The following is a 54913-nucleotide window of genomic DNA, read 5'->3' on the forward strand; positions in this document are numbered from 1 at the left end:
CCCACCCAAACCCTTCACAACCCCAAGGCCTTCACAACGCGAGCGCTCAACGCCCACCCCCACCTCACCCCGCCCAACTCCCACCCAAGCCCCTCACCCAACGCCCGCCCTCACAACGCGAGCACCCAAAGCCCCTTCCCAGCGCAAGCACCCAATGCCCGCCCTCGCAGCGCAAGCACCCAACGCCCGCCCTCACAGCGTGAGCACCCAAAGCCCCTTCTCAGCGCAAGCACCCAACGCCCGCCCTCGCAGCGTGAGCACCCAGCGCGAGTGCCCAACGCCCACCCTCACAACGCGAGCACTCAGCGCCTGCCCACACAACGCGAGCACTCAGCACCTGCCCTCGCAGCGCGAGCACCCAACGCCTGCCCTCAATGCCCGCCCCCAACCTCGCGCTCAGCAGTTATGCCCAACGGTCGTACCCAACGGTCGTGCCCAACGCTCGCACCTGATGTCTGAGCCCAGCGGTCGTGCCCTACGTCCGCACCCACCGCCTCCGACCAGCAGTCGTGCCCAGCGTCCGCGGCTAGCGGTTTTGCCCAATGCCTGCACCCAGCAGTCGCACCCGGTGCCCGCCCCCCGGATGGTCCGTCTTCCTGGCGCAATCCACTCACCGACTCGGCCACCCACTTCACCGTGGTGCCCCGCCAACCGCGCCCTGACTCGGCGTTCGCCGAACGACCGGGCCGCCCCTATCCGTTGACTCCGCCCAGCGACCTCACCTGACTGTGCGCCAGCCGCCAGCCGCCAGCTCTGCCTAGCGCCAGCCACCCACACATCGGACTTCCGCAGGCAGCGACGCGAAGTCACCTGACTCCGCGTCGCCCGGCCCGCTTCCCAGGCGAGAGCAGCCCCCAGCCGACCCGCCCAGCCGCTGCCCTCGAACCCATCAACCCCGCTTGCCTGCTGACCACCCCAACCGCCGCCCACTCAACCCACCCACCAGCGGCGGCACTACGCCAAACCACGGATTTCCGCATAACTGCGAGAACCACTCGCCACCTGGACTGTGCGACCGCTCCCACGACCCCCTCAATCGATCCACCGGAACAACGCCGCTGTTCCCACAAACCCGCCCTAACACCCCGACCGTCTCGCCAGCCACAACCAACCGCACCCACCCATCCAGCTCGGCGACACGAACCCCAACACCCACCCCACCCTCGCCCGATGCCGTGCAGCAGCCCACACCCGCTGGATTCCTTGCAGCGCAACCACTCCCGACCAACCCAGCCAACCCAACTCAGTCCCGCCCAACTGCCCAGCAGTGGCAACAAGAACCGACCACCGGAGGTCGTCATGAGTCTTGATCGTGTTCGGCTGGCCCGCGCTTACCTCTCGCGCGTGGCGGAGCCGCCCGCGCCCGCCTTGGCCGCCTTCGTCGCCGAGGAAGGTCCCATCCGAGCGGCTGAGCTGGTCAAAGCGGGCAAGGTTCCGCCCAGTGTGGAAGGGCAGACGTCGGCTAGACGGGATGAGGACCGGGCTGCTGACGATCTTCGGCGAGTTGCGGCGATCGGTGGGCGGTTGGTCATTCCGGAGGACGAGGAATGGCCAGAGTGGCCGTTCAACGCGCTCGTCCTCGCCGCCGCGCAGGGGTTGAAGTGCGGGTTGGCGCCACTGGCGTTGTGGGTGCGGGGCGCGGCGAACGTGGCCGAGTTGGCGGAACGGTCGGTCGCGGTCGTCGGTTCCCGTGCGGCCAGCGGGTACGGGCAGCACGTCGCCGCGGAGTTCGGGCACGGGCTGGCGGAGGCGGGCATCGTCGTGGTGTCCGGTGCGGCGTACGGGATCGACGGGTGTGCCCACCGCGGTGCGCTGTCCGCCGATGGTGCGACCGTCGCGGTGCTGGCCTGCGGGGTGGACGTGGCCTACCCGGCGGGGCACGCCGGGCTGATCGCGCGCATTCCCCAGCGCGGCCTGGTGGTCAGCGAGTACCCGCCGACGCACACGCCCGCGCGGCACCGGTTCCTGACGCGCAACCGGCTCATCGCCGCGCTCGGCGACGGCACGGTGGTCGTCGAGGCTGGTCGGCGCAGCGGAGCGAAGAACACGGCGGCCTCCACGTCCGCGCTGGGACGGGTGCTCATGGCGGTGCCGGGACCGGTCACGTCCGCCAGTTCCACCGGTTGCCACGAACTGCTGAGGTCGGGGGAGGCCATCGCGGTCAGCAGCGTCGCCGAGGTGATCGAGTCGACCGGGCGGCTGGGCGTCGACCTGGTCGAGGCGACGCGAACGTCGTCTAGCGCGGTCGGTTCGCCCCAGGGCGACGCGGTTCGGGTGCACGAAGCCCTGGGGCTGACCGGTGGGCACAGCGCCGACGTGATCGCGGTCGAGTCGGGAGTCGCTTTGTCGACAGTTCGCGCCATGCTGCCCGAATTGGAGATGGCGGGCTTGGCCGAGCGGGTCGATTCCGGATGGAAACGCTCTCATGTCCGGGAGGGGCGTGGCGATGCTTGACCAAGGGCCACGGAGGGCGCAGCGTCATGGCCTATGTCCCGGCAGCCGCCCGTTCGGACTCGTCGTGCCCACGCGGGCCGGTCGCGTGGCGAGCCGGCCGAGGACGGCCGCGTGGTCGTGCACACGGTCGAGCGTCACCCGCCTTTGGAGCGCGGTTCGCCGTCGCACACGGTGCGTGTGTATCCGGACGGTGTTATGGATCTGTCGGCGCGCGTGGTCGTGCCCGACACGGCGGGCTCGACCGTCGCCCCTGCCGTGCTTCACTCCTGGCTGGCGGCGTGGTCGGCGGGAAGGGCGCGTCGCACGTCGATGGCACCTCACGCTGCGGCGGCCTGCGCGTTCACCGCCGGGAAGGCCCTCGTCGGCGTGCGTTCGACGGGCGGCGAACCGCCCCGTTCGCGCCGTGGAACGTCCGCCGTGCGGCGGCGGAAGGCCATCCGAGCGACGTCGCCCGGTGCAGATTTTGCAGCGGAGAATGCCGATCCGGTTGCGCTGCGTGACCGCCCCGTGGTGGAGTTGCTCAACGCAACAGGTGTCCGAGCCGCCGATTTGTGCGGTCTCGACCTCGACGCCGTGGACTACTCCCTGAGGGTGATTCGAGTTCTTGGCAAGGGCAGTCGCGAACGCGCCGCGCCGTTCGGCGTTCCGGTCGAACGTGCGGTACGACGTTGGGCGGAACGTGGACGGTCGGTACTGGTCAGCCGCGATGCGTTCAGCGCGCTGCCACCGGGGGTCCGAGACCGTCGAGCAGATGCCCGTACCGCTGGACGGGTTGTTCACGATGTAGTGGGTGTGGCACCCGGTTCCGCCCTGCTCGGGCAGCACCGACTTCGCCGTCCAGCGGCGGCGCACATCTCGGAAGGGGGAGCGGACCTGAGCACAGTCCAAGAACTCCTTGGTCACGCTACGCTCGCTACAACTCAGCTCTGCACACACGTCACTGTCGAACGGCTGAAGGCGATCCATGACCGAACCCACCCCCGTTCCTGACGTCGCAGGGGGAGGTTCGCGGACCGCAACCGTGAACTCCCCTACCGTCGCGCACGTCGGAACCACGTCGGAGGCGCACACCCCGACGGGGACCAACGGTCACCGCATCGACGGTGACCCTCTCCAAAACGGGAGTGCCGTGGCGAACGGCCATGCCGTCATGCTCGCGCCGGCGACGCGCAACGGCTCCCCGCGCCCAGCCCACCCGGCGTCCGAATCGCGCACCGCGGACGACGTCGAAGCCGGGATCATCGCCCTCTGGCAGAAGTACGGGAAGTCGCACGAGCAGGTCGTCCGCGATCGCCTGGTCCTGCACTACGCACCGCTGGTCAAGTACGTCGCCGGTCGAGTCGGCACGGGCCTGCCCGCCCACGTCGACGTCGGCGACCTGATCCAATCCGGCATCTTCGGGCTGGTCGACGCGATCGAGAAGTTCGAGTTCGAGCGCGGCCTGAAGTTCGAGACCTACGCCATGCAGCGCATTCGCGGCGCCATCCTGGACGACCTGCGTTCCCAGGACTGGGTTCCGCGCTCGGTCCGCTCCCGCGCGCGGGACGTGGAACGCGCGCTGGAACGTCTCGGCGCCCAGTTGCAGCGCACCCCGACGGACCGCGAGCTGGCCGTCGAACTCAAGATCGGTCTGGCCGAGCTGCGCGAGCTCTACGCCCAACTTCAGCTCACCAGCGTCGTGGCGCTGGACGAACTGATCGCCGCAGGTCGCGGGGGTACGGGTGCCGGCGCCTCCTTAGCCGAGTCGATCCCCGACAACCACGCCGAAGACCCGGTCGCGACCCTGGTCGACCTGGACAGCCGCCGCCAACTGGCGGACGCCGTAGCCCAACTCGCTGAACGCGATCGAATAGTGGTCACCCTCTACTACTTCGAGAACCTGACCCTCGCCGAGATCGGCAAGGTCCTGGGCGTCACTGAGTCCAGGGTCTGCCAACTGCACACCCGAGCGGTGCTCCGCCTCCGCACCAAGCTCAACGAGCAGTCGGACTGACCTCCACCTCGCTGTGATCGTCGCCGGTCGCCCGTGGCCGGGAGTTCCCCGCTTCCGGCCACGTGTCCAGACCCCACCAGGGCACCGCGACCTCCCGCCGCACACCAGTACCCGCTTGATGCGGCTTCGCCGGGAGGACGACGGGTGCACGCGAAGCACCGTGACGTCCCGCCGCACACCAAGTACCCCTTGAGCGGTGCGGCTTCGTCGGGAGGTCGACGGTTGCGCGGATTCAAGCGCGTCATCACCACCGCCGCACCACGGAATCGATCAGACCGGGTTCAGGCCGGGCACGACTCAAGGCGGATGAAGGGCTGATCGGTCCGGTCCGACTGGTCCAGTCCGGGTCGGTAGGTGCGGTGGGTCCGGTGTTTCTGCTGGCCAGGCGGTCAGGCTTGGCTGGTTCAGTCCGGGTCGGTAGGTGTGGTGGTGCTGGTGCCGGGCCGGGCGGTCCGGTCCGGCTGGCCAGCCCAGCTTGGTAAGTGCGGGGATGCCGGTTTTCCCGCTGGTCAGGTGGGTCCGGTTCAGCCGGTCGGGTGGATCACCGTTGAGGTGCCGGCCCGGTGTCGTCGCGGGTAACAGGCGGACGCGGCCGGGGGCGACGAGTCTGATCGGGTTGACGTAGGCCAGGCCGCGGCGGGCGCCCCAGTGCAGGCAGGCCGGAGGCGGGCAGCCCTCGTGGCCTGCTCGAAGAGTGCCCAGTGGTGCGCCGCGTCCGACCCGGTCGCCCGTGCGGACCGTCGGGGTCACCGGTTCGTACGTGGTCCGCAGGCCGTCGTCGTGGATCACCGACACCACCGGGCGGCCACCCACCTCGCCCGCGAAGAGGACGGTGCCGTCGCCCGCCGCCAGTACCGGCTCGCCCGCTGAACCGCCCAGGTCGACGCCTCGGTGGCCCTGGCCGTACGGGGTGGTGGGCGCGGTGAAGGTGCGGAGGACCGGGTGGGGTGGAGCCAGGGGCCAGGCGTAGTCGCCTCGGCGGGCGTGCGCGGGACCGGGGGGAGCCGCGAGCGCCATGGCCACGGCGATGACCGCGCTCATCAACGACAGGGCAGGCGTCGATGTGGTCAGTGCCTTTCGTCGGGTGGTCAGTGGCGCTGTGACGTGGGTGTGGTGGCGGGGCGGACCTGGTCGCGCAGCCTGCGGTGCCGGGGTGGAGTCTTCGCTGGTCCGGAGTGGTGCGGGCGTGGTGGGCGCGGTGGTCGGGGGCATGGGTTCACGGTCCGGTGCGGTGCGGGTCGACGCCACCGGGAATTTCGGATCTGTGGACAACCAGTCGGCCTGTGGACAACTTGAGGCCCCGGTTCGGACTTCGGGCCTCTTCGGCGTACACTTGTTTCACGCCCCGTCTGCGTACGGGACGACTTCGCGTGCCACTGCTGATCCGATCCCTTTCGAGTGTGGTCGAGTCACGGCGTCCGGCGGTCCCAAAGGTCAATTTTCTTCGGGTCTGGGCGGCGGCAGGGCACTAGGGCGGCGCGCCATCCCGGCTCGCCGCGACAACCGGAACACGCGCGCCGGCCGGTCCGGTGCGCCTGATCGAAAAGGTGCGAACCCGGCTATGGCCGTCGTCACCATGAAGCAGCTGCTCGACAGCGGCGTGCACTTCGGGCACCAGACCCGCCGTTGGAACCCGAAGATGAAGCGCTACATCTTCACCGAGCGCAACGGCATCTACATCATCGACCTCCAGCAGACGCTGACCTACATCGACCGGGCGTACGAGTTCGTCCGCGAGACGGTCGCGCACGGCGGGTCGATCCTGTTCATCGGCACCAAGAAGCAGGCGCAGGAAGCGATCGCCAGCGAGGCGCTCCGCGTCGGCATGCCGTACGTGAACCAGCGTTGGCTGGGCGGCATGCTCACCAACTTCTCGACGGTGCACAAGCGTCTCCAGCGCCTCAAGGAGCTGGAGTCGATGGAGCAGACCGGCGGTTTCCAGGGTTTCACCAAGAAGGAAATCCTGATGATGAACCGTGAGAAGGACAAGCTGTCCCGCACCCTGGGCGGCATTCGCGACATGGCCAAGGTGCCCTCCGCGGTGTGGATCGTCGACACCAAGAAGGAGCACATCGCCGTCGGCGAGGCGCGCAAGCTGCACATCCCGATCGTCGCGATCCTGGACACGAACTGCGACCCGGACGAGGTCGACTTCCCGATTCCGGGCAACGACGACGCGATCCGTTCCGCGGCGCTGCTGACCAAGGTCGTCGCCGAGGCGGCCGCCGCCGGTCTGATGGCCCGCTCGGGTGCGCGCAACAACGCGGCCGACGGTGACGACAAGCCGGAGCCCGGCATCGACGAGCCGCTGGCCGAGTGGGAGCAGGAGCTGCTGACCAGCACCACCCCCGAGGCCGCGGAGGCCACCCCGGCCGCCGAGACCGCCGAGGCGCCTGCCGAGCAGCCCGTCCAGTCCTGATCCCGCGGCACGCCACGTCCGCCGCACGGCGGACGTGGCGTGTTCAGCACCAACTCGCGCGTAACCCACGTCGGCCCCGCCGACATCGGACCGCAGAAGGAACGGAAATCGCACGATGGCGAACTACACCGCCGCTGATGTGAAGCGCCTCCGCGAGCTCACGGCCGCAGGCATGATGGACTGCAAGAAGGCTCTTGAGGAGTCGGACGGCGACTTCGAGAAGGCTGTCGAGATCCTGCGCATCAAGGGTGCGAAGGACGTCGGCAAGCGCGCGGAGCGCACCACCTCGAACGGCCTGGTCATCGCCGAGGACGGCATCATGATCGAGCTGCGCTGCGAGACCGACTTCGTCGCCAAGAACGCCGACTTCCAGGAGCTGGCCTCCCGGATCGTCGCCGTCGCGAAGGCCGTGCGCCCCGCCGACGTCGACGCCCTCAAGGCCGCCGAGCTCGACGGCAAGACCGTCGACGCCGTCGTGCAGGAGTTCTCCGCGAAGATCGGCGAGAAGCTGGAGCTCGCGAAGGTGGCCGTGTTCGACGGCACCGTCACGGTCTACCTGCACCGCCGTGCCGCGGACCTGCCCCCGGCCGTCGGCGTCGTCGTCGAGTACACCGGCGACAACGAGGAAGCCGCCCGCGGCGCCGCGATGCAGATCGCGGCCATGCGGCCGAAGTTCGTGACGCGCGACGAGGTCCCCGCGGAGCTGGTCGCCAACGAGCGTCGCATCGCCGAGGAGACCGCTCGCGAGGAGGGCAAGCCGGAAGCGGCCCTGTCCAAGATCGTCGACGGTCGCGTGAACGGCTTCTTCAAGGACGTCGTGCTGCTCGAGCAGGCTTCCGTCGTGGAGTCGAAGAAGACCGTCAAGGCAGTGCTGGACGAGGCCGGAGTGGCGGTTACCCGCTTTGCCCGGTTCGAGGTCGGCCAGGCCTGATTCGCGTGAGGGCGGGGTTGCAGCGCATCGCAACCCCGCCTTCGCCGTGTCCAGACTTCCAGCGCCGCGAGGAGGACCCGTGAGCGAAGACGTTGATGGTTACAAGCGCGTGATGCTCAAGCTCGGTGGGGAGATGTTCGGCGGAGGTGACGTCGGGGTCGATCCCGACGTGGTCACCGTCGTCGCCCGCCAGATCGCGGCCGTTGTCGGAACCGGCGCCCAGGTCGCCGTCGTGATCGGCGGGGGCAACTTCTTCCGCGGCGCCGAACTCCAGCAGCGCGGCATGGACCGCAGCCGCGCCGACTACATGGGCATGCTGGGCACCGTCATGAACTGCCTGGCGTTGCAGGACTTCCTGGAGCGCGAGCACGGCATCGACACGAGGGTCCAGACGTCCATCACGATGGGCCAGGTCGCCGAGTCCTACATCCCGCGACGTGCCATGCGGCACCTCGAGAAGGGCCGCGTCGTGATCTTCGGCGGCGGCGCGGGCATGCCCTACTTCTCCACCGACACGACGGCCGCGCAGCGCGCGCTGGAGATCGGCTGCGAGATCGTGCTCATGGCGAAGGCGGTGGACGGCATCTACACCGCCGACCCCAAGATCGACCCGGACGCCCTGATGTTCGACAACATCACGCACCGCGAGGTCCTGGAGCGCGGGCTCAACGTCGCGGACTCCACGGCCTTCAGCCTGTGCATGGACAACAACATGCCCATCATGGTGTTCAACCTCCTCACCGAGGGGAACATCGCGCGGGCGGTGCGTGGTGAGAAGATCGGAACATTGGTGAGCACCCCCGGTGGTCGCCCGTCCTTCTAGACCCGCTGGGAACACCCGGCTCGCACTAAGGAGTAGCCGTGATCGACGAGACCCTCCTCGACGCCGAGGAGAAGATGGAAAAGGCCGTGGCCGTGGCGAAGGACGACCTCGCGGCCGTGCGCACGGGGCGCGCCTCGCCCTCCATGTTCTCGCGCATCGTCGTGGACTACTACGGTTCGCCGACACCGCTGAACCAGTTGGCGAGCATCGCGATCCCCGAGGCGCGGATGGCGGTCGTCAAGCCCTACGACGCGAGCCAGCTCAACGCCGTCGAGAAGGCCATCCGCGACTCCGACCTCGGCGTCAACCCGAGCAACGACGGGTCGATCATCCGCGTCGTCATCCCGCAGCTCTCCGAGGAGCGCCGCAAGGAGATGGTGAAGGTCGCGAAGACCAAGGGCGAGGACGCCAAGATCACCATGCGCAACATTCGCCGCAAGGCGAAGGAGGAGATCGAGCGCATGGTGAAGGACGGTGACACCGGCGAGGACGAGGGCACTCGCGGTGAGAAGGAACTCGAGTCGGTGACGCAGCGGTACGTGCACCAGATCGACGAGCTCGTGAAGCACAAGGAAGCCGAGCTGCTCGAAGTCTGATGGTGACGTGGGAGTCGTGATAGGAGCACAGCAGGTGCCAGGCGGTGGTGAGCAGGACGCGCAGGCGCCGTCCGGCAGCGCGGACGGCGAGCGGAAGCCGTCACGGGCGGGACGTGATCTGCGGTCGGCCATCCTGGTCGGTGTCGGGCTGGGTGCCCTGGTCCTCGTCTCCCTGTTCACGATGCGGCAGGTGTTCATCGCCATCGTGGCGGCGGCGGTCGCGGTGTCGATCTTCGAGTTGGCCCGTGCGCTCAAGGCGAGCGCGGGCATCCAGGTCGCCCTGGTGCCCGTGCTCGTCGGCGGCCAGGCGATCGTCTGGCTGGCCTGGCCGTACGAGCGCGGCGGCGTGCTCAGCGCGTTCGTGGTCACCATGCTGGTGTGCCTGGTCTGGCGCCTGAAGGACGGTGCGGACGGCTACCTGCGGGACGTGACGGCGTCGATCTTCACGCTCGCGTACGTCGCCGTGTTCGCGGCGTTCGCGGTGATGCTGGTCGTGCCGGACGACGGCGCCTTCCGGGTGATCGCCTTCATCCTCGGCGTGGTCCTGTCGGACACCGGCGGGTACATCGCGGGCGTCCTGTTCGGCAAGCACCCCATGGCTCCCACCATCAGCCCGAAGAAGTCCTGGGAGGGCTTCGCCGGGTCGATCGTCGCGGGCATGGTCGGCGGCGCGCTCACGGTGAGCCTGCTGCTCGACGGCCAGTGGTGGCAGGGCGTGCTGTTCGGCGCGGCACTGGTGGTCAGCTCCACCACCGGCGACCTGATCGAGTCGCTCATCAAGCGCGACCTCGGCATCAAGGACATGGGCACGCTCCTGCCCGGCCACGGCGGACTGATGGACCGGATGGACTCGCTGCTGCCGTCGGCCGTGGTGTCCTGGCTGCTCCTGCACCTGTTCGTGCCGTAGCCGCTCAGTCGTCGTACGGGTCGTCCACGTTCGCGCCGCGTTCGTCGTCGGACAGCGGCACCGCGCGGGACGGGTCGATCACCGAGAACGTCGACCCCGTGTGGTCCCGCACCTCGGTGACGCGGCCGTACGGCGTGTCGTACGGCTCGACCGCGACCTCCCCGCCCAGTTCGAGCACCCGGTTCGCGACCGAGTCCGCGCCGATCTCCGGCGACGCCGTCAGGTAGACCATCCAGTGCGCGGGCACGGTCGGCGGGAACGAGCGGCGCCCCATCCGCTGCCTGCCGAGCACGCTCTCGCCCTCCACGGACCACACGGTGTAGTCGACGACGTGGCCGTCGCCGATCTGCATCACGTCGAAGTGGCACAGCTCCCGGAAGAACGCGTCCGCGGTGGCCCCGTCGCGCGTGTTCAGCTCCGCCCACGCGTACGCCCCGTGCCCCGTCGTGCCGAACCGCCAGTTCGGCGGCACGTGCCGGAACCCGATCACCCCGCCCGTCGGGTCGCCGATCACGGTCGTCTGCGTGTGGTCGGCCTCCACGCTCGGGTTGCGCAGCACCAGCCCGCCGAGCGCGAACACCTTCTCGGCCGTCGCGCGGGCGTGCCTGGTGTGCAGGAACAGCGTCCAGTTCGTGTACTGCTGCGGCAGCGCGCGGGTCACCGGCATGCCCGCGACGGGCACACCGTCGAGGGTGGCGACCGCGTAACCCCGGTCGTCGGTGTACCGCCACCCGAACAAGCCGGTGTAGAAGTCCTTCGCGGCGGCGAGGTCCGTGACGGGCAGTTCCAGCCAGCAGGGCGCGCCCGCGTGCAGGGCCGCCAGGGCGGGGGAGTTCGGCGCGATGGACACGGACGCCTCCTCGGAGCACTGTCCTGATCACGGTACGCCGAGGTCGACTGGAATAGCACCGCCAAACGACCGGCGCACTCTATTGTCGTGGGGTGAAGGGTTTCGTGCGCGCGGCCTTGGCCGCTGTCCGGCCCGCCGACGTGCTCCCGAGCCCGAACATCTGGCACTGGCCCGACGTGTACGAGGTCGAGAACCGGGCCCAGGACGTCGACGGCGACCTGTGGCGCGCGCTGCGCGAGGACTGCGACTGGGCCGGGCTGGACGTGGTCGACGTCGGCTGCGGCGACGGCTTCCACCTGCCGGTGTTCGCCGCGACCGCGCGCTCGGTCACGGGCGTCGAGCCGTACGCGCCGCTGGTCAAGCGCGCCAAGGCCCGCGTGGCCGACCTCGCGAACGCCTCCGTGCACGCCGGTCCCGCGCAACGGCTGCCGCTCCCGGACCGCAGCGCGGACCTCGTGCACGCCCGCACGGCGTACTTCTTCGGCCCCGGCTGCGAACCGGGGATGCGCGAGGCGGACCGCGTGCTGCGCCCCGGCGGCGCGCTGGCGGTCGTGGACCTCGACGGCGCCGCGTCGCCGTACGGGCCGTGGCTGTGCGCCGACGAACCCCGCTACGACCCCGCCGTGGTGGCGAAGTTCTTCGCGGACAGCGGTTTCAGCGCTCGGCACGTCACGGCGCGGTGGGAGTTCGAGCGCCGGGAGGACCTGGAGTCGGTGCTGCGCATCGAGTTCTCCGCGAAGGTGGCGCAGCGGGCCATCGACGAGACACCGGGGCTGTCGTTCCCCGTCGGGTACCGGCTGCACGTGCGCCGCAAGCCGACCGGGCTCGTTCTGCCCTAGCCGTGCAGCGGATCGCCGTCCCCGTCTCGTCATGGTGGGGGAGGGCGAATGGAGTTCATCGAGTACGTCAGGACGCGCGGTCCCGCTCTGCAGCGCCTCGGCTACCTGTTGGCGGGGGATGCCCACCTCGGCGAGGACCTGGTGCAGACAGCGCTGATGAAGGCCTACCGGCGGTGGTCGCGCCTGCGCGAGCCGGACGCGTACGTGCGCCGCACCATGGTGAACGCACATCTGGACTGGCGGAGGCGGCGGTCGGCGGCCGAGACCCCCGCCGAGGCCGCGGTGGTCGAGCGGGGTGCCGCTTCGGTGGCCGACCACTCCGACGGCGTCGCCGCGCAGGCCGAGATGTGGCAGGCGCTGGGGGAACTGCCGCGCAAGCAGCGCGCGGTGCTGGTGCTGCGGTTCTACGAGGACCTCGACGACGCCGCCATCGGTGCGTTGCTGGGCTGCGCCGAGAGCACCGTGCGGTCGCAGGCGTCCCGCGCGCTGGGGACGTTGAGAGTCGGTTGGACGCGGACGAGGGGAGCGGTCAGGTGAGCGTCGAAGAGGAGCTGCGGGACACGTTGGCCGAGCGCGCGCGCCACGCGTCCGCGGTGGACGGGTTGGCCGAAACCGTGGTGCGCCGGGTTCGGCGCGGACGGCAGCGGGCGAGCGTCGCGGGCGCGGCGCTCGTCGTGGGGGCGGGGCTGGTGGGGGGCGCGGTGGTGAGCGGGACCGGCGGCGTGCGGACGGCCACGTCGACCTCGGCGGCCCCGTCGTCGGGAGCACCGGCGTCGAACACGGCCGTGCCCGCGTTGGTCGGGCGGTGGGAACCGGTGTCCATCACCGGGTTCGACCTGTCGGGCGCCGATCGCGGCTCGGACACGCGGGCACCGGCGGTCGAGTTCGGCCGCGACGGCACCGGGAGCGTGGCGGACGGCTGCAACTCGGCGTCGTTGGCGTACCGGGTCGAGCCCGGCGGTGGGTTCTCCGCGTGGCTCGGCCCCTCCACGGTCGTCCGCTGCTCGAACGTGCCCAACGACCGGGTGCTGGACGAGGCCGTGCGGATCGGGATCAGCGGCGAGCTGCTGACCTTCTACGACGGGGCGGGAGGTGAACTCGGCCGGTACGCCAGGAAGGCCGGACAACCGTAGGATCGCGTTTCGTGGAGAACCGGAACGCGAACAGGATCGGACGCCCCGTCGGCGTCATCGGGCTCGGCTGCTGGCAGCTCGGGGGCGACTGGGGGCAGGTGGAGGAGGGTGACGGCATCGCCCTCCTCCACGCCGCCGCCGACGCGGGTGTGACCTTCTTCGACACCGCCGACGTGTACGGCGACGGTCGCAGCGAGAAGCTGGTCGGCCAGTTCCTGCGGGAACGCGCCGACTCGGACGTCTTCGTCGCGACGAAGATGGGTCGCCGCGTCGAGCAGGTGCCGGAGAACTACACCCGCGAGAACTTCCTCGCCTGGAACGACCGGTCGCGGGCGAACCTGGGCGTGGACACGATCGACCTCGTGCAGCTGCACTGCCCGCCGACGCCGGTGTACTCGACCGACGAGGTGTTCGACAGCCTCGACGAGCTGGTGGGGGCCAAGCGGATCGCCGCCTACGGCGTGAGCGTCGAGACGGTCGAGGAGGCGCTGCTGGCCATCGCGCGGCCGAACGTGGTGAGCGTGCAGATCATCCTGAACGCCTTCCGCCTCAAGCCGCTGGAGCGGGTGCTCCCGGCGGCGGCCGAGGCCGGGGTGGGGATCATCGCGCGGGTGCCGCTGGCGTCCGGCCTGCTGTCGGGGCGGTACACCGCCGCGACGACGTTCGGCGAGGACGACCACCGCACGTACAACCGCCACGGTGAGGCGTTCGACCAGGGTGAGACGTTCTCCGGCGTGCCGTTCGAGGTGGGCCTGGAGGCCGTCGAGCGGCTGCGCCCGCTGGTACCCGCGGGCGCGACGCTCGCCCAGTTCGCGCTGCGCTGGATCGTGGACCAGCCGGGTGTCACCGTCGTGATCCCCGGCGCGCGCAACGCCGAGCAGGCTCGCGGCAACGTCGCGGCGGCCGACCTCGCGCCCCTCACCCCCGAGGCGCTGGCCGAGGTCGCGGCCGTCTACGACGAACTGGTGCGGCCGCACGTGCACGACCGCTGGTAGTCACTCCGAAGGGCTGTCGGTGTCCTCTTCGACGTCCAGCTCGCCCAGGATCGCGTAGATCTTGCGACGGGCCTCGTTGAGGACCTCGACGGCCCTGCCCTTCTGCTCCCTGGTGCCCGCGTGCGCCATCTGCTGCATCGCGGACCCGAGGTGCCGCGACGCCGTGAGGAGCTTCGCGGACACGACGTCGACCTCGTCGTTGACCTGTTCCCACGGGGTCGCGCCCTCGCTCTTGGCCGCCTCGGCCGTGCCCGCCTCGGTGAGCGTGAACAGCTTCTTGCCGCCCGCTTCCTCGGTGGACGTGACCAGGCCCTCGTCGGCCAGCATCTGGAGCGTCGGGTAGACCGAGCCGGGGCTCGGCCGCCACACGCCGTCGGTGCGCTGGCCCAGTTCCTGGATCATCTCGTAGCCGTGCATCGGCCTCTCGGCCAGCAGCGCCAGCAGTGCCGCGCGGACGTTGCCGCGCCGCTGCCTGCCGCCGTGGTGCGGCCCGCCGCGCCTGCCGCCGCCACGGCCCCACGGGGGGCCAGGGGGGAAGGGCACCTCGGCGTCGGGCGGGAACGGGGGCCGCGGCGGACCCGCGAAGCCGCCGCCGAAGCCGCGGCGCGGGTCGTCGAACCCGCCGGAACGGTGGTGCCGGTGACCGTGGTGGTCGTGGTTGAAGGGGTTTCGCATCGGACTGCTCCTCGCACTGGTATCGGTAGGTACGAGCTAACGATATATCGGAACGTATCGCGATGCAACGACGACTGTCGGAAGAGTGGTCGGGAGCACCCACCGGGCCGTGGGACACTGGTAGGTGCTATGACTGCCCTCCCCCTCGTCTTCGACGCACCCAAGCGCGGCCTTCCCCCGCGCCACCTGGCCGACCTCTCCGCCGAAGGGCGTCGAGAAGCCGTCGCCGCGCTGGGCGAAAAGCCCTTCCGGGCCGCGCAGCTGTCGAACCACTACTTCGGCAGGCTGACGGTCGACCCGGCCGCCATGACCGACATCCCGGCCGCCACGCGCGAAGCGCTGGTCGCGGACCTGATGCCGCCGCTGTTCACCGAGATCCGGTCGGTGGCCTGCGACGACGGCACGACCCGCAAGACGCTGCTGAAGGCGCACGACGGCACGCTCGTCGAGAGCGTCCTCATGCGCTACCCGGACCGCGCCACCCTGTGCATCTCCAGCCAGGCGGGCTGCGGCATGGCGTGCCCGTTCTGCGCCACAGGCCAGGGCGGTCTCCAGCGCAACCTGTCGACGGCGGAGATCGTCGACCAGGTCCGCCGCGGCGCCGCCGCCATGCGCGACGGCGAGCTGCCCGGTGGTCCGGGCAGGCTGTCGAACATCGTCTTCATGGGCATGGGCGAGCCGCTCGCCAACTACAAGCGCGTGATCGAAGCCGTGCACCGCATCTGCGACCCCGCGCCGGACGGCCTCGGGATCTCGCAGCGGTCCGTCACCGTGTCGACCGTCGGCCTCGTGCCCGCGATCAAGCGCATGACGGAGGAGGGCCTGCACGTCCGGCTCGCGGTGTCGCTGCACACGCCGGACGACGAGCTGCGCGACACGCTGGTGCCGGTCAACACCCGGTGGAAGGTGTCCGAGGTCATGGAGGCCGCGCGCGGGTACGCGGACAAGACCGGCCGCCGCGTGTCCATCGAGTACGCGCTGATCCGCGACATCAACGACCAGGGCTGGCGCGCGGACATGCTGGGCAAGCTGCTCCGCAAGCACCTGGGCCCGCTGGTGCACGTGAACCTGATCCCGCTGAACCCGACTCCGGGGTCGAAGTGGGACGCGTCCCCGAAGCCGGTCGAGCGGGAGTTCGTGCGCCGGGTCGAGGCGCAGGGCGTGACGTGCACGGTGCGCGACACCCGAGGTCAGGAGATCGCGGCGGCGTGCGGGCAGTTGGCGGCGGAGGGCTGACTCCGCGCCGTGCGGCCCTCGTCCGGGCCGGCTACGCGGTGGACGTCCACGCACGCGACGACGGGCGACGTGGTTGGCGGGCCGGAACGCCTGCTGCTGCGCGGGTGCGGGTCAACTGACCCGTGGTGGTGTGCGCAACAGTGCCCACCGGGTGGAACAGGTGCTGGAAATCCGCGAAAAGACCTGTTCAGCGCACGGGGACCGTGTCCGCCGCGATCGTCACGTCGTAGTCGGCGCGCGCCGACTGGATCAGGTCGATGTGGTGCTCCGACCAGTCGCGCAGGGCCCTGAGCGGCTCGACCAGGCTCCGGCCCAGCGGCGTCAGCTCGTACTCGACCCGCAGCGGAACGGTGGGGTACACCGTTCGGGTGATCAATCCGTCGCGGGTCAGCGTGCGCAGCGTCTGGGTGAGCATCTTCTGCGTGATGCCCTCGACCTTGCGGCGCACCTCGCCGAACCGCTGCGGCCCGTCCTCCAGCGCGCCGATCGCGAGCGCGGTCCACTTGCTCGCGACCATGTCCAGCACTTCCCGGCACGGGCACTGCTTGAGGTAGACGTCGCGGGTGGTGGGGGTGCAGGGTGTGTCCACCTCAAAGTTGTACCACGTCAGCCCTGGTTTCCCAGAGGTACCTAGGGCAGAAGAAGGTGCCTGGTTGCGTGTGGGTACCGGGTGTCTGACGATGGGTGCATGAAAGCGATCACGCAGCAGACGGTCGGTGGCCCGGAGGTCTTGGTCCTCTCGGAGGTCGACCGGCCGAGCCCGCTCCCGACCGAGGTCCTCGTCCAGGTGCACGCCGCCGGCGTCAACCCCGTCGACTGGAAGACCCGCGCGGGCGGAGGGATGTCGGGTGTCCTCGGCGCCCCGCCGTTCATCCTCGGCTGGGACGTGTCCGGCGTCGTCGAGGAGGTCGGGTTCGGCGTCACGACGCTCAAGCCCGGCGACGAGGTGTACGGCATGCCGTGGTTCCCGCGCGCGGCGTCCGCCTACGCGGAGTACGTGACCGCCCCCTCGCGCCAGTTCGCGCTCAAGCCCGCGAGCCTGTCGCACGTCGAGGCGGCGGCCCTCCCGCTGGCCGTGCTCACGGCGTGGCAGGCGCTGGTGGACACGGCGCACGTCGAGGCGGGCCAGCGGGTGCTCGTGCACGCCGCGGCCGGTGGGGTGGGGCACCTGGCGGTGCAGATCGCGAAGGCCAGGGGCGCGCACGTGATCGGGACGGCGAGCGCCGGGAAGCACGGGTTCCTGAGGTCCATCGGGGCCGACGAGGTCGTGGACTACCGGACGACCAGGTTCGAGGACGTCGTGTCCGACGTCGACGTCGTCCTGGACCTGGTCGGCGGTGACAACGCGATCCGGTCGGTCCGGACCCTGCGGCGCGGAGGTCTGCTGGTGGCCGTTCCCAGCGGGCTGCTGGAGGGCGTCGCCGAGGCGGCGGAGGAGGCCGGGGTGCGGTCCACGCCGTTCCTCGTCGAGCCGGACGGCGCCGCGCTGACCGAGATCGCCGCGCTGGTGGACGCCGGGAGGATCCGCGTCGAGATCGAGGCCGTGCTGCCGCTCGCCGACGCGGGCAAGGCGCACGAGCTGGGGGAGACCGGACGCAGCACCGGGAAGATCGTGCTGTCCGTGGCCGGGTGAGCGGGGACGGGCCGCTCCGGCCCGTCCCACCGGACCGCTAGCGGCGCCAGGACGTGCGGCTGCGCACCTGGTCGCGGACCAGCATGGCGATCATGCTGACACCGATGATCACCAGGAACAGGTCCTCGGTGCGGCCGTGGTGGTTGCCGATGAGGAGGCCGAAGACGCCGACGGTCGAGGCCCAGCCCGCGACGCGGACGGCCTTCGGGAAGGACCCGTGCCAACCCCACTCGGCGGACGGCTCGTCGTGGACGTCGACAGCCGGACGCTTGTCCAGCTCCGTAGACGAAGACACAGCAGCCACGACCTTCCTGATCCGGTGGTACGGGAAGATTTTCGCACACGGGGGCGGGCCGGGCCGGGGGTGGTGCCCGGTGTGACCGGGGTCGCCCCGCCACCGGGTGACCGGTCAACTTTCGTCGTGCGGCGAAGCGACGAACGAGCGCCGACAGATCGGGGCCGGTCTCGTAGTTTGGGGGTGTGACTACCGTCGTGCAGCGGTTCCTGCCCGAGTTCACCGGGGTTCGCCAGTGGCCGGTCGCCTACCTGCGCGACGCCGTCGACCGGGTTCGGCGGGTGACGCCGTGGCGGGTCGGCAGCGAGGTCCTCGGGCTCGCCTTCGTGCTGGTGCTCGACCTGCTGCCCGGCTGGCTGAGCGACGAGCACCCCTCCGGGTGGACGCTGGTGGGGCTCACGCTGCTGTTCGCCGCCCTGTACGCGCTGCGGCTGGCCTTCCCGGCGCTGACGCTGCTGATCACGCTGCTGGTGGTGTTCGGCACCGACATCGGCGGCGTCGCGCTGATGGTCGTGGTGGCCTACTCGGCGGGCCACCGGATCACGTCGTGGCAGCGGGCGCTGCTGACCGCCGTGCTCGGGCTCGCGCTGCACATGCTCCAGTGGGAGGGCGGTGTCCCCGGCCTCAGCGGGTTCTTCGGGTCGTTCGTGATGCTGACCGTCTACGGCATGGTGGTCGCGCTGCCGTTCCTGGTGGGGCGGTACATCTCGCAGCGCAACGCCCTCGTCGCCGCGCTCCAGGAGCGCGAGGAGCGGATGCGCCGGGAACGGGCGATGCTGACCAGGCAGGTCCGGCTGCGGGAGCGGAACCGGATCGCGCAGGACATGCACGACAGCCTGGGGCACCGGCTGAGCCTGATCTCGGTGCACGCCGGGGCGCTCGCCCTCGACGGCGAACTGGGGGAGAGGCAGCGGGAGGCCGTGCAGGTCCTGCGCAGCGCCGCGCTGACCGGCATGGAGGAGCTGCGCGGGGTCATCGGCGTGCTGCGGCGCGACGACCCGCCGGAGGAGGACCTGGCGCGGCGGACCGTCGAGGCGATCGACGAGCTGGTCGACGGTGCCCGGCGGGCCGGGGTGCGGGTCAGCCTGGTGCGCGGCGGGGTCGCCTGCCCGCTGCCGTCCAAGGTGAGCCACGCCGCCTACCGGGTGGCGCAGGAGGGGCTCACCAACGCCAACAAGCACGCGCCGGGGGCGAGCGTGCAGGTGACGGTGAAGTACGAGCCGGACGCGCTGGTGGTGGAGGTGCGCAACAACCCGCCGCGGCCGGGGGTCGTCGACGGCGGTCCCGGTGTGGGGCTGATCGGCCTGGGGGAGCGGGTGCGGGTGGCCGGCGGCCTGCTGCACGTGGGACCGCTGCCCGCCGGTGGGTTCCGGATCGCCGCCGTGCTGCCGTACGAGGACACCACCGTCGCCGAGGAGCCGGACGACAGCCACGAGGTGCTGGTGGCCGAGGCCTCGATGGCGCGGTCCGGCGTGCGGAAGTGGGCCGGGGTCGGGTCGATCGTCGCGGCGGGCCTGGTGGTGCTGGTCGTCGTCGGCGGCTACACCTGGATCGGCCTCCAGCCCGTGACGAACGTGGTGCAGAGGTCGTTCTACGACTCGGTGTACACCGGCCAGCCGGAGGCCGAGGTGCGGGCGCACCTCCAGAGCGGGGGCTCGTCCGCGGCGGTCGGGGACCTGCGCGACAGGTCGGCCCCCGAGCCGCCGGGTTCCACGTGCGAATACCGTCTGTCGGACCAGCAGACCTACACCTCCGGCGGTCAGCTCGTCCTGCGGTTCTGCTTCGCGGACGGCAGGGTCGTCGAGAAGAACTCCCACATGCAGAGGATCTGAGTGAGCGTGATCCGGGTCTTGATCGCCGACGACGAACCGCTGATGAGGGCGGGCATCAAGGCCATCCTGGGCACCGCGGCCGACATCGAGCTGGTCGCCGAGGCGGGCGACGGGCGAGAGGCGGTCCGGATCGCCCTGGAGCGGCGCGTCGACGTGGCCGTGCTGGACATCCGGATGCCGAGGATGGACGGGCTGGCCGCCGCCCGCGAGCTGAAGTCGGTGGCCCCGTCGGTGCGGGTGGTGATGCTGACCACGTTCGGTGAGGACGACAACATCGTCCGGGCCCTGTCCGAGGGGGCCGCCGGGTTCCTGCTGAAGGACTCCGCGCCGGAGGAGCTGCTCAGGGCCGTCCGAGCGGTCCACGCGGGCGAGGCCTACCTGTCACCCATGGTGACCAGCCGGGTCGTCGGGATGGTGGCCCACGCCGGGCAGCCTCGGCGGCAGGAGGCCAAGCGGCAGGTCGAGGGGCTCACCGAGCGCGAGGTCGAGGTGCTGGCGCTGCTGGGCCTCGGGATGTCGAACGCCGACGTCGGGCAGCGGCTGCACATGAGCGAGGCGACGGTGAAGACCTACGTGAGCAGGCTGCTCGCGAAGCTCGGGCTGACCAACCGGGTGCAGGCCGCGCTGCTGGCCAGGGACGCCGGACTGGCGGGCTGACGCGCGACGAGGGCCGCCCCCGGTGGGGACGGCCCTCGTCGCGGGACTGGGTCAGGCGTGTGCGCGCCGACCGGTGACCAGCCGGTAGATGCCCAGCAGCACCAGCGAGCCGAGGATGGCCAGCAGCCACGTGCTCAGGTCGAAGAAGTTGTTGATGTCGCTGTTGAACAGCGCGCGGCCGATGAAGCCACCGAGGATGGCGCCGACGATGCCGATCAGCATCGTGACGATGATGCCGCCGGGGTCCTTGCCCGGCATGATCGCCTTGGCGATGGCACCCGCGATAAGACCCAGGACGATCCAGCCCAAGATGCCCACGGGGGCTCTCCTTCCAGCGTGGCCGCGACGGGCTTGTCCCCCGCGGCGTTCGGGGATGGAATGCCCTGGTTCTGATCGCCCTACGCCTGATTTATCATTCTGTGACCTGAGTACCGCCATGCGGTCCATCAGGTCGCTTCCGGGACAATGGACGGTGATGGACTCCTCCGCGCAAGCTCCACGACCGGCGTCGCAGCTCACCACGGCCGCACGCTCGGTGCTCCTCCTCGGGTCGACCGGCTCGGTCGGCACCCAGGCCCTCGACGTCATCGCCGCGAACCGCGACCGGTTCACCGTCGCGGGCATCGCCGCCGGCGGGGCCGACCCCGCCGCGCTGGCCCGCCAGGCGGTCGAGTTCGGCGTCGGCGCGGTCGCCGTGACGCGCGCCACGGCCGCGGAGGACGTGACGCTCGCCCTCTACGCCGAGGCCCAGCGCCGCGGCTACAGCAGGGGCGGGTTCCGGATGCCGCGCGTCTTCGCCGGGCCGTCCGCCGTGCTCGACCTCATCGACTCGACGCCCGCCGACGTGGTGCTCAACGCCATCACCGGGTCGCGCGGCCTGGAGCCGACGCTGCGGGCGCTGGACACCGGCGCGCTGCTGGCGCTGGCGAACAAGGAGTCGCTGATCGCGGGCGGCCCGCTCGTGCTCAACGCCGCCAAGCCGGGGCAGCTCGTCTCCGTCGACTCCGAGCACTCCGCGCTCGCGCAGTGCCTGCGCGGCGGCCGGACCGACGAGGTGGACCGGCTGGTCCTGACCGCGTCCGGCGGCCCGTTCCGCGGTCGCACCCGCGCCGAGCTGGCGAGCGTGACCGCGGCGGAGGCGATGGCGCACCCGACGTGGGCGATGGGCCCGGTGATCACCATCAACTCGGCCACCCTGATCAACAAGGGGCTGGAGCTGATCGAGGCGCACCTGCTGTTCGGCATCCCCTACGACCGGATCGACGTGGTCGTGCACCCGCAGTCGGTCGTGCACTCCATGGTCGCCTTCACCGACGGCTCCACGCTCGCGCAGGCCAGCCCGCCGGACATGAAGCTGCCGATCGCGCTCGGCCTCGGCTGGCCGGACCGCGTCCCCGGCGCCGCACGGCGGTGTAGCTTCGAAGTGGCGACGGCGTGGACGTTCGAACCGCTGGACGGCGACACCTTCCCCGCGGTCGAGCTGGCCCGCCACGCGGGGTCGACGGGCGGCTGCCTGCCCGCCGTCTACAACGCGGCGAACGAGGAGGCCGTCGACGTCTTCCTCGGTGGCAACACGGCTTTCACCTCCATCGTGGACACTGTCTCGCGAGTGCTCGCCGAGGCGGACGGATGGGCGCACGAGCCCGCCGACGTCGCCGAGGTGCTGGCGGCCGAGGACTGGGCGCGCGCGCGAGCACGGGAACTCGTGGCCACTTCGGTGGAGTCTGGAAGGGACTGAACGTGGTCGTCAACATCCTGGGCATCGTGCTGTTCGCGCTGCTCATCGGCGTCTCCATCGCCTTGCACGAGTTCGGCCACCTGCTGACCGCCAAGGCGTTCGGCATGAAGGTGACCCGCTACTTCATCGGGTTCGGGCCGAAGATCTGGTCGTTCCGCAAGGGCGAGACCGAGTACGGCCTGAAGGCGATCCCCGCAGGCGGGTTCTGCGAGATCACCGGCATGACCGCGCTGGAGGAGGTGCACCCCGACGACGCCCCCCGCGCCTTCTACAAGCAGAAGACCTGGAAGCGCGTGGTGGTGCTCTCGGCGGGCTCGATCACCCACTTCATCGTGGGTTTCGTCGTGCTCTACGCGATGGCCGCGACCATGGGCCTGCCCAACCTGAAGAACGAGCCGATCATCGCGTCGATCAGCGACTGCGTGCAGAGCGGCGCCACGGACGCGGCGTGCGCCCCCGGCGCCCCGGCCCCCGCGAAGAGCGCGGGCATCCGGCCGGACGACCAGATCGTCGCCGTCGCGGGCGAGGCCACGCCGACGTGGCAGGACCTGCTGGCGAAGACCCAGCAGCGCGGCGGCCCGACCGAGTTCACCGTCCTGCGCGACGGCCAGGAGCTCAAGGTCACGATGGACGTCCCGAAGGTCACCCGCGAGTACCGGAAGGCCGACGGCTCCACGGAGACGCGCGAGGTCGGCGCGATCGGCGTCGCCTGGCGGTCCAACTTCGAGTACAACCCGATCACCGCGATCGGCGGTGCCACCGCGTTCACCGGCACGATGTTCGAGAACACCTGGAAGGGCCTGCTCAAGTTCCCGGAGAAGATCCCGGCCGTGGTCAAGGCCATCGGCGGCGGGGAGCGCGACCTGGAGTCCCCGGTGAGCGTCGTCGGGGCCAGCAGGCTCGGCGGTGACGCGGCCGAGCAGGGCCTCTGGCAGTTCTTCCTGCTGATGCTCGCGGGCCTGAACTTCTTCGTCGGTGTTTTCAACCTCCTGCCGCTACTTCCACTCGATGGTGGGCACATCGCGGTCAACCTCTACGAGCGGGTGCGAGACTGGCTCCGCAAGCTCCGCGGCAAGCCCGCGGGCGGGCCCGTGAACTACATGCGGCTCCTCCCGCTCACCTACTTCGTCATCTTCATCGGTGGCGGCATCACGCTGTTGACCGTGACCGCCGACCTCGTCAACCCCATCAGACTTCCCCAGTGAGAGGTGCTATTCCATGAGTGACGGCGTCATGCTCGGTATGCCGGCATTGCCGCCGCCGGTGTTGTCCGATCGTCGAAAGACCCGGCAGCTCATGGTGGGCTCGGTAGGCGTCGGCAGCGAGTTCCCGGTGTCGGTGCAGTCGATGACCACGACCCTGACCTCGGACGTCAACGCGACGCTCCAGCAGATCGCGGAGCTGACCGCGTCCGGCTGCGACATCGTCCGCGTCGCCTGCCCCTCGCAGGACGACGCGGACGCGCTGCCCGCCATCGCCAGGAAGTCGCAGATCCCGGTCATCGCGGACATCCACTTCCAGCCGAAGTACGTCTTCGCGGCCATCGAGGCGGGCTGTGCGGCCGTTCGGGTGAACCCCGGCAACATCCGCAAGTTCGACGACCAGGTCAAGGAGATCGCGGCCGCCGCGAAGGACCACGGCACGCCGATCCGCATCGGCGTCAACGCGGGGTCGCTCGACCCGCGCCTCATGGCCAAGCACGGCAAGGCCACGCCCGAGGCGCTGGCCGAGTCGGCGCTGTGGGAGGCGTCGCTGTTCGCCGAGCACGACTTCCACGACATCAAGATCTCGGTCAAGCACAACGACCCGGTCGTCATGATCCGCGCGTACGAGATCCTCGCTGAGCAGTGCGACTACCCGCTGCACCTCGGCGTCACGGAAGCCGGTCCCGCGTTCCAGGGCACGATCAAGTCCGCCGTCGCGTTCGGCGCGCTGCTCCGCCAGGGGATCGGCGACACCATCCGCGTGTCCCTCTCGGCCCCTCCGGTGGAGGAGGTCAAGGTGGGCATCCAGATCCTCCAGTCGCTCAACCTGCGCCCGCGCAAGCTGGAGATCGTGTCCTGCCCGTCCTGCGGTCGCGCCCAGGTCGACGTCTACACGTTGGCCGAGCAGGTGACCGCAGGCCTGGAGGGCATGGAGGTCCCGCTGCGCGTGGCCGTCATGGGTTGCGTCGTGAACGGTCCCGGCGAGGCCCGCGAGGCCGACCTGGGTGTCGCCTCCGGCAACGGCAAGGGCCAGATCTTCGTGAAGGGGAAGGTCATCAAGACCGTTCCCGAGCACCAGATCGTGGAGACCCTGATCGAGGAGGCCATGCGCCTCGCGGAGGACATGGAGCCCGTCGAGGGCTCGGTGCCCGCGGTCAGCGTGAGCTGACCGGAACAGCTCCACCGGGAATCGGTCACGCGCACGGTCGCGTGGCCGATTTCTTTTTCGCATTCTCGATCGATGAATCGAGCGTTCGTCCGACGTCGGCGAAAAACCCGGTCGACCAGCCAGGGGACACGACCGGGGGCGAGCGCGATCCACCGTCCATCTGGCAGGCTGGGAGACGTGCTCAGGTTGGCCGGTGCGCGGCTGTTGGACGGACGGGACTTGCCCGAAGTGCTCGGGTTGCTGGAGGCCGATCCCGTGGCCTCGTGCATGGTCGCCGCGCGGGTCGAGGTGGCGGGCCTCGACCCGTGGCGCCTCGGCGGCGAGGTGTGGGCCTGCGACCACCGGGCGCTCCGGGGCGGCCGGGTCGACGGCCTCTGCTTCGCGGGCCCCAACCTCATCCCCCTGAAGGGCAACCCGTCCGCGCTGCGCAGCTTCGCGGACCGCGCCAGGCGCCGGGGCCGCATGTGCTCCTCGCTGGTGGGCCCGGCCGAGCAGGTGCTGGGGCTGTGGCAGGAGTTGCAGCCGGACTGGGGTCCCGCGCGCGAGGTCCGCGACGACCAGCCGCTCATGGCGCTGGGCAAGGCCGCCGACGTCGCCCCCGACCCGCTGGTGCGCCCGGTCCGGCCGGAGGAGCTGGACCGCTACCTCCCCGCGGCCATCGCCATGTTCATCGAGGAGGTCGGCGTCGACCCCTGCGCCGAGGACGGCGGCGCGGGATACCGGGCCAGGGTCTCCGAGCTGATCGCGGGCGGGCGGGCGTTCGCCAGGTTCGAGAACGGCGAGGTCGTCTTCAAGGCCGAGATCGGTGCCCTGTCCAGCAAGGTCGGCCAGATCCAGGGCGTGTGGGTCCGCCCGGACCGCCGTGGCCACGGCATCGGAACGGCGGGCACCGCCACGGTCGCCGACCGGCTGGTCCGGGGCCTCGGCCGCACCGCCAGCCTCTACGTCAACGGGTACAACGAGGTCGCCAGGTCGGCCTACCAGCGGATCGGGTTCACCCAGGTCGGTCAGTACGCGACGGTGCTGTTCTGAGGCGTTGCGGCATACTGCCGCCGTGCGGGTGAACCCTGAGTTGACCGTCGTGTTGAGCGCCCTGCTGGTCGTGACCGGCTGCGGCCTGTTCCAGTCGAGGCCTGGTCCCGACCAGATCACCTCGGACTTCCTCGCCCACCTCTCCAGCGGTGACACGCAGGCCGCGGCGGCGATGACCGACGATCCGGGTCAGGCGAAGGACCTGCTGGACAAGGTCCGCGCCGCGCTGAAGCCGGAGTCCGTCAGCGTCGAGGTCGAGCAGGTCCGCAACGCGGAGGGCGAGGGCAGCACGGCCGACGCGACCATCACCTACGACTGGAACCTCGGCCACAACCACGTCTGGAACTACCAGAGCAAGGTCGAGCTGCGCCGGGACGACGACGACTGGAAGGTCCACTGGCTGCCGTCGCTGGTGCACCCGAAGCTGGCCGCGCAGCAGAGCCTCGCCCTCGCGGAGCTCACGCCGAACCTCGCGCCGGTCCTGGACCGGGAGGGCGAACCGCTGCTGGCGCCCGAAACGGTCGTGTCCATCCTGCTCGACCGCAAGGAGATCACCGACCTGCCCGCCGTCACCGCGGCGCTGGCCACCGCGCTGACCCCGTTCGACAAGGCGATCACCCAGCAGTCGATCACCGACGGCGCGGCGAAGGTGCCCGAGGGGCAGGTCTACCAGGTGGCCGCGCTGCGCGACGCTGACTACCAGGCGGTCAAGCCGCAGATCTACGAGCTGCCCGGCGTCCGGTTCAGCACCCGGACCAGCCTGCTGCCCCCGGTGAAGAAGTTCGGTTCGCAGATCCTCCCCGCCATCCGCAAGTCGGTGGAGGAGCAGGTCGCGGGCCGTTCCGGCTTCCGCGTCTACACCGTGGCGGCGGGCGGCGACGAGCTGGAGGGCCTGCACGAGAAGGCGTCCGAGCCCGCCGAGGCGGTCAAGACCGCGCTGAGCAAGGCGGTGCAGGTCGCGGCCGAGGACGCCGTGGAGCCGCTCCCGGAGGCCGCGATGCTCGTGGCGATCCAGCCGTCGACCGGCGACATCCTCGCCGTGGCGCAGAACGAGCCCGCCGACGTCCAGGGCGCCATCGCCCTCACGGGCCAGTTCGCCCCCGGCTCCACGTTCAAGATCGTCTCGGCCCTCGCGGCGCTGGAGGACGGCAAGGTCCAGGCCGACACCGCCGTGCCGTGCCCCGGCAAGACCACCATCGACGGCCGCCGGATCGTGCCGAACGACCACGACTTCGACAAGGGCACCATCCCCCTGCACAGCGCGTTCGCCTTCTCCTGCAACACGACGTTCGCCGAGATCGCCGCGGGCCTGCCCGCCGACGCCCTCACCAAGACCGCCGACAAGCTCGGCCTCGGCGTCGACTTCGAGGTCCCCGCCATCACCACGATCACCGGCTCGGTCCCGCCCGCGACCGACGTCGTGGAGCGCGCCGAGGACGGCTTCGGCCAGGGCAAGGTCCTGGCCAGCCCGTTCGGCATGGCCGTCGTGGCGGCCACCGTCGCCAGGGGCGAGCAGCCCATCCCCTCCCTGCTGCGCGGCCAGGAGACCAAGGTCGACCACCGCTCGGCCACCATCGCGCCGACCGTGCTGGAGCCGATCCGCCAGATGATGCGCGAGGTGGTGGACGTCGGCACGGCCCAGCTCCTCGCCGACATCCCGGACGTGCGCGGGAAGACCGGCACGGCCCAGTTCGGCGACGGCGTCAACTCCCACGGCTGGTTCGTCGGGTACCGGGGCGACCTGGCCTTCGCGACCCTGGTGCTGGGCGCGAACTCCTCCGTGCCCGCGATCGAGGTGACCGGGAAGTTCCTGCGGGCGTTGGGCTGAGCGACCTGCTCCCGGTGCGGCGCACGGTGCCGGTGGAGCGGATCGGGCTGGGAGAACCCCGTCACCACGCCACCGGGCACGCCCGACGTGCGGGAGCGGGCGAGCACATCTCGATCACCGGTCGGGGCGAGGTGGTCGCCGCTCCCTGGGTGACCTGGAGGCGTTCGTCACCTGCGCCGAGCAGCTCGCGACCGCCGCCCTGGCCGCCTGCCTGCGGGTGGTCGCTCCCGCGCGGCGACCACGTGACGCCCGACCGGTCTCGCGCCGTAGTGTGGAGGCATGTCCGTGCGTGCCGCCCTGAAGCCAGGTGAACTGTCCCCCCGCCGTTCCGTCCCCGCCGCGATAGCCCGCCCCGAGTACGTGGGCAAGCCGGGCCCGACGCGGAGCGACGAGCCGTGGGTGCAGCCGCCCGAGGTGGTCGAGGCCATGCGGGTCGCGGGCAGGCTGGCCGCCCAGGCGCTCCAGGAGGCGGGCAAGGTCGTGGTGCCCGGCGTGACCACGGACGAGATCGACGCGGTGGCGCACGAGTTCCTCTGCGACAACGGGGCCTACCCGTCGACGCTCGGCTACCGGGGCTTCCCGAAGTCGTGCTGCACCTCGCTGAACGAGGTCATCTGCCACGGCATCCCGGACTCCACGGTGGTGGAGGACGGCGACATCGTGAACATCGACGTGACCGCCTACATCGGCGGGGTGCACGGCGACACGAACGCGACCTTCCTGGCGGGTGACGTCAGCGAGGAGAACCGGCTGCTGGTGGAGCGCACGCACGAGGCGACCGTGCGGGCCATCAAGGCGGTGAAGCCGGGCCGCCAGCTGAACGTGGTGGGCCGGGTCATCGAGGCCTACGCGAACCGGTTCGGCTACGGCGTCGTGCGCGACTTCACCGGGCACGGCATCGGGCGCTCGTTCCACAGCGGCCTGGTCGTGCTGCACTACGACGCGCCGCACGTGCCGACCGTCATCGAGACCGGCATGACGTTCACGATCGAGCCGATGATCACCCTCGGCGGGATCGAGCACGACACCTGGGCCGACGACTGGACGATCACCACCAAGGACAAGAGCTGGACCGCTCAGTTCGAGCACACGATCCTGGTCACCGAGGACGGGGCCGAGATCCTCACAGTCTGCTGAGCAGCGCCACCAGCGCCGCGGCGACCTGCTCCGGGTGGGTCGCCGCCGCCAGGTGGTGCAGGTCCAGCTCGCTGACCGGCCAGCCCAGCTCCGCCGCCGCGGCGGCCGCGTCGGCGTACTCGGCGCTGAGCCGCAGGTACGCCGAGGGGCCGGGCCAGGGCACCGACGGCCGCTGTTCCTTGAGGAACGCCAGCGGCACCTCGGGGGCCTCCTCCAGGATCTCCGCGAGCTGCGCGGGGTCCGGGATCAGGGTCGGGAGCAGCTCCGGTGGGAACCAGCGGTCCCAGCGGGGCATGACGTCCTCGCGGGAGATCTTCCGCATGTGCGCCATCAGCTCGGGCGAGAACGTCTCGCGCCAGCTCTTGCCCGGTGTGGGCAGGTCGGCGTCGAGGTAGACGAGCGCGCCGACCGGGGTCTCCAGCGCGTCGGCGAACGCGGGCAGCAGCGGGCCTGCCCCGCTGTGGCCCACGAGGACCACCTCGCCCTCCACGGCGGAGTCGTCGACGGCGTCGGCGAACTCGCCGATCATCCGCTGGTGCACCGGCGCCGAGTTGACGCTCACCCTCAGGTCGAGCACCACCACCGGGTGACCGTGCGCGGCGAGCGCGTCGGCCAGCGGCCGGAAGGTGGCGGGTCCGAGGAAGGGGCTGTGCACCAGGACCGTGGTGGCGGGAACGTCGACCATGGGGGGAATGATGTCAGTCTGAGCGGGTGGACGGGGGGAGTGCGGTCGTGACCGGTGCGCTGCTGGTGGCCGGGACCACCTCGGACGCGGGCAAGAGCGTCCTGGTGGCCGGGCTGTGCCGCTGGTTGGCGCGCGAGGGGGTCCGCGTGGCGCCGTTCAAGGCGCAGAACATGTCGAACAACTCGGTGGTCACGCCGGACGGCGGCGAGATCGGCCGCGCGCAGGCCGTGCAGGCGGCGGCGTGCGGGCTGGAGCCCAGCGTCCGGTTCAACCCGGTGCTGCTCAAGCCGGGTGGGGACCGGACGTCGCAGGTCGTCGTGCTGGGCCGCGCGGTCGGCGAGGTGTCGGCGCTGTCGTACCGGGAGCGCAAGGCCGAGCTGCTCCGCACGGTCTTGTCCACATTGGACTCGCTGCGGAACGACTACGAGGCCGTCGTCTGCGAGGGCGCCGGGTCGCCGACCGAGATCAACCTGCGGGCGAACGACATCGCGAACATGGGGCTGGCGCGGGCGGCGGACCTGCCGGTGCTGGTGGTCGGCGACATCGACCGCGGCGGTGTGTTCGCGCACCTGTTCGGCACGCTCGCGCTGCTCGACCCGGCCGACCAGGCGCTGGTGGCCGGGTTCGTGGTCAACAAGTTCCGCGGCGACCCCGCGCTGCTGGAGCCGGGGCTGCACCAGCTGAAGGCCCTCACCGGCCGCCCCGTGCTCGGCGTGCTGCCGTGGCGGGAGGAGCTGTGGCTGGACGCGGAGGACTCGCTGTCCTACAGCGCGGACGGCGTGATCGGCAGGCCGAAGCCGCCCGTCGGCGAGCAGTGGCTGCGGGTCGCGGTCGTGCGGCTGCCCCGGATCTCCAACGCCACGGACGTGGAGGCGCTGGCGTGCGAGCCGGGGGTGTCGGTCCGGTTCGTCACCGAGCCGTCGCGGGTCGCGGACGCGGACCTCGTGGTGCTGCCCGGCTCCAAGGCCACCGTGACCGACCTGGCGTGGCTGCGGGAGACCGGGCTGGCCGACGCGATCACCGCGCACGCCCGGCGCGGCCTGCCGGTGCTCGGGGTGTGCGGCGGGTTCCAGATGCTCGGCACGCGCATCGAGGACGCCGTGGAGTCGCGGGCGGGCACCGTGGACGGCCTCGGCCTGCTGGACCTCGACGTCCGCTTCGAGCCCGCCAAGACGCTGCACCGGCCGTCGGGCACCGCGTTCGGCGAACCCGTCACGGGCTACGAGATCCACCACGGCCGGGTCGCGCGCCGCGGTGACCTGGACACCCTCGTGACGCTGCCGGACGGCGTCGGCGAGGGCGCGCTGACGGGGTCGGTGGCGGGGACGCACTGGCACGGCCTGCTGGAGAACGACGGGTTCCGGCGGGCGTTCCTGCGCTGGGCCGCGGACAGGTCCGGCCGCGACGGCTTCACGCCCGCCGAGGACGTCGACTTCGCCGCCGCGCGGGCCGCCCAGCTCGACCTGCTCGGCGACCTGGTCGCGGACCACCTGGACACCTCGGCCGTGCGGCGGCTGCTCGACGGCGGCGCGCCCGCGGGGCTCCCGTTCGTGCCTCCGGGGGCTCCCACCTGACGCCATCGGAATTCCGAATGCCGTCCCGGTGGAGATCATCGTTCACCACAATGGTCGAGTGTGGCCGTGGTGATCACGGACTAGACAGGAAACTCCGACCGAGGAGGCGCGATGGCCGAACGTGACTTCGTCGTGGACACCGCTCGCAGCGTGGTGGCCGATCTCGCGCCGGACGAACTGGCTCTCTTCGAGCCCGTCAGCCGCGCCTACCTCCGCGATCCCAAGAAGGTCCTCTCCGACCGCGACCGGCCGGGGGCCGTGCTGGGGTCGGGCATCGACATCGCCATCGCGCTGCTGTCACCGGTGGCTCTGGGCGTCGCGACCGCGGTGTACGAGCACCTGCTCGACAAGACCGGCGAGGCGCTCGTCGAGCGCGGCGGCAAGCTGTTCAAGCGCCTGCGCCGCCCCAAGGACGCGCCCGAGATCACCGCCGACCAGCTCGACGGCCTGCGCGCGCTGGCGATCGAGCGCGCCAAGGAACTCGGGGTGGCCGACGACCTGGCGGAGAAGGTGGGCGACGCGGTCCGGACGACGCTCGAGCGCGAGCTGTAGTGGGGTCCGGCAGACCGGAGTTGCTCGGCACGCCCTCCGGCACGACGCTGCGCTTCGGCACGCTCGTGGCGCTGGCGCTCGCGACCACCTGGTTCGTCGCGGGCTCGTTCGCCTCCGCGTGGCCCGCGGACCCGTTCCTGGAGGACGCGAGCTGCCAGGTGAGGGCGGACCTGTACCTGACGTCCACGAACAGCGTCGACCCGGACGAGGCCAAGTGGGCCCTGTACCGCGAGTGCATGTCGGGTCTCTTCCTGCCCCGGATCGGGTGGCTGGTCGGTGGTGTGGCGCTGCTCCTGCTGGTGGCGGCCGTGGTCTACGTCGTCCTGCCGCGGTGGCGGGTCCGCCGGTCGCGGTTGGAACTGCTGGACCACGAGTCCTGCCCGGCGCTGTGGAGCAAGCTGGAGGGCCCGCTCGGCGAACTGGTGGCCAAGGCCGGTCTGGCGCGGGCGCCGGAGTTCCGGCTGGACCCGTACAGCACGCGGGCGGGCGGGGTCGCGTTCGGCACCCGCCGGAAACCCGTGGTGTGCCTGGACGCCGGCCTGGTGGCGCTGCTCGACCGCGACCGGGCCGGGTTCGACGCCGTGGTGCTGCACGAACTGGCGCACGTCCGCAACGGCGACGTGGCGACCACCTACGCGACGCTCTCGGTGTGGCGGGCGGTGCTGTCGGTGGTGCTGCTGCCGTACCTGGTGTTCTACCTGAGCCCGCTGCTGGACTGGAACCTCCCCAACCTGGACTCGCCGATCACCGCGGGCCTGCTCGTCCGGGTGTTCCTGCTGGTGCTGCTGGTGTACGCGGCGCGCACCGCCGTGCTGCGCTCCCGTGAGCGCTACGCCGACGCGCTGGTCGCGCTGTGGACCGACGACACCGATCCCTACCGCACGCTCAGGGCGGAACCCGAGCACCGCCGCGTGCTGAGGTGGATCGCCATCCACCCGACCCGCGTCGCGCGGAACGCCGCGATGAGCGACCCGAAGTCGTTGCTGCGCAACGGTTTCGGCGAGGCGCTGATGAGCGGCCTGGCGATCCAGCTCGCCTGGTCGCACCTGGTCGCCGGGTTGAGCGGGATCAGCTGGTACCGCGAGGGCAACGAGTCGTTCCTCGTGATGCGCGTGGTGTGGAGCGTCGCCGTCGCCTCGCTGGTGTGCGTGATCGCCCTGCGCGGCGCCGCGTACCTGCGGGCGGGCGGCGTCGGGCGGTGGACGTTCGTCCGGCCGGGCCTGGGGCTGGGGCTGGGGCTGGCGATCGGCCTGGAACTGGACCTGTCCCGCGCCGCGGCGCGGATCTTCGGCAACGGCTTCGTGGTGCTCGGCGCGGCGATCCTCGTGCTGGTCACCGCGCTCGTCTGCGCCTGGGCGGGACTGGTGGCCGTGCGGCTCGCCGACCGGGCGCGGGGGTGGCTCGGCGCGGTGTCCGCCGCCGCCGTGGTCGTGGTGTGCCTGAGCTTCCTCGGGTGGTTCCGGGAGTTGCTGGTCGCCGAGGTGCTCTGGCGCGACCACCTGGGTCCGGCCTTCACCCTCGTGAGCGGGTACGGGCGGGTGGCCGGGATCGTGGTGGTGCCGTTCCTGCTGAACTCCGACCGGGTCCTCACGGCCGCCGCGGTGGCGCTGCTGTGGCTCGTGCCGCTCCTGCTGGGCCGGGGGTCGGCGCGTCTCGGCGTGCTCGCGGGACTGGTCGGCGCAGCCGGGTGGGGTGTGGTCGCGGTGGCGCTGTCCTTCACCGCGGGCGGTACGCCGGAGGCCGCCGCGGCCCGGTCGGCGTGGGAACTGGTGGCGGTGGTCGCCGTCCAGGTGCTGGTCGCCGCGCTCGTCGCCCGGCGGTCCGAGCTGGTCACGGCGCTGCTGGCCACCTGGGTCGTCGGGGTGGTGGGCTGCCTGGGGATCTGGGCGCTGCACCTGGACGGCTGGCAGGTCGACAGCGTGCTGGCCGCTCGCCCGTCGCAGGTGCTGCCGGTGCTGGGTGTCGTCGCCGCGCTCGGTGGAGCGGTCTTCGCCCGTGGTGCGGTCGTGCCGCGGCGAGGTTCGGGTCGACTGGTGGTCGCGGCCGTGCTGGTGGTGTCCGCGGTCGCGGTGGTGTGGTGGCCGAAGGCCCCGCGGGCGGCGGCGCTGCTGCCGGAGGCGGGGCCCGAGGTGGTGGTGAACACCGACCAGGCGGTCAACACCTGGCAGTACGGCGGCGGGTTCGACCAGTTCATGGCCGTCAGGTTCGCGAGCGACGAGGTGTTCAAGGCGTTCGAGGCGGAGGACACCGCGCGGATCGCCGAGGCCTGCGAGAAGGCCAGCGCGCGCAGCGAGGAGGCGGCGGCGTTCCCCGAACCGCCGGGCGCCGAGGTCGCCGAGTCCTGGAGGGCCGGCCTGGCGCTGCTCGTGCCCGGCGCCCGCGAGTGCGTGAAGATCTACCGCGACGGGGGCGGGGACTCGCAGGTGATGCTCGACGGGTTCATCAAGTCGCTCCCCGACTTCGAGCGGACGTTGACGCTGCTCAACGCCGCCAGGGAGAGCACGCTGCCCGGTTCCGGCTGACGGGGCCTGATCGCGGTGCTCGCCATGCCCGCGATCACCAGCAGCGCGGCCGTGCAGCGCAGGACGGTCAGCTCCTCGCCGAGGACGAGCCACGCCGACAGCATCCCCGCGACCGGCACCAGCAGCGAGAACGGTGCGACGGTGCCCGCGTCGTACTCGCGCAGCAGGTACCCCCACAGGCCGAAGCCGAGCAGCGTCGAGATCCACGCGACGTACCCGAGCGCCGCCGCGCCGGTCCAGTCGAACGCCGCCAGCGCGGCCAGGTCCGCGTCGACGCCCTCGACCAGCAGCGACAGCCCCAGCAGCGGCAGGACGGCGACCGCGCTGACCCAGACGATGAAGCTCAGCGCGTCCGGCGGCTTCGCGTAGCGGGTGATGACGTTGGACAGCCCCCAGCACGCCGCGCCCGCGACCACCAGCGCGAACGCGCCGAGCGGGCTGCCGACGCCGTGGTCGAGGGCGATCACCAGGATGCCGACCGAGGCGACCCCGATGCCGATCAGCTGCGTGCGGCGCGGCCGTTCGCGCAGCAGCACGGCCGCGAACACGACGGTGAAGACCGCCTGGCTCTGGAGCACCAGCGACGACAGCCCCGCGGGCATCCCGGCGTGCATGCCGGTGAACACGAAGCCGAACTTCGCGACGCCGAGGACCAGGCCGACCGCGGCCACCCACTTCCACGCGACCCTCGGCGGGCCGACGAGGAACAGGGCGGGGACGGCGGCGGCGAGGAACCGGAGACCGGAGAACAGCAGGGGTGGGAAGTTCCGCAGACCGATCTCGACGACGACGAAGTTGACGCCCCAGATGGCCGCGACGAGGACCGCGAGAGCGGCGTGCCGTGGTTTCACCCGACCGAGTCTGGGTGGGCCGACAGTTAAGCACCAGCGAGATTTGCTTCACCCCAGGGTTTAGCATTGCTTCATGATGGACCTCGGCAGGCTCCGCGCGCTGCACGCCGTCGCGACCCACGGCTCGGTCGGCGCGGCGGCGTCCGTGCTGGGCTTCACGCCCTCCGCGGTGTCCCAGCAGATCGCCAAGCTCGAACGCGAGACCCGCACCACGCTGCTGGAACGCCGTGGTCGCGGTGTCGCGCTGACCGATGCCGCCTACGGGCTCGCCGCCACCGCCGCGCAGGTGCTGGCGCTGGTCGAGGAGGCCGAGGTGACCCTGGAGGAGCAGCGCGGCGCGGCGGTCGGCACGGTGACCATCGGCGCGTTCGCGACGGCCGCGCGGGGCCTGCTGCCGCTCGTCCTGGTCGACCTGATCACCCGGCACCCCGCCCTCGACGTCCGCACGGTCGAGCTGGACCCGCCCGACGCCCTCCAGGCCGTCGCCCGCGGCGAACTGGACCTGGCCGTCACCCACGACTGGGTCAACACCCCGCTGGCCGTGCCGGAGTCGTTGTCCCGCAGCACGGTGGGCCAGGACTACGCGGACGTGCTGCTGCCCGTCGCGCACCCGCTCGCCGACCGCCCGTTCCTCGTCCCCGAGGACCTGGCCGGGCAGCGCTGGATCTGCCAGCCGGAGGGGACCGTCTGCCACGACTGGCTGGTCAAGACGTTCCGCGGCGCGGGCCTCGAACCGGACCTCGCGCACCGGGTCGGCGAGTACGAGACCCAGATCGCCCTGCTCGCGCACGGCATCGGCGTCGGTCTGCTGCCCAGGCTCGGCCGGGGCGCGCTGCCGCCGACCGTGCGCGCGGTCCCGCTGCACCCGACCCCGACCCGGCGGCTGTTCGCGGTGTGGCGCACCAGGGCGGGCAGGCGACCCGCCATCACGGCAGCGCTGACGTCGCTGCGGGCGTGCTGGGAGCACCGGAGCACCGCGTCGGGCGACCTCGTCGACCACGGCAGGCCCACCGAGGCGCCGTGACCGGAGCGCCGACCCGGTCGCGCGCCCTCCGCCGGTCGACCCCGGCAGCGTCGGCGGACGCCCGCGGCGAGGTCAGGGCGCGAACCGCACGTCGTGGTCCTGGCCCGGAGCGAGGAAACCCAGCAGGGACAGGCCTTCCTCGGCCAGGGCACTCCGGTCCTGTGCGGACACCTCCCGGTACGGCGTGATCGTGAGGACGCCCCCGTCGACCTTCCAGGTGCCGCTGAGGAACCCGTCGAGCAGGAAGCTGGGCGGGAAGACGGCGTTCGACACACCGCCCCAGCGGGCGCGGTGCTCGTCGGACATGATCCGCGTCCGGTCGGCGTGCGAGAGGAGCACGTTGTCGAAGTCGGGCAGGAAACGGGGCGGGGCCGGGGTTTCCGGGTCGGTGAGGACGCCGTCCGGGACGTCCAGCAGCGTTCGCCCCGACTCGTCGCGGTAGGTCTTCAGGTCCAGCCGGTCCACCACGGCCCGCAGCCCGGTCAGCCGCGACCACGCCGCCACGTCCGCGACGCTCGCCGGACCGAACGCCGCCAGGTACCGCAGCACCATCTCGTCCGGATCGGCCTCGGCCGGGATCTCGGTGGCGAGCCACGTCGCCGCGACGGCGTTGAGCGGTTGCCCGCTGCGCCCGAACACGCCGCGCGGAGGCGTCTGCACCACGGGCAGCAGCGCCTGGACCAGGGAGCCCAGCCCGGTGATCCCGTGGTCGGGCCACCGCCGGGTCAGCTCGGCGGCCAGCTGGGCGTTCGTCATCGGCGCCGCGTCGAGCAGCGACCTGGCCGCGGCGACCAGGTCGGCCAGGTCCTCGGCTCGCCGGGAACGGGCGAAGTTCGCGGTCGCCGTGCGGGCCAGCATCGGCTGGAGCGCGGGCCGCAGCCGCACGCAGTCGCGGGCCGTGACGAGGTGCAGCGTGCCGCGCATCAGCGTCGTGCGGACCGCCGTGCGGTCCAGCAGCATCGCGCCGACCTCGCCCGCGTCGAAGTCCCGCAGCCGCGACCACAGCGCGACGTACGGCGACGAGGTCGCCTGGGCCTGCAACCCGACCAGGTGCTCGATCGCCCGGTCCGGTGGCAGGTCGTGCCGTTCCAGCAGCATCTGCCGGGCCAGCGTGGTGCGGTTGAGCGTTCGCGTGGTCAGCATCTACAGGCTCTGGAAGAAGGCGCGGACGTCGTTCGCCAGCAGGGCGGGCTGTTCGAGGGCGGCGAAGTGGCCGCCGCGGTCGAACTCGGTCCACCGCACGATGGTGTTCGTCCTCTCCGCGATGCTCCGCACGGGCAGGGCGATCTCGGCGGGGAACACGGCCACGGCGGTCGGTGTCGTCGACACCTCCGTCGCGGTCCAGGACCTCGTCGCCTCCTTGTACAGCCGGGCGGACGAGCCCGCGGTGGCGGTGAGCCAGTAGACCATCACGTTGGTCAGCAGGAGGTCGCGGTCGACGGCCTCCTCCGGCACGTCCTCCGAGTCCGTCCACTCCTTGAACTTCTCGACGATCCACGCGAGCTGCCCGACGGGGGAGTCGGTGAGGCCGTAGGCGAGCGTCTGCGGCCTGGTGCCCTGGATCCGCTGGTAGCCCGACATGTCGTCGGCGAAGTGCTGGAGCATGCCGAGCCGGGCCCTGTCGTCGTCGGTCAGCCCGCTCAGGTCGTCACCGGGGAACGTCAGCACCATGTTCAGGTGCACGCCGACCACGTGCTCCGCGTCCACGATCCCGAGGTCGCGCGAGACCGCCGACCCCCAGTCACCGCCCTGCGCGCCGTAGCGCTCGTAGCCCAGCCGCGCCATCAGCTCCGCCCACGCGGTCGCGATGCGCCGCACGTCCCACCCCGTGTCGCGGGTCGGGCCGGAGAAGCCGTAGTTGGGCATGGAGGGGATGACGAGGTGGAAGTCGCGCGACAGCGGTTCGACCACGTCGAGGAACTCGACGACCGAGCCCGGCCAGCCGTGCGTGAGGACCAGCGGCAGCGCGTCGGCCCTGGCGGAGCGGACGTGCAGGAAGTGGATGTTCGCGCCGTCGATGGTCGTCGTGAACTGGGGGAAGGCGTTGAGCCGCGCTTCCCAGGCGCGCCAGTCGTAGCGCGTGCGCCAGTGCTCGACGAGGTCCTTCAGGTACGCGACGGGCACGCCGTCCGCCCAGCCGGTCCCGTCGGGTTCGGCGGGCCATCGGGTGTTCGCGAGCCGGGTGTGGAGGTCGTCGAGTTGCGACTGCGGGATCTGGATGCGATAGGGCTCCATGGGATCAACCATAGGATCGCCCGCGGACGGTTCCGGTCCGCGGCCTCACTCGCCGTGTCGTTGCAGGATGTCCTCCAGGAAACCGCTTGCCTCGGCCGCCGCTCGGACGGGGTCGCGGTCGCGCACGGCGTCCAGCAGCCCCGTGTGCGACACCGGCGGGTCGAGGTCCTCGTCCACGGTCGCCGTGATGCTCGCGCGGACGGTTTCGTTCAAGCCGCGGTACAGCTCGCTCAGCAGCGTGTTGTGCGACGCTTGGACGAGCAGTCCGTGGAAGGCGGCGTCGTGCTCGATCATCCGCTCCCAGTCCTTGGCCGCCACGGCCGCGTCGCGCTGCGCGAGCAGGGCTGTCAGCTTGCGCAGGTCGTCCTCGGTCCGGTGCGTCGCGGCCAGCCGCGCGCCCTCGACCTCCAGCGTGCGCCGCACCTGGAGGACCTCGCGCAGCTCGGTGCCGCACAGCCGCCGCACCGCTCCGGAGATCTCGCTCGTGGCGCGGACGAACGTGCCGTCCCCCTGCCGCACCTCCAGCAGTCCCGCGTGGGACAGCGCCCGAACGGCCTCGCGCACGGTGTTGCGCCCGACGCCGAGGGCCTGGACGAGCTCCGGCTCCGGCGGGATGCGGCGGCCGACGGGCCATTCGCCGCTGCTGATCGCACCTCTCATCTGGTCGATCACCTGATCGACGAGGCCCGCCCGCCGGGTAGTGGCCAATGGCACAGCAAAGTCCTTTCATCCGAACATCCCATGTCTGGGACAGTAGTCGGGTGACGATTCCGCGATCGATACCGTCGAGTGATAACACTGCCACCGATAGTGGTGTCTCCGCGACGGTTCGGGTACACGGAGTGGTTGAACCCGTAGGACGACGCCGACATGTGGCCGTCACCGGCGGCATCCTGTTGGCGGCAGGCGTCACCCTCGCGGCAGCCAACCTGCGACCCGCGGTCACCAGTCTCGCCTCGGTGCTGGGCGACGTCCGGGCCGGTCTCGGCGTCTCGGCGGCCTGGACGAGCCTGCTCACCGCCGTGCCCGTCCTCTGCTTCGGCGCCGCCGCCTTCGCCGCGCCGTGGGTGGGCAGGCGCCTCGGCCTCAAGCGGGCGGTCGGCTCGGCGCTCCTCGTGCTGACCCTCGGCCTGCTCCTGCGGGTGGTCGACGGCCCGCTCGTGGTGCTCGGCGGCACGTTCGTCGCCTGCGCGGGCATCGCCGTCTGCAACGTCCTCATCCCCGTCGTGGTGAAGGACTCGTTCCCCACGAGGATCGGGCCGATCACCGGGATCTACACCGCCGCGATGGCCGCGGGAGCGGGCGCCGGTGCCGCCCTGACCCCGCCGCTGGAGGCGTTCCTCGGGAGCTGGCGGCTGGCGGTCGGCGCGTGGGCGCTGCTGTCGCTGGCCGCGCTGCTGCTCTGGCTGGCCGGGTCCCGCCGCGGCGTGGCGGGCCGCGTCACGGGCCCGCCGCCCGGCCGCTCCCTGCTGCGCAGCCCGCTGGCGTGGGTCATGACGGTCTTCTTCGGCAGCCAGGCCCTGCTCGCCTACACGGTGATGGGCTGGCTCCCGGCGATCCTCGGCGACGCGGGCGTCGACCGCACCACGGCGGGCTTCCTGCTCGCCATCACCGTCGTCCTCGGCGTCCCGGTCAGCTTCGTCGTGCCACCGCTGGCCGCCCGCTGGCGCTCGCAGACCGGGATGGTGCTCGTCCTCGGCGCGCTGCTGCTGGCGGGAGTGCTGGGTCTCGCGTTCGCACCCGGCACCCTGACGGGCCTGTGGGTGCTGCTGGTCGGCCTCGGCATGGGCGGCATGTTCCCGCTGGCGATCGTGCTGGTCTCGCTGCGCTCGTCGACCACCGCGGACACCGCCCGGCTGTCGGCGATGACGCAGAGCATCGGCTACCTGATCGCGGCCACGGGCCCGTTCGCGTTCGGGCTGCTGCGCGACTCGACGGGCGCGTGGACGACCTCGATGCTCGTCCTGGCGGGCCTGGTCGTGCTGCTCACCGCGCTCGGTTCCATCGCGGGCCGTCCCCGCACCGTGTAGGACGGCTCCACGGGCGAGGAAGCGCACGGCGACGGCTCGCCGACCCCGACGAGGTCGTGCGTTCGCTCGGCAGCTGATCACGGCTGTCGCGGGTCCCGGCGGTCGCGACGGGCCATCGCGACCGCCCGGACGCCGTTCGACTAGTCCAGCGGCAGGTTCAGCAGGGCGTTCTCGACCAGTTCCGGCATGGCCGGGTGGATCCAGTACTGGCCCGCGGCCATCGTGCGGGCGTCCAGGCCGAAGCTCATGGCCTGGATGAGCGGCTGGATGACCGTCGGGGCCTGCGGACCGATGATGTGCGCGCCCAGGATCTGCCCGGTGGCCGGGTCGGCGAGGACCTTGGCGAAGCCGCTGTGGTCCTCCATCGCCCAGCCGTAGGCGATCGACGCGTACGCCTGCGTGCCCTTCACGTACCGGACGCCCTGCTCGACCGCCTGCTCCTCCGTGAGGCCGACGGAGGCGATCTGCGGGGACGAGAACACGGCCGACGGCACGAACCGGTGGTCCGACTTCCTCGGCGAGTCGGGGTGCAGCAGGTTGTGCCGCACGACCTTGCTCTCGTGGTTCGCGACGTGCTTGAGCTGGTACTCGGAGCTGATGTCGCCGAACGCGTAGATGCCGTCCACGACGGTCCGCTGGTACTCGTCCACGACGATCCGGCCGTCCGGGTGGGTGGTCACACCGGTCTGCGCGAGGTCGAGCAGGTCGGTGTTCGGGGTGCGGCCGACCGCGATCAGCAGCGCCTCGGCGTCCACGACCTCCGCGCCGTCCGGACCCTCCAGGTGCAGGCGGAGGCCGCCGTCGGTGCGCTCGGCGCGCACGGTCTTGCGCTGCAACCGCACGTCCCACCTGTCGGTGGCGAGCGAGGTGAAGCGCTCGGCGATCTCGTGGTCCTCGTGGCGCAGCAGCAGGTCCGAGCGGGCGATCATCGTGACCTTCACGCCGAACGACGAGAACACGTGCGCGAACTCGTTCGCGACGAACCCGCTGCCCAGGATGACCATGCTCTCGGGCAGCTCGTCGAGCCGCATCACGGTGTCGCTGGTGTGGTAGTCGACCGTGTCGAGGTCCACGACGTCCGGGATGACCGGCCTGCTGCCCGCGCCGATCGCGAACCGGTCGGCGGTGATGACCTCGCCGGTGCCGGTGTCGAGCGTCTTCGGGCCGACGAACCTCGCCGTGCCCTGGTAGACGGTCACGTTCGCGTTGTCCTCGGACCGCCAGCGCAGCCCGCCCGCCGAGATGGGGTCGATGCGGCCGAAGATCCGGTCCCGCACGTCCGGCCACCGCACGCCGTCCAGGTGCTCGTCGACACCGAACTTGGCGGCACCCGACGGGGTCGAGGCCACGTCCGCGGTGTGCACGAACATCTTCGTCGGGATGCAGCCGACGTTCAGGCAGGTGCCGCCGAACACGCCCTTCTCGACGATCGCGATCTGCTGGCCGGCGAACCGCTCGTCGGGGATCGAGTTCCCGGAGCCGCTGCCGATGATGACGAGGTCGAAGTGCCGCACGATGCCGTCCTGCCTGGTAGGTGGGGTTCCTACTCTCTCAAACGGGCAGGACGGCCGTGCGATTCCCGCTCAGGTTTGCTGGAAGACAGGGGTGAGGATCGCCCGCGCGAGCGTGTGGAACGCCAGGTTGAAGCTCACCACGGCGGGCGAGGCGTCGCCGTCGACGTCCAGCTCCTCCACGTCGACCGCGTGCACCACGAAGAAGTACCGGTGCGCCGGGTCGCCCTCCGGCGGGGCCGCGCCGCCGAACGCGCGCGTGCCGTAGTCCGAGCGGACGTGGAACGCGCCACCCGGCAGCGAGTCGTCCGACCCACCCGCGCCCGCGGGCAGTTCCGTCACCGACGCGGGCAGGTTCACCGCGACCCAGTGCCAGAACCCCGACGGCGTCGGCGCGTCCGGGTCGAAGCACGTCACCACGAAGCTCTTGGTCCCCTCGGGAAAACCGGACCAGCTCAACTGCGGAGAGGTGTTGCCGCCCGCGTGCACCTGCGCCTGCGGCAACGTCTCGCCGTCGCGCACGTCGGTCGACGTCACGCTGAACGAGGGCACCACCGGCAGCAGCGAGTAGGGATCGGGAGCAACGGGGCGCTCAAGGCTCATCGGGTCCTCCACGGGTGATCATCGGTCGATCCGAGCCTAGTGGGGGCACTCGGACGGCGCAGTTTCCCGTGTTCGCAACCACGGGGGCCGCCGAGCGTCTCTAATGGGGAAGCGCTCCTCGGGGCGGAGCGCTTTCCGGCCACACTTGGGGAGGGGTAGCCATGAGGACTCGTTTGCGCGCGGTAGTCGTGTTGTTCGCCGCTTTGACCGCTGTCGCGTCGGTGGTGTCCACGGCGTCCGCGTCACCGTCCACGCCGTTGCTGACCAACGTTCGAGTGGGGGCGCACGCCACGTACGACCGGATCGTGCTGGACTTCACCGGGCCGAAGCCGACGATCCCGTTCGCGCAGGTCGTGCCCGAGCTGACCTACGACGGGTCCGGCCTGCCGGTCAACCTGCCGGGCACCTACTTCTACCAGGTCGTGACGTGGCCGGGTGCCGCGCACGACGACAACGGCGACCCGACCTACACCGGTCCGCGGAAGTTCACGACCCCGCAGCTGTCCAACGTCCAGGCGTTCGCGATCACGGGCGACTTCGAGGGCCAGCTGACCGTGGGGCTCGGCTACCGCCGGGCCACCTGGCAGTCGGTCTCGGTCCTGGAGAACCCGACGCGGGTCGTCATCGACATCGGCGTCTGAGTCCTCGGACCCAGCCGTCGCACGAGGAAAGGCCCCGCTCGGATGACCGAGCGGGGCCTTTTCACGTCCGGACTACGCCGCGGCGGTCACCGCGGACGCCGCGGGCTCCAGGGCGTGGACCAGCACCTCGCGGACGTCCGCCACCAGGTGCACGGTCAGCGCCTCGCGGACCGACTCCGGCACGTCGTCCAGGTCGGGCTCGTTGCGCGCCGGGAGCAGCACGGTCGTGATGCCCGCCCGGTGCGCGGCCAGCAGCTTCTGCTTCACGCCACCGATCGGCAGCACGCGGCCGGTCAGCGACACCTCGCCGGTCATCGCCACGTCCGAGCGGACCGGCCTGCCCGAGAGCAGCGACGCGAGCGCGGTCGTCATCGTGACGCCCGCGCTCGGGCCGTCCTTCGGCACGGCACCGGCGGGCACGTGGACGTGGACGCCGCGGTCGGCCAGCGAGCCGACGCCGAAGCCCAGTTCGTCGTCGTGCGACCGCAGGTAGGACAGCGCGATCTGCGCCGACTCCTTCATCACGTCGCCCAGCTGCCCGGTCAGCGTGACGCCGCTCGCGCCGGAGTCCTTGGCCGCCAGCGACGCCTCGATGAACAGGACGTCGCCACCGGCACCCGTGACGGCCAGCCCCGTCGCAACGCCGGGGACCGAGGTGCGCTCGGCCGATTCCGGCGTGTGCTTCGGCTTGCCCAGGTAGCCGCGCAGGTCGGGCACCTCGACGCCGACCGGCAGCGCCTCCTCGTCCAGCGCGACCTTCGCCGTGACCTTGCGCAGGATGCGCGCGAGGCCGCGTTCGAGCTGCCGCACACCGGCCTCACGGGTGTACTCGCCCGCCAGCTTGCGCAGGGAGTCCTCCGAGATCGTGACCTCCTCGGGCGTCAGGCCGGCCTTCTCCAGCTGCCGGGGCAGCAGGTGGTCGCGGGCGATCGTGACCTTCTCGTCCTCGGTGTAGCCGTCGAGCTGCACGAGTTCCATGCGGTCGAGCAGCGGCGCGGGGATCGTGTCGAGCACGTTCGCCGTGGCCAGGAAGACCACGTCGGACAGGTCGAGGTCGACCTCCAGGTAGTGGTCGCGGAACGTGTGGTTCTGCGCCGGGTCGAGCACCTCCAGCAGCGCGGCCGTCGGGTCGCCCCGGTAGTCCGAGCCGACCTTGTCGATCTCGTCCAGCAGCACGACGGGGTTCATCGTGCCCGCCTCGGTGATGGCGCGGACGATCCGGCCGGGCAGCGCGCCGACGTACGTGCGGCGGTGGCCGCGGATCTCGGCCTCGTCGCGCACGCCGCCCAGCGCGACCCGGACGAACTCGCGGCCCATGGCCCGTGCGACGGACTCGCCGAGCGAGGTCTTGCCGACACCGGGAGGACCGACGAGGGCCAGCACGGCGCCGCTGCGCCGACCGCCCACGACGCCCATGCCGCGGTCGGTCCGCCTGCGGCGCACCGCCAGGTACTCGGTGATCCGCTCCTTCACGTCGTCCAGACCGGAGTGGTCGGCGTCGAGCACGGCCCGCGCGCCGCGGATGTCGTAGGCGTCGTCGGTGCGCTCGTTCCACGGCAGTTCCAGCACCGTGTCCAGCCACGTGCGGATCCAGCCGACCTCGGGGGACTGGTCGGACGTGCGCTCCAGCTTGTCCACCTCGGCGAGCGCGGCCTTGCGGACGTGCTCGGGCAGGTCGGCGCCCTCGACGCGGGCGCGGTAGTCCTGCTCCTCCGTCGCGGGCTTGCCGTCCAGCTCGGCCAGCTCCTTGCGGATCGCGGCGAGCTGCTGGCGCAGCAGGAACTCCCGCTGCTGCTTCTCCATGCCCTCCTTGACGTCCTTGCGGATCGTCTCGGCGACGTCCAGCTCCGCCAGGTACTCGCGGCCCCACTCCAGCAGCTTCTCCAGCCGCTCGTTGACGTCGCTCGTCTCCAGCAGCCAGACCTTCTGGTCCTCGGTCACGTAGGAGGCGTAGCCCGCGAGGTCGGCCAGCGCCGACGGTTCGTCCACCTGCTGCACGGAGTCGACGACCTGCCACGCGCCGCGCTGCTGGAGGATCGTGGTCACCAGCGCGCGGTACTCGCGGGCCAGCTCGGTGGTGCGGTCGTCGGCCTCGGGGATGTCGGCGACGGTCGCCTCCACCCACAGCGCCGCGCCCGGTCCGGTCGTCCCGGTGCCGATCCGCACGCGCTCGGTGCCGCGCACGACGGCCGCCCGCTCGCCGCCGGACAGCCTGCCGACCTGCTCGATCACGGCCAGCGTGCCGACCTTGGCGTACTTGCCGTCGAGCCGGGGCACCAGCAGCAGCTGCGCCTTGGCGCCGTTCTCGGCGGCGGCGGTGGCGGCCTCGACGGCGGCGCGGGCCTCGGCGTTGGCGTCCGCGCCGGAAAGCCGGACGGGAACGACCATGCCGGGGAGCACGACCACGTCGTCGAGGGGCAACACCGGAAGTGCCAGAGTCTTGCCCATCAAGTCACCCTCCAAAGTTGAGTCTGACTGGCTCAACCAAGTGGAGTCGGGGATTGTTTCCGCCGGGCGTTCGCTCTGAGCGAGCACCTAGGGTGTCGCAATGCAGAGCCTCGACCTGGACGGCCAAGGGCTGACCGAGTTCCCCGACCTCCCGCCGGACCTGTGGGAGCTCAGCGCCTACGACAACGACCTCACGGCGTTGCCGGACTCGCTCTGGGAGCTCGTCGAGCTCCGCTCGCTCAACGTCGCGGCGAACCGCGTCGGCGAGCTGTCGCCGAAGATCAGCGGGCTCACCACGCTGCACACCCTCGACCTCGGGCACAACGCCCTGACGGCGCTGCCGGATTCCCTCGGCGACCTGACCTCGCTCGACCGGTACCTCTACCTCGGCGACAACCGGCTCACGTCCGTGCCGGAGTCGCTGGGCGGTCTGGTGAAGCTGCGCTACCTCAACATCGCCGACAACCTGCTGACCTCGCTGCCGGAGAGCGTCGGCGGCCTGGCCGGCCTGCGCGAGCTCCGGCTCTACGGCAACCGGCTCGCGGCGCTGCCGGAGTCGATCGGCGACCTCACCCGGCTGCGGGAGCTGCACCTGCGCGGCAACCTGCTGACGGAGCTGCCGGGGTCCCTCGGCCGCCTGACCGACCTGCGCGAACTCAGCCTGCGCGACAACCACCTGACCGCGCTGCCCGTCGAGATCGGTGACCTCGCCGCGCTGCGGGTCCTCGACCTGCGGAACAACGCGCTGTCGACGCTGCCGGACGTGCTCGGCGGCCTGCCCGCGCTGGAGAAGCTCGACCTCCGCTGGAACAAGCGGCTCGCGATGCCGCTGTGGCTGCTCGACCTGGAACGGCGGGGCTGCGTCGTCCTCACCTGACCGCACCTGGACAGTTCCCGACGCGGCGGGGTTGGATCGAGTGTGATCGACATAGCATCGGTGGAGGGGCTGTCGTGGATCTGTGGGTGCCGTCCTCGGTCGACCTCACCCGACCGAGCGTCGCGAGGATGTACGACTACTTCCTCGGCGGCTCGCACAACTTCGCCGTCGACCGCGAGGCCGCCAAGGCCGTCGAGAAGATCTACCCCGGCATGGCGGGCGCCGCGCGCGCCAACCGCAACTTCCTCCGCCGCGCCGTCCGCTACCTGTCCGACCAGGGCGTCGACCAGTTCCTCGACCTCGGTTCGGGCATCCCCACGGTCGGCAACGTCCACGAGATCGCCCAGCAGACCAACCCCGGCGCCCGCGTCGTCTACGTCGACGTGGAACCGGTCGCCGTCGCCCACAGCATCGCCATGCTGGCGGAGGAGCAGCACGCCGTGGCCGTGCGCGCCGACCTGCGCGACCCCGACGAGGTGCTGGCCACCCCGGAAGTTCGCGAGGTGCTGGACCTCGACCGCCCGCTCGCGGTCCTGCTCTCCGCGGTCCTGCACTTCGTGCCCGACGGCGACCACCCGCACGCCGCCGTCGCCCGCTACCGCGACGCCGTGTGCTCCGGCAGCTACGTGGCGATCTCCCACGGCAGCCTGGACGGCGTCACGCAGGACGGCGTCACCAGCGGCGAACGCGTGCAGGCCGTCTACCAGCGCTCCGACGCCCGTCTGGTCCTGCGCTCCGCCGCCGACATCGCCTGCTTCTTCGACGGCCTCGACCTGGTCGACCCCGGCGTCGTGCTGCTGCCGGAGTGGCGTTCCGACTCCGACGACGCGTACATCAGCGCGTACGTCGGGGTGGGCCGCAAGCCGTGACCGACCCTGTGCCGCTGACCCGCGTACGCCCATTCGAGTCTCATGTGGACTCGAAAGAGTGAGTGGCGCGCCAAGGGGATAACGCTGCGTGCGGGAGCTTCGACGGAACGGGCGACCGGAACACCGGTGCGCTCAGGTTGGAGGCACTCCCATGACGCAACCGCCCGCAGGTCCTCCCGATCCCCCGCCCCCGTACGGGCCGCGACAGCCCCAGTGGGGCGGCCCGCCTCCGGGAGTCCCGCACGGCCCGCCTCCGGGCCGGTGCGTTCCGCCACCCGTGCCGCCGCGGCCGAAGACCAAGCGGTGGCCGTGGGTCGTCGTCGGTGTCGTCACCCTGCTCGTGGTGATCAGCGTGGCCAACGGCGGTGAGCGGTCGGGGCAGGAACCGGGCGCCGCGGCGTCGTCCGCCGCCGCCGAACTCGCGAAGGCCCCGGCCACCTCGGCCAAGCCCAAGCCCACGACCACGACGGTCCGGACGACGACCACCACGACCAAGCCCCCACCACCGCCACCGACTGTCTACACCGGACAGGGCGACGACGTGGTCGCGCTGGACCGGCCCAGCGGCATCAAGATCGTGAAGTTCGAGTGCCCCGCCTGTTCGAGCAACACCACGCTCAAGTCGGACGGCTTCGAATCCCTGCTGGTCAACGAGATCGGCGCCTACAGCGGTCTGCGGTGGATGGACATCAGGGACGGCAGCCGCACCACCACCCTGACCGTCGGCGCGCAGGGCGCGTGGACGTTGACCGTCGGCGGGCTCGACCTGGCGCCCCTGGTCGAGGGCGTGGCGTCGGGCAGCGGCGACTCGGTGGTCTTCCTCGCCGCGGGCGCGACCAAGGCGAAGGTCGGCAACGTGGGCGACGGCAACTTCGCCGTCCACGTCGCGTCCCTCAAGACGAGCAGGATCGACCTCGCGGTCAACACCATCGGTGGCTACGAGGGCACCGTGCCGCTGGCGGGTCCGGCGATCGTCCAGGTCACGTCGAGCGGGGACTGGTCGATCACCCCGTCATGAGCCCGTTGGCCCGCGCGATCCCGCCGATGTCCGCCGGTGTGCCCGACATGATCGTCCGCACGTGCTCGGTCACCAGGTCGACCGGCCAGTCCCACCACGCCGCCCTCAGCAGCAGGTCGACCTCCTCGGCCGAGTACCGGGCCTTCACCGGCTTCGCCGGGTTGCCGCCCACGATCGTGTAAGGCGGCACGTCGGCCACCACGACCGCGCCGCTGGCGATGATCGCGCCGTGCCCGATGGTCACGCCGGGCATGATCATCGAGCGGTAGCCGAACCACACGTCGTGGCCGACGGTCGTGTCGCCCTTCGACGGGTTGGCCAGCATGAGGTCCACGGTGGACTCCGCCCAGTCGCCGCCGAAGATCGTGAACGGGAACGTGGAGACGCCGGTGGTCAGGTGGTTGGCGCCCGCCATGATGAACGTGGTGCCCGCGGCGATGGCGCAGTACTTGCCGATGACGAGCTTCTCCTCGCCGTAGGAGTAGAGGACGTTGCGGTGTTCGAACCGCGTCGCGTCGTCCGGGTCGTCGTAGTAGCTGTAGTCGCCGACCTCGATGGTCGGGGAGGTGATCAGCGGCTTGAGCAGCACGACCCTCGGGTGGTCCGGCAGCGGGTAGAGCTGGTCCGGGCTCGGGGCGATGGGCACGGAGGGTCCTCTCTCAGGCGGGCAGCAGGGCGCGGAGGCCGCGGACGAGGCTGCGGCGGAACGTGGCGAAGTCGTGGCCGCCGGGCGCCTCGTGGTAGTCGACGGGGTAACCCTTGGCGCGCAGCACGGTGCGCAGGTGGCGGTTGGCGGCGCGCTGGTCGACGCCGGGGGACAGGGGGCTGGAGCCGGTCTCCAGCGTGCCCACGTCGACCCAGAAGCGCAGGGGCAGCAGGGGCGCGTCGGCGTACTGGCGGGTCAGCCACTCGGGCTCGGAGTCCTTGCCCCAGCCCGTGCCGTCGTAGCCCCACCAGTGCGAGCCGGAGCACGACAGCACGGCCTCGAACACGTCGGGACGGGTCAGCGCGGCGTGGGCGGCGGCCAGTCCGCCGAGGCTGTTGCCCGCGACCACGGCGCGGTCGGCGACGGCGTGCAGCGAGCGCACGAACGGGACGACGCGGTCGGCGAGCAGGGTGGCGAAGGCGGGGTCGCAGGCCAACTCGGCCATGCGGGCGGCCATCCCGCCGGTGTTGTGCACCATCGCCACGACGGCGGGCGCGATCTCGCGGCCGGTCAGGTTGTCGAGCGCGGCGGGCAGGTCGGCGACCAGCGGCCAGCACTCGCCGTCGAGCAGCACCACCAGCGGGTACGTCTCGGACGGCCGGTAGCCGGGAGGGGTGTAGACGGTGACGGCGCGGCCGTCGAGCCGGTGCTCGGTGAGCGCGCCGCGCTCGCCCTCTGGGGTGTCGAACCAGTCGAGCGGCTCGGCGTCGGGCAGGACCAGCACGGAGTCCCAGTGCTCCGGGGCGGCCGTCCGCTCACCCGCGACCACCGCCATCTGCGGGAACAGCCTGCGGGGGTTCACCGGGTCGGCGAACATCCGGGCGCGCGCCGCGAGCATGAGCCGCCCCAGTTCGGCCAGGTCGTCGCGGTCGGCGTCGGGGAACGGGTCGTCGACCAGGAACTGGTAGCAGGTGACCACGTCGGACGGGACCACGGCGGCGAGGTGCCACACGTCCGTGCCCGGCACCCGCCGCATCGGGTGCGACAGCGCGTTCGGGTCGTCGAACACCTGCGCCCGCACCGACACCTGCCGCTCCGGACCGATCCACACGAACGTCACCCGAACCCTGCCGCCGTCGACGCGCTCGACCAGCGGCCCACCGGATCCGACCAGGTCGGCGCGCAGCCGTTCGGTGGCGGCCACCGGGTCCCGCTCGGCGTCGGCGGCGAACTCGGCCAGGCGATCCACCACGACGAACTCCTCCCTAATGCAACAAAAGTTGCGTTATTGTCTCCACGTCCGCCCCGACGACGCAACTGGATTCCGATGAGCACCCGACCCGGAGGCCGTTCGGCCCGCGTCCGCGACGCGGTGCTGGCCGCGACCTACGCCGAACTGGCCGAGCACGGCTACCCGGCGCTCACCGTCGACGCCGTCGCCGCCCGCGCGGGCGTCCACAAGACCACCGTCTACCGGCGCTGGGGCAGCGTCGACGTGCTCCTCGCCGACGCGCTCGACCACACCCGCGACACGCCGTGGCCGCTGCCCGACACCGGCAGCGCCGAGGGCGACCTGATCGCCATCACCACCGAGGTCGCCGAGGCCTTCGCGCACGGCCTGGTGCCGACGGCGGTCGTGGCCGCCGCGTTCCAGTCACCGCGCGCCGCCGACGCCCTCCGGGACTTCTACGCCGCCCGCCAGGCCCGAGCCGCCCTGGTCGTCGTCCGCGCGGTCGAGCGGGGCGAACTCCCCGCGGGCGTCGACCCGGTCGAGGTGGTGCGCACGGCCTGCGCGCCCCTCTGCTACCGCGTGCTCGTCACGCGCGAACCCGTGGACGCCGCCGTCGCCGAACGCGCGGCCCGCGCCGCGCTGGCCGCCGCCCGCGCGGGCGTGATCTAGCATCCCGAACCGTGGACAAGACGCGATTCGGGTGCTGGCTGGTCGTCGCCGTCGCCGTGGTGCAGACGATCTCGACCCTGCTGTCCCCGCTCGCGGCGGAGCTCGTCGCCACCGCCGTGCTGTTCAACGCGGCCGCGGGCTTCTCCACGTTCCTGCTGCTGCGCCGCCCGGACCGCAACCGCTGGCCGCTCGTGCTGTGGACCGCGGGCTTCTTCGGCTGGCACGTCACCGGTCTGGTGACCATGGCCGGCCTCGTGTCCACCGACCTGGACGCCGCGTTCCTCATCGCCTCGCAGCGGGAGCTGTCGATCGCCTACCAGGTCGTCCTCGCCACGCTGGCGGGCTTCGCCGTGCACATCCTGCTGCCCCGGCCTAGCGCGGCCCGGCGGCGCTGAGCAGCAGCACCCCCGCTTCCGGGTCCTCGCCCGGCCGCAGCAGCGAGAACGTCCACGGCGTGCCGTCGACGCTCGTCGTCGTGGTGCGGAACGCCCGCACGGACCGGCACTCCCACCAGCACGCCAGCTCGGGCCGCCGCGCCGCGAACCGGGCGAGCAGGTCACGGGTGCGCGGGTCGTCCGGGTGGCGGTCGGCGTGCATGCGGAACTGGCGGAACACGTCCTGCGCCAGCGGTTCCCACCCCGGCACCCGGTCGCGCACGGCGGGGTCGGTGAGCAGCAGCACGAGGTTGCGCTCCGGCAGCCGCCACAGGTCCAGGTACGCCGGGTTGGCCGTGACCAGGTCGAACCGCCGGTCCACCGCCGCCGCGGGGCCGGGCCAGGCGTCCACGAGCGGCGTCAGGACCGCCGAGAGGTCGACGTCCTGGTCCACCACCGGCCGCAGCCCGGCCAGCGCCAGCACGTGGCCGTGCGAGTCCCGGTCCAGCCGCAGCGCGCGCGACACGGCGTCGAGCACCTGCCGGGAGGTGTCCACCCGGCCCTGCTCCAGCCACGTGTACCAGGCCAGGCCCACACCGGACAGCGCCGCGACCTCCTCCCGCCGCAGGCCGGGGGTGCGGCGGCGGGAACCACCCGCCAGCCCCACGTCCGACGGTGCCAGCCACTCGCGGTGGGCGCGGAGGAACGCGCCCAGCTCCTGTTTGCTCGCCACGACCCGAGCCTATGACCACCGGTAACCCCATGAACCGCTGTCTCGTCCCGTGGACGCGGAGGTCGCAGGCTGGTGCCATGACCGATCAGCTCTGGCGCCGCGACCCCGACTCGTCCACCCGCACCACCCCCCGCCCGTACATCCGCGCGTTCGTGCCGCGCGGTGGGCTCGACGACGCGATCTCCTTCTACGAGCGCCTCCAGGGGGTGCGGGTCGACCTGCGCACCCCGTACCCGGAGAAGGGCCTGGACATCGCCACCGTGGGCGCGTTCCTGCTGGTGGAAGGTACGGAGGAGATCCTCGAACCGTTCCGCGCGACGCACGGGACGCTGCTCGTCGCCGACCTCGACGTGTACGAGGAGCGGCTGGTGGAGCAGGGCGCGGAGGTCCTGGACGCGCGGATCGACGTGCCGACCGGGGCCGGGCTCACGGCCCGGCACCCGGACGGGACGATCGTCGAGTACGTCCACCACCGGCCCCAGCCGCACGAGCGCTAGCGCTCCAGGAACTCGTCGACCAGCTCGAACGCCCGGCCGCGCACGGGTTCGGCCGACAGGAACAGGTCGTGCATCCCGCCGGGGACGGCCAGCGACGTGACCTGTCGGCCGAGCTTCGGAGCCCAGCGCTCGATGTGCTCCACGTCCAGGACGGTGTCCGTGACCATCGCGCGCTCGGAGAACGCCTTCGCGTGCAGGTGGCTGGCGTCCGAGCGCAGCACCAGCGCGGGCACGCCCACGTCGAGGCCCGCGTGGAGCCGGAAGTGGGCCAGGCGCACGGCCCGCAGCCAGCCCGCGTGCACCGGGAAGGCCTCGATCGGCTTCCACGTGAGGTCGAAGTCCCACTCGCCGTGGTGGTCGCGGTGGATGCTCTCGCCGTACACCGGGCCCAGGCCCGGCTTGAGGACGAGCTCGGGGGAGAGGCGCCCGACCCCGCGCACGACGGCGGTGCCGACCGTCCGCATGATCCACGGCTCGGCCAGGTCGAACCACGGGCTGTTCAGCACCAGCGCGTCGACCACCTTCGCGGCGCGGCGGTCGTGCGCCCACAGGCTGGTGATCAGTCCCCCGGTGGAGTGACCCATGACCACCAGTCGGGTGTGGCCGTGCTCCGAGCGGATGATCCGCGCGGCCTCGTCCAGCTCCTGGTGGTAGACCGCCAGGTCGGTGGTGAAGTTCGGCGTCTCGCCCTGCTTCAGCGACCGGCCGTACGCGCGCAGGTCCACGGCGTAGAAGTCGTAGCCGAGGGCCGAGTAGTGCTCGGCCACGTGCCGCTGGAAGAAGTAGTCGGCCCAGCCGTGCACGTACAGCACGGCCCCGCGGGTCGCCTCGGGCGCGCGGTGCCGCACGAGGGTCGCGGTCGCGTCGCCGCCGCCCAGCGGCAGCGCACGGGTCTCGAAGTCGGCACCGAGCACGTCAGCGGTCATCGGGGCAGTCTGCCCGGTGATGACCCCGTTCCGGCAGGCTGAGTTCCCAATCGTGTCTAACCTGGGGTGATGACCGAGGAGATCGAACGTTCGACGGCCAGGGTGCGCTTTCCGGGGATCAGTCCGCGCGCGTACGAACATCCGGCCGACCGCGGCGCGCTGGCGCTGCTGCGCGCCGTGCCCGGCATCGGGCCGGTGCTCCAGGCGGTGGCGGGCGCGTTCACCGAGCGGGGCGAGCGCCTCGTCTACCTGGCGTCCTCCATCAGGGTGGGGCCCAAGCAGTACCCGAAGCTCGACCGGCTCAGGCTGGAGGCGGCGGCGACGCTCGACGTCGACCCGGTGCCCGAGCTGTTCGTGCAGCGCAACCCGGTGCCGAACGCGCTGACGCTGGGCATCGACAAGCCGTTCATCGTGCTGACGACCGGGCTGGTCGAGCTGTTGGACGACGAGGGCCTGCGGTTCGCGATCGGGCACGAGATGGGGCACGTGCTGTCCGGGCACGCGCTCTACCAGACGATCCTCCAGCGGCTGATGCAGCTCCAGTACAGCCTGGGGTGGATGCCCGCCGGGTACTGGGCGATCCGGGCGGTCATCGCGGCGCTGCACGAGTGGTACCGCAAGACCGAGCTGTCGTGCGACCGCGCGGGCCTGCTGTGCGTGCAGGACCCGGCCGCCGCGCTGCGCGTGCACGTGGCGATGGCGGGCGGCATGGACACCTCGCAGATCGACACGGCGGAGTTCCTGAAGCAGGCCAAGGAGTACGAGCAGGTCGAGGACATCCGCGACAGCGTGCTCAAGCTGGTGAAGACGTGGCCGCTGACGCACCCGCTGGCCGTCGTGCGCGCCGCCGAGCTGCAGAAGTGGGCCGCGTCCGAGCAGTACCGGGAGATCCTGACCGGCACCTACCAGCGGCGGGAGGACGACCGGCCCACCAGCACGTTCACCGACGACATCAAGTCCGCGGCGAAGTCGTACAAGGACTCGATGAGCACGTCCGAGGACCCGTTGATGAAGGTGTTCAACGAGTTCGGCGAGGTGCTGGGGAACACGGCGGGCAAGGTCTGGAGCAAGTTCGGGAACTCCCCGAACAACTGACGTTGGGCTGAACGGCCCAGCTTTTGTCGGACGTCTGGCCTAGTGTCCTCGGTTAGTGGTTGATCGCACTGGATCGCACCGAGGAGGCCCCGTGGGGGAGATCAAACGACTTTTCGCCGTGCTCGTGGTCGCGGCGGCGGCGCTGCTGACCGCCGTCGCGCCCGCGTCCGCAGACGTGGAGATCGTCGGCGGCGAGCGGGCTTCGATCGCGGAGCACCCGTGGGCGGTGTACCTGACCGACGCGAACGGGTTCCACTTCTGCGGCGGCACGCTGGTGGCGCCCACGAAGGTGCTGACGGCCGCGCACTGCTCGGTGGGGCGGGCCGCGTCGGGGCTCCGCGTGGTGGCCGGTCGCGAGGACAAGAGGAGCACCGCGGGCGTGGTCGCCGCCGTGTCGCGGGTGTGGGTCCACCCGGAGTACGTGGCCGCCGACCGCGGCGAGGACGTCGCGGTGCTGACGCTGCGGAGGGCGTTGCCGTACTCGGTGCTGCCGCTGGCCGACGGCCCGGAGTCCTACGCGGCCGGGACGTCCGCCGCGGCGTACGGGTGGGGGCGGACCAGCGAGCAGGGGGCCGCGTCGCGGTACCTGCTCGGGGCGACCGTTCCGGTGACGTCGGACGCGGCCTGCGGGGCCGCCTACTCGCAGTACGACGCCGAGCAGATGGTGTGCGCCGGGTTCCCCGAGGGTGGGGTCGACACCTGCCAGGGGGATTCCGGGGGGCCGTTGGTGGCCGGGGGGAAGTTGATCGGGGTGACGTCCTGGGGTGAGGGGTGCGCTCGGGCCGGGAAGCCAGGGGTTTACGCGCGGGTCGCTGCTTTCGGGGGTGTGCTGGCGCCCGAGTTGGTGGAGGGGGCGCTGGTGCCCTAGGAGGCGGTTCACCCCGCTTGCTCGATTGTCTCCACACCGGTTTTCGCTTGTCAAGGCG

At 71.5% G+C, this 54913-nt stretch carries 53 protein-coding genes and 1 pseudogene; 36 read left to right on the plus strand and 18 right to left on the minus strand.

What is annotated here, in order from left to right; genetic code table 11:
* Positions 1 to 1344: 1344 nt before the first annotated feature.
* The 3 genes from dprA (at position 1345) to VFZ92_RS39320 (ending at position 4447) form a co-directional block, all read left to right on the plus strand.
* The gene (gene dprA / locus VFZ92_RS39310) at positions 1345 to 2454 is read left to right on the plus strand and encodes a DNA-processing protein DprA (RefSeq protein WP_330882677.1); all 1110 of its coding nucleotides are present in this window, start codon (positions 1345 to 1347) and stop codon (positions 2452 to 2454) included.
* A gap of 309 nt (positions 2455 to 2763) precedes the next feature.
* On the plus strand, positions 2764 to 3444 hold the full coding sequence (locus VFZ92_RS39315) for a tyrosine-type recombinase/integrase (RefSeq protein ID WP_330882772.1): 681 nt from the start codon (positions 2764 to 2766) through the stop codon (positions 3442 to 3444).
* A gap of 160 nt (positions 3445 to 3604) precedes the next feature.
* The gene (locus tag VFZ92_RS39320; protein ID WP_330882679.1) at positions 3605 to 4447 is read left to right on the plus strand and encodes a FliA/WhiG family RNA polymerase sigma factor; all 843 of its coding nucleotides are present in this window, start codon (positions 3605 to 3607) and stop codon (positions 4445 to 4447) included.
* Between the two features lie 297 nt (positions 4448 to 4744).
* Here VFZ92_RS39320 and VFZ92_RS39325 read toward each other — a convergent pair whose 3' ends face one another.
* A complete protein-coding gene (locus VFZ92_RS39325) occupies positions 4745 to 5659 on the minus strand; it encodes a M23 family metallopeptidase (RefSeq protein ID WP_330882681.1) in 915 nt (304 codons plus the stop codon).
* Between the two features lie 349 nt (positions 5660 to 6008).
* Here VFZ92_RS39325 and rpsB point away from each other — a divergent pair, with 349 nt between their 5' ends.
* The 5 genes from rpsB (at position 6009) to VFZ92_RS39350 (ending at position 10123) form a co-directional block, all read left to right on the plus strand.
* Positions 6009 to 6866, plus strand: a complete 858-nt coding sequence (gene rpsB, locus VFZ92_RS39330; RefSeq protein WP_259628078.1) for a 30S ribosomal protein S2 — start codon at positions 6009 to 6011, stop codon at positions 6864 to 6866.
* A 115-nt stretch (positions 6867 to 6981) separates the two neighbouring features.
* Positions 6982 to 7797 carry a translation elongation factor Ts gene (tsf, locus tag VFZ92_RS39335; RefSeq protein ID WP_330882683.1) on the plus strand — a complete coding sequence of 272 codons (816 nt, stop codon included), beginning with the start codon at positions 6982 to 6984 and terminating at the stop codon, positions 7795 to 7797.
* A gap of 112 nt (positions 7798 to 7909) precedes the next feature.
* Entirely contained in the window at positions 7910 to 8620 is a 711-nt protein-coding gene (gene pyrH / locus VFZ92_RS39340; RefSeq protein ID WP_259628168.1) for a UMP kinase, read from the plus strand.
* A gap of 38 nt (positions 8621 to 8658) precedes the next feature.
* Positions 8659 to 9216, plus strand: a complete 558-nt coding sequence (gene frr / locus VFZ92_RS39345; protein WP_330882685.1) for a ribosome recycling factor — start codon at positions 8659 to 8661, stop codon at positions 9214 to 9216.
* 34 nt (positions 9217 to 9250) lie between these two features.
* Positions 9251 to 10123: a phosphatidate cytidylyltransferase gene (locus tag VFZ92_RS39350; RefSeq protein WP_330882687.1), complete on the plus strand. Its 873-nt coding sequence runs from the start codon at positions 9251 to 9253 to the stop codon at positions 10121 to 10123.
* 4 nt (positions 10124 to 10127) lie between these two features.
* Here VFZ92_RS39350 and VFZ92_RS39355 read toward each other — a convergent pair whose 3' ends face one another.
* Positions 10128 to 10973 (minus strand): VOC family protein, encoded by an 846-nt coding sequence (locus tag VFZ92_RS39355; RefSeq protein WP_330882690.1) that lies wholly within the window; start codon positions 10971 to 10973, stop codon positions 10128 to 10130.
* 92 nt (positions 10974 to 11065) lie between these two features.
* On the opposite strand from VFZ92_RS39355, the gene VFZ92_RS39360 reads away from it, so the two are divergent.
* The 4 genes from VFZ92_RS39360 to VFZ92_RS39375 are packed head-to-tail and all read left to right on the plus strand — an operon-like array spanning position 11066 to position 13940.
* Positions 11066 to 11812, plus strand: a complete 747-nt coding sequence (locus VFZ92_RS39360; protein ID WP_330882692.1) for a class I SAM-dependent methyltransferase — start codon at positions 11066 to 11068, stop codon at positions 11810 to 11812.
* A gap of 48 nt (positions 11813 to 11860) precedes the next feature.
* A complete protein-coding gene (locus VFZ92_RS39365) occupies positions 11861 to 12349 on the plus strand; it encodes a SigE family RNA polymerase sigma factor (RefSeq protein WP_330882695.1) in 489 nt (162 codons plus the stop codon).
* Positions 12346 to 12945: a hypothetical protein gene (locus VFZ92_RS39370; protein WP_330882697.1), complete on the plus strand. Its 600-nt coding sequence runs from the start codon at positions 12346 to 12348 to the stop codon at positions 12943 to 12945. Before VFZ92_RS39365 ends, VFZ92_RS39370 begins: the two co-directional genes overlap by 4 nt.
* 11 nt (positions 12946 to 12956) lie before the next feature.
* Entirely contained in the window at positions 12957 to 13940 is a 984-nt protein-coding gene (locus tag VFZ92_RS39375) for an aldo/keto reductase (RefSeq protein ID WP_330882700.1), read from the plus strand.
* Here the strand turns inward: VFZ92_RS39375 and VFZ92_RS39380 are convergent, their stop codons facing one another.
* On the minus strand, positions 13941 to 14615 hold the full coding sequence (locus VFZ92_RS39380) for a PadR family transcriptional regulator (protein ID WP_330882702.1): 675 nt from the start codon (positions 14613 to 14615) through the stop codon (positions 13941 to 13943).
* Between the two features lie 129 nt (positions 14616 to 14744).
* On the opposite strand from VFZ92_RS39380, the gene rlmN reads away from it, so the two are divergent.
* Positions 14745 to 15851, plus strand: a complete 1107-nt coding sequence (rlmN, locus tag VFZ92_RS39385) for a 23S rRNA (adenine(2503)-C(2))-methyltransferase RlmN (protein WP_330882704.1) — start codon at positions 14745 to 14747, stop codon at positions 15849 to 15851.
* A 187-nt stretch (positions 15852 to 16038) separates the two neighbouring features.
* On the opposite strand, the gene VFZ92_RS39390 is transcribed toward rlmN, so the two are convergent.
* On the minus strand, positions 16039 to 16368 hold the full coding sequence (locus VFZ92_RS39390) for a helix-turn-helix domain-containing protein (protein ID WP_330882776.1): 330 nt from the start codon (positions 16366 to 16368) through the stop codon (positions 16039 to 16041).
* A gap of 171 nt (positions 16369 to 16539) precedes the next feature.
* Here VFZ92_RS39390 and VFZ92_RS39395 point away from each other — a divergent pair, with 171 nt between their 5' ends.
* A complete protein-coding gene (locus VFZ92_RS39395; RefSeq protein ID WP_330882706.1) occupies positions 16540 to 17484 on the plus strand; it encodes an NADP-dependent oxidoreductase in 945 nt (314 codons plus the stop codon).
* Positions 17485 to 17521: 37 nt separating this feature from the next.
* Here the strand turns inward: VFZ92_RS39395 and VFZ92_RS39400 are convergent, their stop codons facing one another.
* Positions 17522 to 17779 (minus strand): DUF2631 domain-containing protein, encoded by a 258-nt coding sequence (locus VFZ92_RS39400; protein WP_330882708.1) that lies wholly within the window; start codon positions 17777 to 17779, stop codon positions 17522 to 17524.
* Positions 17780 to 17964: 185 nt separating this feature from the next.
* On the opposite strand from VFZ92_RS39400, the gene VFZ92_RS39405 reads away from it, so the two are divergent.
* Positions 17965 to 19611, plus strand: a complete 1647-nt coding sequence (locus VFZ92_RS39405) for a sensor histidine kinase (RefSeq protein ID WP_330882710.1) — start codon at positions 17965 to 17967, stop codon at positions 19609 to 19611.
* A 6-nt stretch (positions 19612 to 19617) separates the two neighbouring features.
* Entirely contained in the window at positions 19618 to 20268 is a 651-nt protein-coding gene (locus tag VFZ92_RS39410) for a response regulator transcription factor (protein WP_330882712.1), read from the plus strand.
* 51 nt (positions 20269 to 20319) lie between these two features.
* Here VFZ92_RS39410 and VFZ92_RS39415 read toward each other — a convergent pair whose 3' ends face one another.
* Complete coding sequence (locus tag VFZ92_RS39415; RefSeq protein WP_259628091.1) at positions 20320 to 20586, minus strand: GlsB/YeaQ/YmgE family stress response membrane protein; 267 nt, start codon at positions 20584 to 20586, stop codon at positions 20320 to 20322.
* A 157-nt stretch (positions 20587 to 20743) separates the two neighbouring features.
* Between VFZ92_RS39415 and dxr the strand changes: the two genes are divergently transcribed.
* The 6 genes from dxr to map all read left to right on the plus strand — a co-directional run bounded on the left by dxr (position 20744) and on the right by map (position 28376).
* Complete coding sequence (dxr, locus tag VFZ92_RS39420; protein ID WP_330882714.1) at positions 20744 to 22006, plus strand: 1-deoxy-D-xylulose-5-phosphate reductoisomerase; 1263 nt, start codon at positions 20744 to 20746, stop codon at positions 22004 to 22006.
* A gap of 2 nt (positions 22007 to 22008) precedes the next feature.
* Positions 22009 to 23211 carry a site-2 protease family protein gene (locus VFZ92_RS39425; RefSeq protein ID WP_330882716.1) on the plus strand — a complete coding sequence of 401 codons (1203 nt, stop codon included), beginning with the start codon at positions 22009 to 22011 and terminating at the stop codon, positions 23209 to 23211.
* Positions 23212 to 23224: 13 nt separating this feature from the next.
* A complete protein-coding gene (gene ispG / locus VFZ92_RS39430; protein WP_330882718.1) occupies positions 23225 to 24379 on the plus strand; it encodes a flavodoxin-dependent (E)-4-hydroxy-3-methylbut-2-enyl-diphosphate synthase in 1155 nt (384 codons plus the stop codon).
* Between the two features lie 177 nt (positions 24380 to 24556).
* On the plus strand, positions 24557 to 25411 hold the full coding sequence (locus VFZ92_RS39435) for a GNAT family N-acetyltransferase (protein ID WP_330882720.1): 855 nt from the start codon (positions 24557 to 24559) through the stop codon (positions 25409 to 25411).
* Between the two features lie 22 nt (positions 25412 to 25433).
* Positions 25434 to 27239, plus strand: a complete 1806-nt coding sequence (locus VFZ92_RS39440; RefSeq protein ID WP_330882722.1) for a penicillin-binding transpeptidase domain-containing protein — start codon at positions 25434 to 25436, stop codon at positions 27237 to 27239.
* A gap of 279 nt (positions 27240 to 27518) precedes the next feature.
* Entirely contained in the window at positions 27519 to 28376 is an 858-nt protein-coding gene (gene map, locus VFZ92_RS39445; protein ID WP_330882724.1) for a type I methionyl aminopeptidase, read from the plus strand.
* On the opposite strand, the gene VFZ92_RS39450 is transcribed toward map, so the two are convergent.
* A complete protein-coding gene (locus VFZ92_RS39450) occupies positions 28363 to 29061 on the minus strand; it encodes an alpha/beta fold hydrolase (protein WP_330882726.1) in 699 nt (232 codons plus the stop codon). The two genes, map and VFZ92_RS39450, sit on opposite strands and share 14 nt — an antisense overlap.
* Positions 29062 to 29108: 47 nt before the next feature.
* On the opposite strand from VFZ92_RS39450, the gene VFZ92_RS39455 reads away from it, so the two are divergent.
* The 3 genes and pseudogenes from VFZ92_RS39455 to VFZ92_RS39465 form a co-directional block, all read left to right on the plus strand.
* Complete coding sequence (locus tag VFZ92_RS39455; RefSeq protein WP_330882728.1) at positions 29109 to 30635, plus strand: cobyric acid synthase; 1527 nt, start codon at positions 29109 to 29111, stop codon at positions 30633 to 30635.
* Positions 30636 to 30746: 111 nt separating this feature from the next.
* Positions 30747 to 31187: a hypothetical protein gene (locus VFZ92_RS39460; RefSeq protein ID WP_330882730.1), complete on the plus strand. Its 441-nt coding sequence runs from the start codon at positions 30747 to 30749 to the stop codon at positions 31185 to 31187.
* 236 nt (positions 31188 to 31423) lie between these two features.
* Positions 31424 to 32143: pseudogene (locus tag VFZ92_RS39465) on the plus strand (M56 family metallopeptidase); the annotation flags it as partial.
* Between the two features lie 1439 nt (positions 32144 to 33582).
* On the opposite strand, the gene VFZ92_RS39470 reads toward VFZ92_RS39465, so the two are convergent.
* Entirely contained in the window at positions 33583 to 34560 is a 978-nt protein-coding gene (locus VFZ92_RS39470; RefSeq protein ID WP_330882732.1) for an EamA family transporter, read from the minus strand.
* A gap of 73 nt (positions 34561 to 34633) precedes the next feature.
* On the opposite strand from VFZ92_RS39470, the gene VFZ92_RS39475 reads away from it, so the two are divergent.
* Positions 34634 to 35584: a LysR family transcriptional regulator gene (locus VFZ92_RS39475; protein WP_330882734.1), complete on the plus strand. Its 951-nt coding sequence runs from the start codon at positions 34634 to 34636 to the stop codon at positions 35582 to 35584.
* 72 nt (positions 35585 to 35656) lie between these two features.
* On the opposite strand, the gene VFZ92_RS39480 is transcribed toward VFZ92_RS39475, so the two are convergent.
* Genes VFZ92_RS39480 through VFZ92_RS39490 form a run of 3 tightly spaced genes read right to left on the minus strand, consistent with a single transcriptional unit; the run spans position 35657 to position 38533 of the window.
* A complete protein-coding gene (locus VFZ92_RS39480) occupies positions 35657 to 36727 on the minus strand; it encodes a winged helix DNA-binding domain-containing protein (protein WP_330882736.1) in 1071 nt (356 codons plus the stop codon).
* On the minus strand, positions 36728 to 37819 hold the full coding sequence (locus VFZ92_RS39485; protein ID WP_330882738.1) for an epoxide hydrolase family protein: 1092 nt from the start codon (positions 37817 to 37819) through the stop codon (positions 36728 to 36730).
* Positions 37820 to 37864: 45 nt separating this feature from the next.
* Positions 37865 to 38533: a FadR/GntR family transcriptional regulator gene (locus VFZ92_RS39490; protein WP_330882740.1), complete on the minus strand. Its 669-nt coding sequence runs from the start codon at positions 38531 to 38533 to the stop codon at positions 37865 to 37867.
* A 158-nt stretch (positions 38534 to 38691) separates the two neighbouring features.
* Between VFZ92_RS39490 and VFZ92_RS39495 the strand changes: the two genes are divergently transcribed.
* Positions 38692 to 39849, plus strand: a complete 1158-nt coding sequence (locus tag VFZ92_RS39495) for an MFS transporter (RefSeq protein ID WP_330882742.1) — start codon at positions 38692 to 38694, stop codon at positions 39847 to 39849.
* Between the two features lie 140 nt (positions 39850 to 39989).
* On the opposite strand, the gene VFZ92_RS39500 is transcribed toward VFZ92_RS39495, so the two are convergent.
* Both VFZ92_RS39500 and VFZ92_RS39505 read right to left on the minus strand, forming a co-directional pair.
* Positions 39990 to 41363 (minus strand): mycothione reductase, encoded by a 1374-nt coding sequence (locus tag VFZ92_RS39500; RefSeq protein ID WP_330882744.1) that lies wholly within the window; start codon positions 41361 to 41363, stop codon positions 39990 to 39992.
* A gap of 69 nt (positions 41364 to 41432) precedes the next feature.
* Entirely contained in the window at positions 41433 to 41963 is a 531-nt protein-coding gene (locus VFZ92_RS39505) for a YbhB/YbcL family Raf kinase inhibitor-like protein (RefSeq protein ID WP_330882746.1), read from the minus strand.
* A gap of 161 nt (positions 41964 to 42124) precedes the next feature.
* Here VFZ92_RS39505 and VFZ92_RS39510 point away from each other — a divergent pair, with 161 nt between their 5' ends.
* Positions 42125 to 42604 (plus strand): AMIN-like domain-containing (lipo)protein, encoded by a 480-nt coding sequence (locus VFZ92_RS39510; RefSeq protein WP_330882748.1) that lies wholly within the window; start codon positions 42125 to 42127, stop codon positions 42602 to 42604.
* Positions 42605 to 42676: 72 nt separating this feature from the next.
* Here VFZ92_RS39510 and lon read toward each other — a convergent pair whose 3' ends face one another.
* Positions 42677 to 45052 (minus strand): endopeptidase La, encoded by a 2376-nt coding sequence (gene lon, locus VFZ92_RS39515; protein ID WP_330882750.1) that lies wholly within the window; start codon positions 45050 to 45052, stop codon positions 42677 to 42679.
* Positions 45053 to 45152: 100 nt separating this feature from the next.
* Here lon and VFZ92_RS39520 point away from each other — a divergent pair, with 100 nt between their 5' ends.
* The 3 genes from VFZ92_RS39520 to VFZ92_RS39530 all read left to right on the plus strand — a co-directional run bounded on the left by VFZ92_RS39520 (position 45153) and on the right by VFZ92_RS39530 (position 47816).
* A complete protein-coding gene (locus tag VFZ92_RS39520) occupies positions 45153 to 45929 on the plus strand; it encodes a leucine-rich repeat domain-containing protein (protein WP_330882752.1) in 777 nt (258 codons plus the stop codon).
* 74 nt (positions 45930 to 46003) lie between these two features.
* Complete coding sequence (locus VFZ92_RS39525) at positions 46004 to 46798, plus strand: SAM-dependent methyltransferase (RefSeq protein ID WP_330882754.1); 795 nt, start codon at positions 46004 to 46006, stop codon at positions 46796 to 46798.
* Positions 46799 to 47075: 277 nt separating this feature from the next.
* Entirely contained in the window at positions 47076 to 47816 is a 741-nt protein-coding gene (locus VFZ92_RS39530) for a hypothetical protein (RefSeq protein WP_330882756.1), read from the plus strand.
* Here the strand turns inward: VFZ92_RS39530 and VFZ92_RS39535 are convergent.
* Together VFZ92_RS39535 and VFZ92_RS39540 are read right to left on the minus strand one after the other, a co-directional pair.
* Entirely contained in the window at positions 47803 to 48456 is a 654-nt protein-coding gene (locus VFZ92_RS39535; protein ID WP_330882778.1) for a CatB-related O-acetyltransferase, read from the minus strand. The two genes, VFZ92_RS39530 and VFZ92_RS39535, sit on opposite strands and share 14 nt — an antisense overlap.
* 19 nt (positions 48457 to 48475) lie before the next feature.
* A complete protein-coding gene (locus VFZ92_RS39540; RefSeq protein ID WP_330882758.1) occupies positions 48476 to 49714 on the minus strand; it encodes an alpha/beta hydrolase-fold protein in 1239 nt (412 codons plus the stop codon).
* Between the two features lie 75 nt (positions 49715 to 49789).
* Here VFZ92_RS39540 and VFZ92_RS39545 point away from each other — a divergent pair, with 75 nt between their 5' ends.
* A complete protein-coding gene (locus VFZ92_RS39545; protein WP_330882760.1) occupies positions 49790 to 50362 on the plus strand; it encodes a TetR/AcrR family transcriptional regulator in 573 nt (190 codons plus the stop codon).
* Positions 50363 to 50373: 11 nt separating this feature from the next.
* Positions 50374 to 50757 carry a hypothetical protein gene (locus VFZ92_RS39550; protein ID WP_330882762.1) on the plus strand — a complete coding sequence of 128 codons (384 nt, stop codon included), beginning with the start codon at positions 50374 to 50376 and terminating at the stop codon, positions 50755 to 50757.
* Here VFZ92_RS39550 and VFZ92_RS39555 read toward each other — a convergent pair.
* A complete protein-coding gene (locus VFZ92_RS39555) occupies positions 50735 to 51469 on the minus strand; it encodes a helix-turn-helix domain-containing protein (protein WP_330882764.1) in 735 nt (244 codons plus the stop codon). The genes VFZ92_RS39550 and VFZ92_RS39555 overlap by 23 nt on opposite strands.
* A 77-nt stretch (positions 51470 to 51546) precedes the next feature.
* On the opposite strand from VFZ92_RS39555, the gene VFZ92_RS39560 reads away from it, so the two are divergent.
* Positions 51547 to 51966: a hypothetical protein gene (locus tag VFZ92_RS39560; protein WP_330882766.1), complete on the plus strand. Its 420-nt coding sequence runs from the start codon at positions 51547 to 51549 to the stop codon at positions 51964 to 51966.
* Here VFZ92_RS39560 and VFZ92_RS39565 read toward each other — a convergent pair.
* Complete coding sequence (locus VFZ92_RS39565; RefSeq protein WP_330882768.1) at positions 51963 to 52892, minus strand: alpha/beta hydrolase; 930 nt, start codon at positions 52890 to 52892, stop codon at positions 51963 to 51965. The two genes, VFZ92_RS39560 and VFZ92_RS39565, sit on opposite strands and share 4 nt — an antisense overlap.
* A gap of 69 nt (positions 52893 to 52961) precedes the next feature.
* Here VFZ92_RS39565 and VFZ92_RS39570 point away from each other — a divergent pair, with 69 nt between their 5' ends.
* Complete coding sequence (locus VFZ92_RS39570; protein ID WP_330882770.1) at positions 52962 to 53987, plus strand: M48 family metallopeptidase; 1026 nt, start codon at positions 52962 to 52964, stop codon at positions 53985 to 53987.
* Positions 53988 to 54078: 91 nt separating this feature from the next.
* On the plus strand, positions 54079 to 54855 hold the full coding sequence (locus VFZ92_RS39575) for a S1 family peptidase (protein ID WP_414720112.1): 777 nt from the start codon (positions 54079 to 54081) through the stop codon (positions 54853 to 54855).
* Positions 54856 to 54913 lie beyond the last annotated feature (58 nt).

The sequence above is a fragment of the Umezawaea sp. genome (assembly GCF_036375055.1).
In the GTDB taxonomy this organism is placed as follows: domain Bacteria; phylum Actinomycetota; class Actinomycetes; order Mycobacteriales; family Pseudonocardiaceae; genus Umezawaea.

Bases quoted from the DNA above. Each gene is read 5' to 3' on its own strand.
- rlmN (WP_330882704.1), top strand. From the start codon at position 14,745: ATGACTGCCCTCCCCCTCGTCTTCGACGCACCCAAGCGCGGCCTTCCC.
- VFZ92_RS39365 (WP_330882695.1), top strand. From the start codon at position 11,861: ATGGAGTTCATCGAGTACGTCAGGACGCGCGGTCCCGCTCTGCAGCGC.
- VFZ92_RS39450 (WP_330882726.1), bottom strand. From the start codon at position 29,061: ATGGTCGACGTTCCCGCCACCACGGTCCTGGTGCACAGCCCCTTCCTC.
- lon (WP_330882750.1), bottom strand. From the start codon at position 45,052: ATGGGCAAGACTCTGGCACTTCCGGTGTTGCCCCTCGACGACGTGGTC.
- VFZ92_RS39380 (WP_330882702.1), bottom strand. From the start codon at position 14,615: ATGCGAAACCCCTTCAACCACGACCACCACGGTCACCGGCACCACCGT.
- VFZ92_RS39460 (WP_330882730.1), top strand. From the start codon at position 30,747: ATGGCCGAACGTGACTTCGTCGTGGACACCGCTCGCAGCGTGGTGGCC.
- rpsB (WP_259628078.1), top strand. From the start codon at position 6,009: ATGGCCGTCGTCACCATGAAGCAGCTGCTCGACAGCGGCGTGCACTTC.
- VFZ92_RS39320 (WP_330882679.1), top strand. From the start codon at position 3,605: ATGCTCGCGCCGGCGACGCGCAACGGCTCCCCGCGCCCAGCCCACCCG.
- VFZ92_RS39390 (WP_330882776.1), bottom strand. From the start codon at position 16,368: ATGGTCGCGAGCAAGTGGACCGCGCTCGCGATCGGCGCGCTGGAGGAC.
- VFZ92_RS39565 (WP_330882768.1), bottom strand. From the start codon at position 52,892: ATGACCGCTGACGTGCTCGGTGCCGACTTCGAGACCCGTGCGCTGCCG.
- VFZ92_RS39485 (WP_330882738.1), bottom strand. From the start codon at position 37,819: ATGGAGCCCTATCGCATCCAGATCCCGCAGTCGCAACTCGACGACCTC.
- VFZ92_RS39480 (WP_330882736.1), bottom strand. From the start codon at position 36,727: ATGCTGACCACGCGAACGCTCAACCGCACCACGCTGGCCCGGCAGATG.
- VFZ92_RS39520 (WP_330882752.1), top strand. From the start codon at position 45,153: ATGCAGAGCCTCGACCTGGACGGCCAAGGGCTGACCGAGTTCCCCGAC.
- VFZ92_RS39570 (WP_330882770.1), top strand. From the start codon at position 52,962: ATGACCGAGGAGATCGAACGTTCGACGGCCAGGGTGCGCTTTCCGGGG.
- VFZ92_RS39315 (WP_330882772.1), top strand. From the start codon at position 2,764: ATGGCACCTCACGCTGCGGCGGCCTGCGCGTTCACCGCCGGGAAGGCC.
- pyrH (WP_259628168.1), top strand. From the start codon at position 7,910: ATGCTCAAGCTCGGTGGGGAGATGTTCGGCGGAGGTGACGTCGGGGTC.
- VFZ92_RS39545 (WP_330882760.1), top strand. From the start codon at position 49,790: ATGAGCACCCGACCCGGAGGCCGTTCGGCCCGCGTCCGCGACGCGGTG.
- VFZ92_RS39325 (WP_330882681.1), bottom strand. From the start codon at position 5,659: ATGCCCCCGACCACCGCGCCCACCACGCCCGCACCACTCCGGACCAGC.
- VFZ92_RS39395 (WP_330882706.1), top strand. From the start codon at position 16,540: ATGAAAGCGATCACGCAGCAGACGGTCGGTGGCCCGGAGGTCTTGGTC.
- dxr (WP_330882714.1), top strand. From the start codon at position 20,744: ATGGACTCCTCCGCGCAAGCTCCACGACCGGCGTCGCAGCTCACCACG.
- tsf (WP_330882683.1), top strand. From the start codon at position 6,982: ATGGCGAACTACACCGCCGCTGATGTGAAGCGCCTCCGCGAGCTCACG.
- ispG (WP_330882718.1), top strand. From the start codon at position 23,225: ATGAGTGACGGCGTCATGCTCGGTATGCCGGCATTGCCGCCGCCGGTG.
- map (WP_330882724.1), top strand. From the start codon at position 27,519: ATGTCCGTGCGTGCCGCCCTGAAGCCAGGTGAACTGTCCCCCCGCCGT.
- VFZ92_RS39475 (WP_330882734.1), top strand. From the start codon at position 34,634: ATGATGGACCTCGGCAGGCTCCGCGCGCTGCACGCCGTCGCGACCCAC.
- VFZ92_RS39510 (WP_330882748.1), top strand. From the start codon at position 42,125: ATGAGGACTCGTTTGCGCGCGGTAGTCGTGTTGTTCGCCGCTTTGACC.
- VFZ92_RS39505 (WP_330882746.1), bottom strand. From the start codon at position 41,963: ATGAGCCTTGAGCGCCCCGTTGCTCCCGATCCCTACTCGCTGCTGCCG.
- VFZ92_RS39560 (WP_330882766.1), top strand. From the start codon at position 51,547: ATGACCGATCAGCTCTGGCGCCGCGACCCCGACTCGTCCACCCGCACC.